The following is a 57,671-nucleotide window of genomic DNA, read 5'->3' as shown; positions in this document are numbered from 1 at the left end:
CCTGCACCGTTTGCAGCGTGTCCCGCAATTCATTCAAAGATTCACTGGCTTGGGCAGGCGTCCAGGCCACCGTCTCAGCCGCAGTGGAAACCGTCACCATGCTCAGCGCAAGCACCAACAGCCACAAGGACAAAAAAGCACACAGGCGCGAACGGCGAAAGGCGTGCATCAAGAAAACTCCGGCTAAACAATCAGGCCCCTCATGACAATGTCAGGGCAGCAGAAACATGCACAGAATACCGAAAGAATCACTCTCTTGGCACAAAACAAAAGGGACAGGCGAAAAATCCCGCTCCCCCAACCGGCTCAGAGCGCCTTGCGCTGCATGCCCTACCCAGTCAGCCACGGTCAATTTCGAGTCGCCCAGGCAGCAAGCCAGTCAACACACGAACCCAGGCTTAAAAAAAACCCTTACAAGCAGGCACAAAAAAGAGAAAAACCTAAAAGAATAATCAAAGGAAATTAAAAAACAATAAAAACCCCATAAAACAAAAAGCATTATTCATAATCATTTTTTTGATTAAAAATTAAGTTATTCTTGCAGCATGCTTTAACTATAAGACGGCTATAAAAAACAAAAAAGCAAATAAAACAAACAATCAGGTGACGAATAATTAACAAAAAAAAATAACAATGAAAATAATTAGCCGATAAATAATCAGGTGACTTGAAATCGTTTTTTTGAAACACAAAGAAAGGAATAATTGTGCCCTCTACCGAACACAGCAAAGAAACCAACATGACATTCATCGTGATTTTTCTCAGGCTGTCACTTGCCCTCACACTTTTATCTGCGGTGGCAGACCGCTTTGGGCTTTGGGGGGCACTGAATAATTTCGATATCACATGGGGTGGAATGAACCGATTCCATCAAGATGTAGCGGTGCTGACGCCGTGGCTTTTTTCAAGCGCCATTCCCGCACTGAGCTGGTTCGTCACTCTTTTGGAATTACTGCTAGGCATTGCCTTACTGCTTAACTACAAAAGCGCACTGGCGGCACTGATCAGCGGTGTGCTGTTTTTGATTTTTGCTCTGAGCATGAGTTTTTTTCTAAGCACAAAGCTCATGATCAATTTCAACGTCCTGGTCTGCTCGGCCAGCGCCTTTCTGTTATGGCAACTCGAAAAATGCCGAACCGGCCAAAACGATAGCAAAACCCAAGGCTAAAACCGGCGTACTCACAAGAACGCCCCACCCCTTTTCCCACTGACAGGAGATCCCGTGTCTGAGACTCGACTTAACCCATCTAATTTATCCCCCAACATCTACAAGACCATCGTCAAGTACGACGCCCAGATCTACAGCGAGACCACACTGAACAAAGAATTGATTGAGCTGGTCAAGGTCAGAATCTCGCAACTGAACGGCTGCGCATTTTGCATTGATGTCCATAGCAAACATGCGCTGAGCCTGGGCATTTCCGAACGAAAACTGCTGCTTTTAAATGCGTGGAAAGAAGCCCCCCTGTTCACCGAGCAAGAGCAGGCCGCGCTGCGCTGGGCTGAGCAAGTGACCTTTATCCAGAATCTGGAAGACAAGCAGACGCAACTGCATGAACTCAAGGCTCACTTCAATGACAAGGAAATCGTTGATCTGACGTATCTGATCGGTTTGGTCAACGTCTGGAACCGGTTGGCCATCAGCATGAACTACGAAATCAGCCGCTAACACACAGACCATTTTCCATACAAGAGGGTGACGTATGATCGACGAGCTGCATCTGGATGAACTGCTCAATGACGAGCATCTTGGAGCAGGCAATTTCATCCACAAAATCCATGAGAAGTTCTATCAGGGTAGTGATAAAAAGATTCTGTCCCTGATCGACAATGAAGCGTGCAGAAAGCAGGATTTCTCTATTCAGGAAATCATTGAAACGGCCAGACGGATTGCTTCATCCTACGAACAAACAGGTGTCAAACCCAAGGAAGTGGTCAGCCTGTATTTTCAGGACAGCATCGACTACTTCTTGCATTTCTTGGCCTTGAACAGCATTGGGGCCATTCCGGCACTGATCAATGGCGAGCTGAACACTGATATTTTGCTCAAGTTCCTGCACAGCGTGCGCCCCAACCACCTTGTCATCACACCCGAAAAAGAAGCGGAGATCACAAAGGTGTTTGCACAAGCGAACTACAGCTTGCCCGTACACACGATTGACGCGCTAAAAACACGACAACAAACCCCGTCACGACCTTTCTATTCGCATGAACCACAAGACGTGATCATGATTGGACACACGTCGGGGACCACCGGCATTCCCAAGGCGGTCATTTTCACGCATGAGTCCATGTTTCATGGCGTCAGGTCGCAGGTCAAGAAACAGAAAGGGGACCATATCCTGTCCATCTTGCCCCACTCTCATGGGGCCTCGATTTCACTGTTGATGCTCTCTTTCACCCGTGGAGCACACGTCACTATCCTCAGCAAAAAAGATCCCGCGACCATTATCCGGGCAGTGCGGGAAACCCGTCCCAATGTGGTGATTGCTTTTCCGAAAGTCTATGTGGACCTGTGCCGCCACACACTGGACAAATCCGACTTCCAATCCGTCAGCTACTGGATTGCAACCGGCGATGCCAGCCATGAAAAACACATCAGAAAACTGATATCCCTGGGCCATCACGAGCGGGACGGGCAAACGGTTCCAGGCTCGTTTTTTGTCGACAATCTGGGTTCGTCGGAATTTGCCTTTGCCATTTTCAGAAACGTCCACTCTCCCCAGTCCGACAATTACAAGCGTTGCATTGGAAAACCGTTTCCCTGGGTTGACGTGGCTGTTTTCAATGAGCAAGGACAGTACCTGCAAGAAAACAGCGTAGGCCGACTGGCGGTGAAATCCAAATCGGTCACGCAGGGATATTGGAACAATCACTCCCTGACTGAAATGAACAAGATTGACGGCTATTGGCTGACGGGCGATCTGGTCTATTTCGATGAAAAGCGGAATTTCTATCACGTAGATAGAACCAACGATTCACTCTCGTTTAATAACGTGGAAATTTATAGTTGCCAGATCGAAGAAGCGATTATGGCGGAAATCAATGAAATCTTCGAGGCCACGGTCATCATGACCGATAACCATGAGTTGGTCGCCTATATCGAACTGCTTGATTCCTGCGCAGCGTCAAAGGATGAAATCACCGAACGAGTCAATCAACTCATGCGTCAAAAAAACTGGCCGGCCCTGTCCACGATTGAACTGCAGTCTGCCAACGAATTCATCGGCGTAACGGGCAAGAAACTGAAAAGACAGCTACGTGAATTGGCACACTAATAAGGAAACACCATGCAAAAAACATGCCTGATCACCGGAGCCAGCAGAGGGATTGGCTATGAAACCGCCAAGGGCCTGGGCCATCAAGGCCATAAGGTTTACATCACGGCCCGCAATAGTCAAAAGGGACAGGAAGCGGCCCAGAAACTGAGTCAGGAAGGCATACAGGCCCGCTTCATTGAACTGGACATTACAGATCCGCAGTCCATTGTCCGTGCACGCACGCAATTGGCCCAACACGAGGAAAAGCTGGACGTGCTGATCAATAACGCCGGCATTATGATCGACTCCATTTTCACCCCTGACAAGGTTTCGTTTGAAGACTTTTCCTCTACCTTGTCGACCAATACCACCGGCCCCTACTTTCTTATCCAGGAATTCATGCCGCTGCTGGCCAAATCGGCCGATGCACGCGTTATCAATATGTCCAGTGACCTGGGAGCCATGACCCAGGCCTCGGACCCACAATCCCGATTCGACGCTGTACTAGCCCCTGGCTACCGTATTTCCAAAGCGGCATTGAATATGGTCACGCTGATTTATGCCAAACACTTTCGGGACACTGACATCAGCATCTGCTCCTGCAGCCCTGGCTGGTGCCAGACCAGTCTGGATCCCCACATTGACTCCTCCAAGGCGCCCAACACGGCCGTCGATGGTGCCCAAACACCGATCTGGCTTGCCTCAGAGGCCAACAAAGCGGACATCAACGGTCAGTTTTTCTATAAAAAATCCACCATCAACTGGTAGCGTTTTTCATTACGATACCGAAGGAGAGCCCTATGGACACCCTAGCCTCACCAGAACACAGCCTTGCAGACAGCGCCCTGGTCACCGTCCAGAACGCCGTTCAGGCGCAACCCGCACTCGAACAAGCCAGCGACGAGCAAATTGATGCGTTGATTACCGACATTGCCCAGGCATTTGAACAAAAACTGGAGTACTGGGCCCAAACCGAACTGGACGCCACGCGCATCGGTAACCTGCCTGACAAGATACACAAGCTTGGCTTGGTCACCGACCGGGTTTACCGGGAACTCTACGGTGAAAAAACCTATGGCCGCCTGCATGGCAGCAAAACCTTTATTGAATACGCCAGTCCGGTAGGCGTCATTTTCGCCATTGTTCCGCTGACCAATCCGGTACCAAATTCGCTGTTCAAAACCCTGCTCAGCCTCAAGACCCGAAACGCCCTGATTCTGAGCTATCCCCGCAAATCGGATCAACTGGGAGCGCAGGTGGTGGCCACGGTTCAAGCGATTCTAAAAAAGCACCACCTGCCTGAAACGCTGATTCAAGCCGTGCAGACGCCTTCGCGTGAGACGACCCAGCTCATCATGCAGTCGGACCAGGTCTCCTTGATTCTGGCAACCGGTGGCGGAGACCTGGTGAAAACGGCCTATAGCTCCGGCACTCCAGCCATCGGAGTCGGCCCAGGCAATGTCCCAGTCTATGTCAGTGCCAGCGCAGACCTGTCACAGGCAGCCGACGATATTTTGCAAGGCAAAACCTATGACAACGGCATTGTGTGCGGCTCTGAAAGCAACATCATTATTGATGAGCGCGTGTACGAGGAATTTGTCGAGATTTTGAAACAGAAAGGGGCGCTGTTGATATCGGAAAAACAGCATATTGATGCCCTTTTTGACGACAGCACAGGACGACTACACCGCACACTGATTGGTGTTGACGCCATGACCTTAGCCAAGCAAATGGATGTAGACAGCCCCACACCGATCAAGCTGATTCTGATTGCCGCCGATCCCGAGCAGCACAGCTTCCTGAGCCGGGAAAAAATGGCTCCGATTGTGACGCTGTACAAATCTGAGGCCGGCCAGGGAATCAGTCTGGCGGCACAATTGCTGTGGCAGGAAGGAGCCGGACACTCGGCCGTCATCCACAGCAAAGATCAGGACGAGATTCATCAGTTTGCCAGCACCCTGCCCGCCGGACGCATTCTGGTCAATATGCCCGCTACCCAAGGCATGTTGGGCATCAGTTCGGATATCCCGCTCTCATTCATGCAAGGGTCGGGTTCCTGGGGAGGCAATATTTCTACCGAGCCCGTGCATTGGCGGCATCTGGTCAACATCAAGCGCCTGACGTTCAAAAAATAAGCCCCAGGGCTGCAGCAGGCCCGCTTCCTTGCTGATCCGGCGATAGCCTTTCGGGAAGGATACGAGGCCTGGACAGCCATGCCCGCCCCATGAAAACAGGCCAGACAGACCTCACGCGGTCTATCTGGCCTGTCACGTTTCCCGAAACGCGCTTCCCTAACGAATCTGCTCCGCCACCATGAATCCGGACGCCCCTGCCAAGCCTGGGCCCGGGTGAGTAGACGCACCGATGTGGTAGACGTTTTTATACGGGGTTGCGTGGGAGCGTGCACCATTACTGGCCGCAAAGGGGCGCATCCAGAAGAACTGGTCGGGCGAGCAGATGCCCGAATAAGGATCGCCGCCCACCAGGTTGCAGTTGATGGATTCCAGATCAGCCGGCGAGAGCACTTTCTGGCCCACGATTTGTTGACGCAAACCGGGCATGACGCCTTCCAGTTGGTCGATGATACGCTCGGCCACGGCCTTGCTGACGTCTTCAGTCCATTTGCCGTCGGCAGGCACATCGATTTTGCCAGCCGCATCGCCACGCAGCTTGGACGGCATATCCTGCATCTGCATCCACAGTATCCATTTGCCTTCCGGCGCACGGCTGGGGTCCAAAGAGCATGGTTGGCCAATCGCCACGGTGAACTTGGCGGGGATCAAGCCATTATTGGCCTGGGCCACGCTCATGCTGACGTCCTCCAGGCTGTCGGACAGGTGCAGCAAAGGCACTTTCAGCAGCTCTGGATCGCTCCAGTGCGGCATGCTGTCCAGCGCCAGATGAATTTGCATGTCGCCACGGCCAAAACGGTAGGCATTGGCTTGCTCACGTACTTGAGTGGGTGCGCCCGGTAACAGGCGACCATAAAGCTGTGGCGGAGTGACGTTGCACACCACATGGCTGGCTTCGTAGACCTGGCCACCGGCACGTACGCCACGGGCTTTTTGTCCTTCCAGCACAATTTCTTCCACTTCGGTATTCAATTGAATACGGCCACCGGCCTTTTCAATAATGGCGCATAGCGCACGCACCAGATTCTGACCACCGCCTTTCACCACCGGCATACCACCGGCCACCACGGCGGCAAAAGTCAGCTTGCCGATCAGGGCCGAGCAGGCATCGTCAGGGCCCAGGCCCGAGTGCAAGACCCAGGGAGCCATCATGCCACGCACACGGTCATCTTTCAGTTCACGGTCGGCCCAGCGGCGGAAAGACTCCAGGGACTCACGTCCGTACTGAACCATGCCGTCCATGCGGCGCTTGCGCCATTGCGAGAACAGCAGACCCAACAAACCACGGCTGTAAGGCTCGGTACCCAGCAAGCCAAAGGTCAGGCCGGCATCGCGCTCGAACAACTGACTGCACATGGCACCGAAGGCATCGCCATCGCCTGCTTGCAAAGCATTGATACGCTGAATCGAATCGCCCACATCATGGCGCAAGGCCATCCCCTTGCCATCGCTACCCACCACGCCAGTGGTATAGCCGTTTTCCAGAAACTCCACGCCCTGGGCGGCCAGATCATCCTTTAGGCGGGCATAGGCAGCACCGGAGGTGAACAAGGGGTACCACGACGACAGCAGTTCATGGGTAAAACCGGGAAACAACTCCTCGGTACGGATACACCCACCCGCACGGTCGTTACGTTCCAATACCAGGACTTGCTTGCCCTTTTGCGCCAACAACGCCGCGCAAACCAGGGAATTGATGCCACTGCCCACCACAATGACGGAATACGATTTTTTATTTGTTGAGTCTGTCATCCCACACCTTTTTTAAATTGCCCTGAACGGGGTCAGGGCTTGTGAACACGCAGCAAGAAACAGGTGTCAACAAGCCCTGGACCTCTTTTACCGCACTTTTCTATTTATGAGCCAGACGACTGCGCCTGCCAGCGTTCAAACCAGTGACGGGGCGACTTGCCCTGCTCGGGCCCGAGCACGGAAAAGCCACCATCAACGGGCAGATCAATCCCTGTCATCCAGGAGGCGGCGCCCGACACGGCAAACAAGACCACTTGGGCCACTTCTTCGCCGGAACCGACTCGGCCCAGAGGATGAACCTGCGCCCCCACCTGATTGGCTAATTCACGCGAACCACCACTCATGCGTTCGACCGACGGCGACCAGGTCCAGGCGGGCGATACCGTCAGCACACGAATCCCCGATGGAGCCAATTCCACGGCCAAGCTTTTGGTGAACTGCAGGATGGCCGCTTTGGAAGCCGGATACAGCGCACGTCCGGCCACGCCGAATTTGCCACCCGTACTACCCATATTGATGATGACACCACCCTGCCCCATATGTGGCGTGGCTTTCTGGGCCAGAATCGCGCTGGAGATCAGATTCACATCCAGCGTCTGATGCCACAGCTCCCGGCTGGAAGCCAGTCCCTCGTCCCCATAGGAACAGGCATTGTTCACCACAATGTCGATGCGTCCAGTTTGTGCCAATGCGGCCTGCACGCAGGCATCCAGCTGCGCATCATCACAAATATTGGCAGCCATGAACTGGGCCTTACCCACGGCCTGCAAGCGCGCTTCGGTACGCTGACCCTCCTCCTGACTGCGCCCCACAATCAGCACCCACGCACCGGCGGCGCACAGGGCCAGGGCGATATCCGCCCCCAGCCCTTGCGTGGACCCGGTCACGATGGCGACCTTACCCTGTAAATTCACCTTCATGTCCTGCTGCATGTGCTTCTCCTACTGTGCTTGTGGCGCGCCAAAGACGGCTGCCCAATCTTCATCCCGATCAATTTGAGCAATCAGACTCATGCTGGCCAGCGAGGCTTCATGCGTAGCTGGTGGAGCGCCACAGGCGCTGGCCACCACCGCCACCTCATAGCCCATGTCTACTGCATGGCGCACCGTGCTTTCCACCACGGAATGGGTGGCCACACCGGCAATCACCAGACGCTCCACCCCCAGACGACGCACCACCGGCTCCAACGCGGAGCCAAAGAAAGCGTTGATGCGCGTGTGATGGACTTCAAACTCGTTGGGCAAGGGAGCCAGCCCGTCAAAGAACTGGGCTCCCCAACTGCCGGTCTGCATGGCCCCGATGCGTTTCACATTGTGCAGAATCGGTGCATTGCACAGCAGATCGGCATAGTCAGGCCGATAGCCCACCCGCACATGCACAATAGGCACGCCCTGTGCGCGGGCCTGCGCCAGCAAACGGCCTGCGGCCTCGATCAGAGCCTGACGCTGGGGGCTGTTGGCCTCTACCCCCACACGGATCAGACCATCAGCGTGCAGGACGTCGTTCTGATAATGCAGGGCCAGCAAGGCGGTGTGATGGGCTGCCGACATTAGATGTATACCTGAATGGCGCCGTGAACCGCGTCACGATCCACCAGATTCACCTGCTTCATGCGCAGTTTCCAGCCACCGCCTTCCTGGGCTTGCAGCTTGTGAATCAGACTACCCACACGGTAGACCGGATCTTTACCGCGCCACTCCATGGAGTGAAAACTGGAGCGCACCACCAGGTAACCTTCCGGATCGGTGCCGTCGATCATCAGATTGCCCAGCACGCGGCAGGACTGGGTAATCGGCTGCTGGGACCAATTGCGGTGGTTCTCCAGACGACGAATACGCAGTTCACGCAGCAGCTTGTTTTCCCAGCATAGGGAAATGTGCTCGTACGGGCTTTCCTGATCGTAGCTGTGAGGAATCCAGTACATGCCTTCCTCGGTCCACAGATCCAGCCATGCTTGCCAGCGACGTTCGTCCAGTAGACGAGCTTCGTGATAGATGAACTGCTCTACTTCGCGAATGGCTTCCAGACTCAGATTCACAGGCGTGACCTGATCCACGCTGACGTCAAAATCAATATCAAACAACATAAGAATTCTCCTTGGCTCGGACAGCAGCCCGCTTAAGCCTGTGTTGCGGGGGCAATAGGCTCACCAGAGGCCGAGCGCACGGTGGCTTTACCACTGTCTTGCGACTGCGCAGGCGCATCATAAATAGTGGTGGTCATGAAGTGTTTCCAGGCGCGGAACTGGTTGCGCATGGGCAATTCACTGGTGCCGTTGGTGGCCACCATGCCGCCTTCGATAGGCTTATCGGTGCCGTCGTAGCGGTGCATGCTGATCCATTCGCCGCCATGGGTCTTATTGCCTTCCTGGCAACGGCCATAGACTTCGATATCGTCCGGCATCACATTGGACGAGGGCGAGTTGATCAGATTGGCGTACATCAGGCCACGCTTATAGATATCGTCCGGAGCGCCTTTCAGGCGGAACAACTGGATCTCCACGTGGGTGCGGTCCACCGCTACCGGACGAATCACACGGAACTGCTGGAACACAGTGTGTGGCGAGCCACTGCCGTAAATAATGCTGTTATGACGGTTCTCGCCCAGAATGTTCAGGGCTTTTTCTTCACCATAGGCTTCTTTCAGGGTTTCGTAGTGCGCCTTGGTGACCGGGTCGGTTTCGATGGCCCCTGGATTGAAAATGCCTTCCATGTAGCCGTGGCCATTATCAAACGCGTACAGATCCAGCTTTTCCCAGAAACCGTAAGGCTCACCATTTCCGTCCATGATATGCAGTTCCAACGGCATGGAACCGTAATCCTCGGCCTGTTCGCGGGCAGCCACGTAGGACGACTCATGCGTGACATTCGCGTGCATGGTGTCGTGCAGGTTTTCGTAAAACACTTTCCAGTTGGAAGGCTGCCAGACCTTGAAGCTGCCACCGGCCACTTCCACTTCACCCACAGGCGAGCGATCGCACAGATTGTCGATGGAGGTGATGATGGGGCCTAAAAACTCTTTCAGATCCGGGCCGTGGGCGCTTTGACAGGCGAACACAAAGCCACGATAGCTTTCCACACGAGCCACACGGCGCATGGAGAAGTCCGGGTGCTTAGGATCAAAGCAGGTGTTTTCCAGGCCGTTTTTCATGGGCGCGGCCAGATGCTGGCCGTCCAGCTTGAAGGTCCAGGCGTGGTAAGGGCAGCGGAAGAACTTGCCGGCATTGCCACAGCCATCGGCCACCACTTTCGCGCCCTTATGTGGACAACGGTTGTACAGCACGTACACCTTCTTGTCGCTGCCGCGCACCATGATGACGTCCTGACCACCCAACAAGGTAGTGTGGTAGTCGCCCGGCTTAGGTACCTGGCTGTCGTGGCCGATGTAGATCCAGGCACGGCCATAAATGCGTTCCATCTCCAGACGGAAGATTTCAGGGTCGGTATAGACCGATTTATGTACGCTGTCTCCCCGCACCAATGCGGACAACTGTTCGTTGCTATAGCTCATCATTACCTCCTTGCTGCCGGATGCTTGACGCACCCTCTTTATGACTTTTCCATCTTGCACTGCGGTGCAAAATGATCCTGGAACTGCTCGAATACGGTGGACACAATCTTGTTGCTCATCTGACCCTTGTCATTCGGGGCCACTTCGCGCATGTAGTAGGTCTGCACCGGATACTGGTTGTTGTTAAAGGCAAAAGCCCCGCGCACGGACTCGAACGGTGCGCTGCGCAAGGCTTTGCGCAAGGCCTCGCGGTCGGTGGCGGCCTTGGGATCAGACTTCAATGCGCCATCCAGCAACAAAGCAGCGTCATAGCCCTGGGAGGCATACATGGACGGCAGGCGACCGTAGGTCTTTTCAAACTCCGCCACAAAACGCTTGTTGGCGGGGTTATCCAAATCCGGCGACCATTGGGCGGCGTTGGCCATGCCCTTCATGGACTCGCCAATAGCACCAATCGTGTCCTGGTCAGCCGAGAAACCAGGGGTATATACGGCCATCTGCGTAGACAGACCCGAGTTGATCAACTGCTTGATAAAAGACACGCCCATACCGCCGGGCAGGAAGAAAAACACCGCATCCGCACCCGAAGCCCGCATCTGGGCCAATTCGGCGGCGTAATCCATCTGGCCAACCTTCACATAAACCTCGTCGGCAATCTCTCCCTTGAACAGACGCTTGAAGCCTTCAATGGACTCACGTCCACCGGGATAATTGGGGGCGATCAAATAGACTTTCTTGTGCGCCTGATCGGTCACGTACTTGCCCATGGCGGCAGGGATATCCTCGTTCTGCCAGGACACGCTGAAGAAATTGGGGTTGCAATGCTCACCCGCATACTCAGCCGGGCCCGTGTTGGCGGAAATATAGACGGTGTCGCTGCCCATAATCGTGGGCATCACGGGCAGCAGCACGTTGGAAAAAGCAATGCCGGTAATGACATCGACCTTGTCGCGCTTGACCAGACGGTCCACTGCTTGACGGCCTTCCATCGGTTTTTGCTGATCGTCCAGCACCGCCAAGGTCACATCCACACCACCGAACTTGCCGCCCGAGTGGTTCAGGCCCAGCTCGAAACCATCACGGATTTCCTGGCCAATAGCCGCACCAGGGCCGGACAAGGTGGTCAATAGCCCCACCTTGAATACTTCCTGACTGGACGCCGGGCTACAGGCCAGGGCCAAGGCCAGCGTGCTCATACAAAACGCTACTTGTTTTTTCATGTTTGTCTCCGTCCTCTGTCTGTCAAAAAACTGGACTTCAGGTCTGCCTGGGATCACCCCCACTACGACGGAAGCTGTGTATCACTGACGCCTGTGGTTTGTGCGGCGCTTGTCCTGCAGGCCGCAGAGAACGGCCCCAAGGGACTACGTGAATACAGCAATTCCCAGTCGTATCCCAATCTGCTAAGGTGCCGGGACAGGATTACTGTTTTAGGTTTGAAATACATTAGACCGGCTCAGAACAGGCGGCTATCCAGATTCGGCAAGCCTTATCCCTAACCGGCAAAAATTTGGAGACACACATCATGCAAGCGTGGTTTATGTCAGGGCTGGCCCCCTTGCAACACAGTGCGCCGCGCTTTGAATCGCGCTGCCCGGACCAGACACGCAGCGAGACCGCCGGTTTTCTAACCGAACACCGTCTGACCTGGAATGACGGCCCAGTCGACGCGTCCCTGCGCTACGCCAGCAGCCACAGTTTTTCCTTTGTCTTGCTGAAATATGGCGCGGCGGTGCAGGTATCGCCCGGCATTCTGGAAGACTTTTTGCTGTTTCAAGTCCCCATACAGGGACGATCCTGTATTCGGGTTGGTCGGGAGTACGTCCAGGCCAACCCTAACATTGCCAGCGTGATCTCCCCTTCCCTCCAGGTTGAACTGGATTGGGAACAGGGCTGTGAGCAGTTTTTAGTGAAGATCCCACGCCACAGGCTGGAAGAAGTGGCCCGGCAGACCTTGGGCTTGAGCTTGGATCGGCCCATTGAGTTTGCGGCGGGCATGTCTCTGGACTCGCCACACGGCTGTGCCTGGCAGCACCAGATTGGCAGCTTGCTGGCCTATGGCGGGCATTTGCCGCCGGAAATGGATCAGTGGTCGCGTCAGGCCGAGGACAATCTTCTGCTGCATCTGTTCCATACCCAGCCGGGTAACTACAGCCAGCAATTGCAGCAAAGCGTGCGCCCGGCCAGTTCGCGCCGGGTACAAAGAGCCGAAGATTTCATGCGGGCCAGCCTGGACGAGGCCCTGACGCTAGAGCAAATCGCCACCGCTGCCTGTGCCAGTGTACGCAGCCTGACCTTGGCGTTCCGTACGGAACGGGGGCTAAGCCCCATGCAGTTCTTAAAGCAGATTCGTTTGGAAGCGGCCCAACAGGCCATCCGCCACGCGGTGCCGGGCACCCAGGTCAGCGAGATTGCCTTGCGCTGTGGGTTTAACCATTTTGGCCGCTTCTGTGCCGACTACAAGTCCCGCTTCGGGCGTTCGCCCTCGCAGGACTTGCGTATCGTGGATTAGTCCTTCAGGGCCTTGCCGGGAACCCAGACACGGCCATCAAACAGACGGCGCGCCGTACGGTAGAAGGAACCAGCCTTGGCATACCACTGGCCGTCTTTCTTTTCCACTTCCGCACCAACTGTCAGTACGCCAGAGGGCATGCCCAGACGCAGCGGGCCTTGCGGGGCAACCGAGTCGGACAGGCATTGCGAGGGCAGACTACCCGTCAAACGAGCCGCCACAGCGGTACACAAGGAGATGGTCAGTGGTAAGGCGCGGTGCGGCTGGCCGTTGGAAATCACGCGGGCAACCAGATCAATCTCTTGGGCGGGAACCACGTCGCCGGACAAGGTGGGGTTGTCCTGGGCGGGCGACACGATGCAGACAAAGGGCACGATGCGAATCTGACGCGCAGCGTCCACATCCGGAGCAATACCCATGCGTACCGAAGCCTGTACACGAATCGCGTCCAAACGCTCCAGCACTTCAGGGTGCGATTCCAGCCAATCAGGCAGTTCAAGACCGGTCAGGCCCACATCCGCAGCACGTACAAACACCGCCGCATTGGCCGCGTCCACCAGCGACACCTCGATACGGCCTACGCCAGGGACATCCAGCCATTCGGTCAATTCACCACTAGGCAGCAAGGAACCGGTAGAAGCACCGCCTGGTTCTACAAAGTCCAGACGGATAGGCGAACCTGTGCCGCCTACGCCGGGAATGGACAGATCGCCGTCGTAACGGGGCTGACCCTCTTCCACCGTGAAATGGGCGTGGATGATCTTGTTGGTATTGGTATTGAGAATGCGCACACACGCTTCACCGTCCTGAACCTTGACCATGCCTTGCTCAACAGCGTAGGGGCCAACTGCCGAGCTCATATTGCCGCAGTTGCCACGGTAATCCACCTTCTCTTCCTTGATCGCCACTTGCGCAAAGGTGTAGTCCACATCGGCGTCCGGATGGCTGGACGGGCCGATAATACACACCTTGGACAGAGAGGAGACGCCGCCGCCCATACCGTCCAGTTGGCGACCGTAAGGGTCCGGCGTACCCATAGCGGCGGAAAACAGAGGCGTCCAGTCGTCGCGCTCGGCAGGCAGGTCTGCAATATTGAGCATCAAGGCTTTGCTGGTGCCACCACGCATGAACACGGCGGGAAGGGATTTTTGCTTCATCACGTTATTCCTGGTTCTTGGCTTGCGCCATTAAAGAAAATTGCGCCGTCTCCTGCATGGGTTCGGCGTGAGAGACAATCGGTTCACTAAAAGAGTCTGATCGGGTCGTGCGCTGCTGTTGTCGTTCCAGTTGCTGCACTTTTTCCTCGCTGGCATTGCCCAGATGGCGGGCCAGCAAGGCGGAGGCCTGAGCGCGTTCGCCCTTTTCCAGCAAATCCAGAATCGCCAGATGCTCCAGGCATTGACGACGAATACGTTCCCGATCCAGCGTTTCCTGATATTCCAGCAAGCGCCGCAACTGATTCTGACGTGTCACCGTCTGGGCGATAAAGCGATTGCCGGACAAGGAGGCCAAAGCCTCATGGAAGGTGGCATTGGCCTGATACATCTCGGCATGCCCGGCGTGACGCCAGCCGCCGTCGGCCAAGGCTTGCTGTTGCAGCCGCACACGGCGCAAAACGGTGGAGTCAATGGCAAAACCGGGCAGCAACATGGCGGCGGGTTCCAGCATCTGACGCAAGGTATAGCTTTCTTCGCAGGCCTGGGGGCCGTCAATCATGGGCAGGAAAGACCAGCCTTTGCTGGCACGTTGCTCTATCCAGCCCTCATTAGCGGCACGAGCCAGAATACGGCGCACACGTTCGCGCGTCAGGCCGTAACGGCGCATGGCGTCATTTTCCGACAAGGTATCACCCCAGATACCCGAGAGCTTGTCGCGGGCCAGTTGCAAGTAGATCTGGTCGTCCTGGCTGGTGCCCAGCTCTTCTTCGATCACACCGAGCTGGTCCGCCCCTTTCAACAGGTACAAGCCACGCCGAGGTGGCTGTGCGCCCACAATCCCTTTTTCCGCCAGATAGGCCAGCGCCCCACGTATGGGCGAGCGCGAAGCACCCAGCGCCTCGGCCAGAGATTGTTCCGTCAAATGATGCCCGGCCTGCAAATGCCCGGCCCGCACGTAATCCAGCAGGCGATGCGCCAAAGTGACATGCAAAGAATTGGATTGGCTTTTCATGCCGACATTCCTAAAAATCGAAGCGATCCTGGATCGTTTTATTGTATTATATACAAACAAAATACAATTTAATTGTTTTACAAAGGCTCCAGACGCATAATTTTGTTGGGATTATTCTTGTCGAAAGCCCGCTGACATCGCGCGAGTCCACACGGATTCACACAGCGATGACGTAGTCAGAGGGCCCTCAGGTCGGCCCCCTCCAACCTTCTCATTACGGATGAATCGTTTGCCATGTCTCAGTCTCTTGCCCTAGAAACGCTGTCCCTGAACGGACGTTCCGTACGTTACGTTCCTATCGCCGACATACCCGGTATTGAAAAACTGCCGTATTCGCTGCGCGTTCTACTGGAAAACCTCTGTCGTCAAAAGGCCGTGCGTCACGCCGATGTGGATCAGGAGATTGATTCCCTGCTCCAGCGCAAGGTGGGCGACGGCATCACCTTCTACCCTGCCCGCGTATTTGGTCAGGACATTCTGGGTTTGGTGATGTTGCTGGATATGGCAGCTTTACGCGAAGGCGTTGAGGCCGCCGGTGGCGACGCCAGCCGCGTTCGGCCACAGGTGCCTATCGACGTCATTATTGACCACTCCCTGCAAGTGGACAGTTGGGCCAACCCCAAGGCGGCCGACATCAACCTGGCGCGCGAATACCAACGTAATGGCGAGCGCTTTGCCTTCCTGCGCTGGTGTTCCAGCAACTTTGATGGCGTCAAAGTCGTGCCGCCCGGCAAAGGCATCATGCACCAATTGCACATCGAGCATATTGGTCAGGTTGTCTGGACCGAGGAAGGCAAGGACGTGGATCTGGTCTACCCAGATAGCTGTGTGGGCACCGACAGCCACACGCCTATGGTGAACGGCCTGGGCATTCTGGGCTGGGGTGTTGGGGGTATTGAAGCCGAAGCCGTGATGGTGGGTCTGCCCGTTGCCATCGCCCTGCCTGCCGTAGTGGGTATCGAGCTGACCGGCAAGATGAATGACGGCGTGCTACCTACCGACCTGGTGCTGGTCATTACCCAGAAACTGCGCGAACTGGGCGTGGTTGGCAAGTTTGTGGAGTTCTTTGGCCCCAGCGTGGACGAGCTGTCCCTGGGCGACCGCGGCATGATCGCCAATATGGCCCCAGAATACGGTGCCACCGCCGTGTTCTTCCCCATTGACGACGCCGCCCTGCACTACATGCACATGACAGGCCGTCCGCAAGAGCAGATTGATCTGGTCGAGCAATACAGCAAGGTTCAAAAGCTGTGGCGCGATCCGGCCGCTCCCGCTCCTGTTTACGACACCGTGCTGAAACTGGATCTGAGCAGCATCAAACCCAGTCTGGCTGGCCCCAGCAATCCCGAAGATCACCTGGATCTGGATACTGCGGCCCAGTCCTTCCCCGCCCATCACCAGAAAATTGCTGGCCGTCCTTACGACCCGCAACGTGCGGTGCCCGTGGAAGGCGAGGACTTTGTTCTGAATGATGGCGATGTGGTCATTGCCGCTATTACCTCCTGTACCAATACGGCCAACCCCGCCAATATGATGGCCGCCGGTTTGCTGGCCCGTAACGCCGTGGCTCGTGGTCTGCGCAGCAAGCCTTGGGTCAAGACTTCGCTGGTGCCCGGTAGCCAGGTCACTGCCGACGTGCTGGAACGCGCCCAACTGCAAGATGACCTGGATGTGCTGGGCTTTAACATTGCTGGTTTTGGCTGCACCACGTGTAACGGTGGTTCGGGCCCGCTGCCTGCCAATATCGTCAACGCAATTGAGTCGGAAAAGCTGATCGCCACCGCCGTGCTGTCGGGCAACCGCAACTTTGAAGGCCGTATTCACGCCAACGTGCGTGCTGCTTACCTGGCATCGCCCGCTCTGGTCGTAGCCTACGCCCTGGCCGGCAACCTGAATGTAGACCTGACCCGCGACCCGCTGGGCAAAGATCAGGACGGTAAAGACGTCTACCTAAGCGACATCTGGCCCAAATCGGCCGAAGTACAAGAAGCTATCCACGGCGCTTACGACCGCGACCTGTTCATCGAACGCTATGCCGAGCTGTACGACGGCGGCGAACCTTGGGACGCCCTGGCCCGCGAAAGCAATGGCGGCCACTACCCATGGGAAGCCGACAGTACCTACATCCGCAAACCGCCTTACTTTGACGGCCTGCAACGCGAGCCCGCCCCCGTGGCCAACCTGCGCGGCATGCGTCCGCTGGCGATTTTGGGTGACTCCATCACCACCGACCACATCTCGCCATCAGGTTCGATCAGCCTGGGTACGCCTGCCGCTGACTTCCTGCTGTCCAAGGGGGTGGAGCAAAAAGACTTCAACAACTACACCACGCGTCGTGCCAACCACGAAGTGGTCAAACGTGCGACCTTCGCCAACATCCGTTTGCGCAACAAGATTGTTCCCGGCGTGGAAGGCGGTGTCACCAAGGTGATGCCTGAAGGCGAAGTGATGCGTATTTTTGAAGCGGCCCAGGCCTATCAAGAACGTCAGGTTCCCCTGCTGGTGATTGCCGGCAAGAACTACGGTTGCGGCTCCTCGCGCGACTCCGCCGCCAAGGGCCCCGCTTTGCTGGGTGTCAAGGCCGTGGTCGCAGAAGGCTTTGAGCGTATCCACCGCACCAACCTGGTCGGTATGGGTGTGCTGCCTCTGCAGTTCCAGGACGGCACCAATGCCGACACCCTGGGTCTGGATGGCACCGAAACCTTTGATGTGAAAGGCCTGGAAGAAAACCTGGGGGTACGTTCCCAAGCCGAACTGATCATCCACCGTCTGGATGGCAGCACCCAGTCCGTGCCGGTGATCGTGCGCCTGGATACGGTCGAGGACATGGAGTACTGGCGCCACGGCGGTATCCTGCCACGCGTCTGGCGCAAGTACCTGGAGAACTAAGCCTGTGCAGGCTTAGCTCATCCAGCTAGTTCGCCACATCAAACGCCAGGGGTCACACCCTGGCGTTCTTGTTTGGCCAGTCGCAACCAATGCTCGATGCGCAGCAAGGCGTGATGCGCACTTTGCTGACGGATTTCATCCCGCGTCCCATCAAACACAATGGTTTCGGTATAGACGACCAAAGGATCATATTTATCCTGCGGCTTGAACAGCCAGGCAAAACATTGCGTCCCGGCCGGAATCTGCGGCTCTGCAATATCGTCCGCCACCCCCGTATTGGCAATGATCACATTGGCCGGAGTCAATTCCGCCGCTCCTTTGGCCATAGCCCGTGCCACTGCTTCACTGCACAGATTGTTTTCTGCCAGCACCCGCTGATCGACGCCCAGGCATCGATACTTGGCCTGCGGCGAATAAGTCACAAAAGCACAATCGAGTACGGTTGCCGCCCCCGCTTGGTCAGCCAGCGTGGACGCAATCAGACCTGCTGTGCAGGATTCTGCGGTTGCCAGCGTCAGCCGGGCCTCGGTCATGGTTTTAACCAAGCGAGCAAGATCTACATCGTTCATGGCATACCCTCCTTATTGCTGAAACAAGGACGGTTTATTCAACCATAAAGTAAAAAAGCAGGAAACCGGCTCCTGCTTTCTGCTCACCATCGGGAACATGCGCTTACGCTGCCCAGAAACTTGATCAGTCCCCAAACAGGCTGGACATATCCGTTGCTTCCAGCCCCAGGTTGCTAGCCAGTTGATCAAAGCAGCGCAAGGCCGCTTCTATATCCTCGTCCGGGATCCCTTCAAACAAGGGAGCACGAGATTGGCGCAGCAATTCCAGCAAACGTTTGTGAAAGTCGCGCCCTTTATCGGTCAGGCACAAAAGGCGTGCACGCTTGTCCTGCTCGTCGGGCAGGCGCGCCAGCAGGCCGCCAGACTCCAACTGATCGATCAGACGCACCAGCGTTGGTCCCTCCAGCCGCATCATGCGTGCCAGTTGCCCTTGCCGTATCGGTTCACCCAACTGAGCCAGATAACGGATAGGCAAAATAGTGGCCTCGGACACACCGTAACGCACCAGGGTCTGATCCAATTCACGACGGTAAAGGCGCGCCAGCACAATCATGGACAAGCCGAACCTTTCATAAAGTTGGTGATTCATCAGGAGGTCTCCACAGCGCGCGGCATAGCATTAGGCGGGTAAGCATAAACCAAAACCGGTGTGGCCCCTTGCAGGGACTGGGCGACGTCCAATATCGCCTGCGCTAAAACGGTATCGCTGCAAGATTGGCTGATGCGCTGCAGTTGTTGGGCCAATTCCTGCGGCTGGTGCTCAAACCCTTCCAGCAGCTCACCTACCAGCGATACACACGCCTGCTGCTGCGCCCCGCGCTTGGCCAGGCGTTTGAGTTCAATCACGCCACGTCCCAAATTGATCAGTGACAACAGGCCCGGCGGAGTCTGTTCCCCCATCCAGTGCAATAACTGCACCCATTGCCGGGCCACTCGCCCACGCCATACACGAAACAAACGGGGGCGGGAACGACGTATCAAGGGATACAGCTCACGCACGACTCGCCGCACCAGCGCTTGGCCACGAGGATGCGTACGACGCGGCAAAAGGAAAAAAGCGCTGCACACCACCGCCGAACCCGCCAGCAAAGGCAGGGATTCTTTCAGGATGATAGGTCCAGTCACCGCTGCCATTCCCGCCTGGCTGGCCAACTGAAAACACATATTCGCATCCAGCGCCCAAGCCGATGTTGGACGATTTGCGCGCAACAAGCCCCCGATCACCACAAAGGGCAGTACCGAGGCAATCACCTGCCAGTCCGTCACCAAATGCCCCTGAAGCAGATAACGATACAAGCTGGCCACCACCACACCCACAGTAATCCCGGTAAACATGGTGCGACTCATTAACTGCGGGCGCGGCATGGAGCCCAGAATGATGGAGAAGGTACACACCCCCATGGCCATCAATTCCAGCGCCGGGCTGGACAAGGCAAAGGCAATTGCCCCGGCACTAAAAGCCGCCAAGCCACTGATCAGTCCCGTGCGAGTTGCCAAGGGCCAATCTACAGAAATAGCGGGCGTGGTCAGAAAGCGGTGGCGACCACGTCGGGCGGGCGCCTGAGTGGCAAACAAACCTTCTTCTGCCCGTTGGATTTGCCCCATGGCACGGCGCAAACGGGCCAGGCTGATTTGCCCCTCCTGTCTGGCTGCCGTCTTTGCCAGCACCTTCAAAGGCTGACCGTCCTGCAGGCGTTGCGCCTGCTCCAGCAAGGACGATGCATAATCAGCGGCGAGGCACCGCCCTCTTTCTCTTTGACGCACAATCATTTCACTGGCAGCCAGCAACTCGATCACCGCATACAAAAACGCATCCACATAAGGCAAGCGGCGATACGCATCCCAGGAACCGGCCGCCAAAATACGGGCTTGGCCGTCCAGGTCCACCATCTCCTGGCGGATCCGGCTGAGCAAGGCCTGATCCGGCTGTGCATAAGACGGTCCCAAGGCGTGCGCCGCCAAACGCAAGGCATCGGCTGCCAAAACACGCACACGCTGGTAATACGTCTTGCGCTGACTGCGCGGTGTCGTCCGGGAACACAACAAGGTTGTCACCAGCACCCCGATCAAGGTGCACTCCACCCGCGACAAGGCCAAGTCCAGCGACGTATCCGGTGCCAGCACAGACGGCAAGACCACCACACCAATGGTGATGCCTGCCAACATGGGCAAGTAGGACAAGGCACCCCGCAACACGTGGGTCAAAGCCGACGCCACGCCCACCACCAGCGCCATACCCAACAATTGCAAATAGGCGTTGGGCAAATGCAAAAACGCCAAGCCCAGCCCTGCTCCTATCAAGGTTCCCAAAATTCGCCACAAGGCCCGCTCATACACCAGGCCCCGATAGGCCTGGGACAAGACCCACACCGGCATGGCAGCCCAAAAGGGGTTATCAACGGACAACAAAACAGCAATCGCAAAGGACAGCCAGGCAGCCATGGCCATATTCAGGCCATGCAAGAGCGCAGGCCGATCCAACTGCATCCAGGGAGAAAAGGCAAACATAAGAAAAGGGAAACTGAACAGTCGCTAAAGCATGATTATATAGATAGCTTACCTACCTATTCAATTAACACCCGCCTTTAAGGGATAAACACCCCGCGCCTGACCCCTATTTATCAGCCACCTCATTGTTCATTGTCAGTTTTCATAAACTATCGCTCTGCAGACATAGTCAAACCGTACGGGACCGTTCTATGATGTTGGCATCCTGATAGGCGGGTACCCGAAATCCCGCCCTATCACCCCGTTTTCTTGGCAGGAGTCATTATGCAAAAGTGGCTGACACGCTACACCGCCTTCTACATCATCATTGGCCTGACCGCCTTGTTCTTGCTGCTTTCCTTGTTCAAAAGCGCAAGCTGGCTATGGCTGGCGATCCCAGGGCTGGCCCTGTGTATCCAGGGCTTGGTGGACATCACGCAAACTCGTCACGCCATTCGTCGCAACTATCCGGTTATTGGCAATCTGCGCTTCATTTTTGAAGCCATTCGCCCAGAAATTCGCCAGTACTTTCTGGAGGGCGATGAGCAGCAACTGCCCTTCTCACGTGCGGACCGCTCCCTGGTGTACCAGCGAGCCAAACAGCAAATTGACAAGCAGCCTTTTGGTACCCACCAGGAGGTCTATAACAATGGATATGAGTGGATGAACCACTCCATGACGCCCAAACACATCAAGGACGCGCAGTTCCGTATTGATGTCGGCGGACCGGACTGTACCCAGCCTTACTCGCTGTCGGTGCTGAATATTTCAGCCATGAGTTTTGGGGCGCTGTCAGCCAATGCCATCCTGGCCCTGAACAAAGGCGCCAAGATGGGCAATTTTGCGCATGACACGGGCGAAGGCGGCATCAGTACCTATCACCTGCGCCACGGTGGCGACCTGATCTGGAATATTGGCTCGGGCTATTTTGGGTGCCGGGATGAACAAGGCAACTTCTCGCCCGAACGCTTTGCCGAGCGCGCCACCCAGGATCACGTCAAGATGATTGAAATCAAGCTGTCGCAGGGAGCCAAACCCGGCCACGGCGGCATCTTGCCCGGCACCAAGGTCTCACCGGAGATTGCCCTGGCGCGCGGTGTACCCGAGGGCGTGGATTGTAATTCGCCAGCCAGCCATAGCGCCTTTCGCTCCCCCGTCGAATTGCTGGAGTTCGTCGCCAAGCTGCGTACTTTGTCCGGCGGCAAGCCCGTAGGCTTCAAACTCTGTATCGGGCACCCCTGGGAATGGTTTGCCATTGCCAAAGCGATGCTGAAAACAGGCATTACACCGGACTTTATTGTGGTCGATGGTGCTGAAGGGGGTACCGGTGCCTCCCCCGTGGAGTTCATTGACCACGTTGGTACTCCCTTGCGCGAGGCTCTGCGTCTGGTCCACAACACCTTGGTCGGTATTGGCCTGCGCGAGCAAATCCGCCTGGGCGCCTCGGGCAAGATCATCAGTGCCTTTGATATGGCCCGCATCATGGCCTTGGGCGCAGATTGGTGCAATAGCGCACGCGGCTTCATGTTTGCCGTGGGCTGCATTCAGGCCCAGGCCTGTCATACCGACAAATGTCCAACCGGCGTGGCAACGCAAGACCCGCAACGTCAAAAGGCCCTGGTGGTGGATGACAAGTCCTTGCGCGTGGCCAGCTTTCACGGCAATACCCTCAAAGCGCTGGCTGAATTGCTGGGTGCGGCAGGCCTGGAACATCCGAACCAGCTACGCCCTCACCATATCGCCCGTCGTATCAGCAACGGCGAAGTGCGTGTGATGTCGGCTCTGTTCCCGGATCTGAAAAAAGGCGAACTGCTGCGCGGCCACTACCGTCAAACGATTTTCCGCGTAGGCTGGCCCATGGCCAATCCCGACTCCTTCGAACCGGCCTACAGCCTGAGCAAAGCCTTGTCCTACTTGAATGATGAGGCTGACCCCGAGGACACAATCAAAAAACAGGATGCCGCCGACAGCGCCGGCCAAACCCTGGTCTGAACGCGGTATGGCGGCTGTTTCCCTAGCGAGACTGCCGCTGCATCCCTACCCCTGCATCGACTTCCCCGTAGACTTGAACACCGGAAGGCCGACTCCAGCTGCTGTCGGCTGAACGGTCCGGTGTTGAACACGCTGCCAGTCCCAAGACCATGACCAAGGCGCTCAGCACCCCATAAATCTGTCGCATATCAAGCTCCTTGATGATAGGCGTCTACTGTGCCACAGAATTTGGGCAAACAAATTTCCATCTGTACTAGAATGCTCTGATCATGGTCAGGCACTGCGCACTCCCCTTCTCAGGTACTCGCCGCCAGTTTTTACTGGTATTGGCGATATGCGCCCTGCTCTTGCGTGGCCTGATTCCCAATGGCTATATGCCCAGTGCCGACCCCGCCAATGCAGCCGCCCTCAGTTTATGCGTGCAGGGCGACCCTTTCCTGGCGCAATGGAGCGGCCAATTCTCCGGACCGGAACACGACGAGCAGCACACGCTGCATGCCGCCTGTTTATTTGCTCAGGCCCAAGCACAAAAAGCCCTGAATGATACGCCCAGCCCCGCCTGGGATCTGGCACAAACACCACGACATACCTGGGACACTGCCCAACAGGCGGCGGCTCCCGTTCTTCCCCTAACGGGCCCGCCCCTGAGTGCGCGCGGACCTCCCGCTACGTCCGTTTCCTGACTAGCCCTGGCTGCCCGGCGCAGCCACTCCATGTTGTCAATTAGCGGGATATTTCTATGAACGCCTCCTTCTCACGCCGCCAGCTCTTGCTTGCCATGCTGGCCACTCCTTTGGTCCTGAGCGCTTGCGGCGACAAAGCCCCCAAGCAGCCTGCCTTTCGCAATCTGGAAGGTGTGGACATGAGCAGTGCCGACTTTGCCAAGGATTTCAGCTTGCTCGATACCGAAGGCCAACGTCGCACCATGGCCGACTATCGCGGCAAGATCGTACTGATCTTCTTTGGTTTTACCCAATGTCCCGACGTCTGCCCGACCGCACTGACCCGGGCCGTCGACATCAAGGAGCAGTTGGGCGAGGATGGCGACAAGCTGCAAGTCTTGTTTATCTCCATTGACCCGGAGCGCGACACGCCCGAATTGCTGCGTGCCTACATGCAGGCTTTTGACCCCAGTTTTGTGGCCTTGCGCCCCACCGAAGAGGAGCTGGCCAAAACCGCCAGCGACTTCAAAGTTTTTTACCAAAAGGTTCCTACCGGCTCCAGCTACACCATGGACCACAGTGCCTTGACCTATGTGTATGACACACAAGGCAAGTTGCAGATCGCCCTGCGTCATACGCAAACGGCTGAAGAAGCCGTGGCTGATATCGGCCAGGTACTGGCTTTGAGCAAATGAACCCCAACAGGATTACCAACATGAAACGTACTATTGCTTCCTCGCTTTTCTCCCTGGCCGCCTTGATGAGCCTGCCTACCCTGGCCCAGGCCGAAGTCACCGTGACCGATCCCTGGGTTCGCGCCACGGTTCCCGGCCAGCAAGCCACTGGCGCCTTCATGGTGTTGCAATCGACTGACAACGCCCAGTTGGTGGGTGCCAGCAGCAGCTTGAGCAAACAAGTAGAAGTGCATGAAATGGCCATGGAAAACGACGTTATGCGTATGCGTCAGGTCGAGAAAATCGACCTGCCCACCGGCAAAGCTGTCGAACTCAAGCCTGGCGGGTACCACATCATGCTGCTGGGTCTGGACAAGCAGGTTCAAGAAGGCAGCTCGGTGGATCTCACCTTGCAAATCCAGAATGCCGCTGGCCAGAAGGAGGAGCTGAAAATCAACGCCCCGGTCCGTGCCTTGAACACCAAAGCCAACCAGGGCCACAAGGGTGCGCACGGCCACTAAGCCACCTGCCTGCAGTCCTGAACACGAGCTACCTTAACGGTTTGAAGGGCTTTGTTTCAGACTTGCGGGTTTTCCATAATTGGCGGGTTTTGATTCGCTGACGTACAGTGAAATCACTGACATAGTGTCAGTAAGCTGTCTGAAACACAGCTTCCCAAAACTGCCATCATGGTAGTTCACCGCCGCCAGAGCGGCATATAGGCCCTACCGCAACGGTAGGGCCTTCGTGTTTCTGGAGCCGTCTCATTGCGTATCACTAGGCCCCTGCCCAGGTCTGGAGTACAGTTAAAACCGTAGCGTCGGTTTAACCTTGCAAGGAGTACCTAGATGGCTCTAAGTCCACATGACAACAATCGCTCTGAGTTGCTACGTCAACTGCCCTTGAAACCAGGATGGTTCATTGGTCTGGGCATTGCCCTGATTATTTTGGGTCTGATCGCCTTGATCTACGTGGTTGGCGCCACCGTTGCCAGCGTGGTGTATGTCGGTATCCTGATGAGCATAGGCGGCGTGCTACATCTGGCTCATGCCTGGAGCGCCAAAGGCTGGCGCGGCTTTCTGTTCTGGAGCCTGAGCGGCATTTTGTACTTGTTCGCCGGTCTGATTGCCATTAGCAATCCTCTGGTGGGTGCTACCGTCCTGACCCTGGTTTTTGGCGCATTCCTGATCGCCTCCGGCGCGTTCCGACTCTGGATCTGGTTCCAGAACCGGGCCCAGGCAGGCGGCGGCTGGATGGCCTTTTCCGGCCTGATTACGCTGGCAGCCGGTTTGATTATTGCCGCTGGCTGGCCTGGCAATAGTGTCTGGATTCTGGGCTTGATCCTGGGTATTGATTTGCTGACCCAAGGTTGGGCTAGCCTCTTGGTTGGCATGGCGATCAAACGCAGCAACACGTAATCTGACAGCAACACTCAAAGGCAAGTTTGCTTGCCGTTTTGATCGCCTTGTTAGCACTGCGCAATACATAACAACTCACAAAACAATGCCCGATCACAGCCTCAGTCTGGTCGGGCATTGTTTTCACATAAAGGTAGGAAAGCCCTTGCAGCTAGAACCCTGTTTGCTGTTTCTCATCCGCAAAACATCGGCTGCCAAATTGGCCAACGCTAATAAACCCGAAGCACAACTCTCTGACCCAACGTCCAGCTCAATTATTGGCTCTCCAATTCCGGCAAAGCTGCATCTCGTCCTCGCAGCCAAGGCTGACGCGTATGCGCCAGCATCTGTGCATCGCCAGGGCTATCGCCATACGCCATATCCAGTGCAACTGGTTTATCCCCCAGCCAGGCCTGAAGACGATTTACTTTTTCCTGCCCCCAACAATTAGCACTGGCCATTCCCACACAGCCTTTTTGCTCATCAAAGGCCAGCTCTGTTGCCAGCACCTGCACCATGCCCTGAGCCTTAGCCCAGGCTTGCAAATAAATAGACGGCGAGGCACTGACCAGTAGCACCGTATCGCCCCGTTCTCGGTGAGCACGGATTCGTTCCATCATTTCAGGACGGACAATCTGTGGCACATAGTCCCGCACATACGTGTCGGCCAAAGCCTGAACCTGCTCCCGGTTCAATCCACCCAAGGCACTACGCAAAAAACGATGCTTGATCGCCTGACGACGCTGCGGGCCGCGATCCCACACCAACACGCGGGGCACGCAGGCTAGATAAGCACGAATACAGACCGGCCAGCCCCGCATGCGGCGTATAAAGTCCTGCAAGCTGTCCCGATCTGTAATCGTGCCATCAAAATCAAATGCGACCAGCACAGATACCCCTTTGGTGTTTGGAAAACAGGCTAGTGTAAAGGGGAACCCCCGCCCTTCCCAAGTCCGGCCTTATAAAGCCCAGCCACCCAGGTAGAAAACGGCCAACGCCAGTGCAATCAGAACCGTGCCTACATTCAAGCGGCGCAGCTCGCCGGAGAACAGGCGGCCCAGCACTAAGGTACAAAAACCCAGCATGATGCCCGTGACAATATTGACGGTCAGCACGATAAACACGGCACACACCAAACCGGCCATGGTATCGACCGTATCGTCGGTATTGAGATGACGCACGCCCCCCAGCATCAACAAGCCCACGTACATCAAGGCTGGCGCCGTTGCGTAGGAAGGAACCAGACCGGCCAAAGGCGACAGGAAGATCAGCATCAGAAAACCCAGACCCACCACCACGGCCGTCAGACCGGTACGGCCACCTGCTGCCGTCCCCGCTGCGGACTCAATATAAGCGGCAGCAGGCGACGCTCCCAGGCTGGCCGACACCAAAGAACTTAGCGAGTCTGTCGTCAAGGCGCGGCTACCGTTGATGATTTGGCCGTCCTTGTCCAACTGCCCGGCATTGCCTGCCACCGCCCGGATCGTGCCAGTGGCATCAAACACCGCCGTCATTACCAAGGCCAGAACGCTGGGCAGAACCACGGCATTTAACGCCCCGCCTATATCCATCGCACCGATCAAGGAGTGCTCGCCCAGCAGGCTAGGCATGGCAAACAAGCCGGTAAAGCGCACATTGGGATCGAAAATCAGACCCACCGCCGACAGCCCCAGAATCACCAGCAAAATGCCGCCTGTCACACGACGGCGCTCCAGGCCAAAGATCGCGGCCAGACCCAACACGCTCAGCCATACCGGCATGGACGTAACATCCCCCAAGGCAACCGGCAAACCTGCACCGGTATTACGCGTGACCAAGCCCACTTCATTGGACGCGATCATCAGCAGGAACAGGCCAATCCCGATACCCGTGCCATGCGCGATACCCAAGGGCAAATTGCGCAGGATCCAGGTGCGAATCCCGGTGGCGGAAATCAGGGTAAAGATCAGCCCCATCAGGAACACGGCCCCTAAGGCGACAGCCGGACTGAGTTGCTGGCCCAGCACCAGATCAAAGGCCAAAAATGCCGTCAAAGACAAGGCACAGCCCACGGCAATCGGCAGATTCGCCCACAGCCCCATCAGCAAAGAACCAAAGGCACTGGTCAGACACACGGCCACAAAAACCGACGAGGTATCAAAGCCCGCCTTGCCCAGCATGGACGGCACCACAAAGACGGAATACACCATTGCCAGAAACGTGGTCAGCCCTGCCAGAACTTCCTGACGCAAGGAGCTGCCGCGCTCTGTATAAGCAAAATGTTTTTGCAACCAACCACCCGCAAGTGGCGGGACCAGGGCCTGCTGCCCGGGTCGCAATGCGGATTCTTGCTCAGCCATACTTCATGCTCCTTTATCAGTATTGTGATGTCTGAAACGGTGCGTTGCCGTCATCAGGAATCAGTAATGGACAGTCCCAGCCCCAAGAAGGGCGAGAGGCTTCACACAAACTGAATCAAAGGAAGTACCGAGCAAAGACGAGTCCTGCCCTGCCCGCAACAAAATGCAGACATGGACGAGGAAGAAAAAGGTATACGGGGGTGTCTCCGACCGAACCGAGGCCTTTGCGGCGCTTCTTTTAATCCCGAGAATGGGAAGTGAGGCCCATTCTACGAGCCGTCAAAGACAGGAAAATCACCTCTAGGTAATGAGGGTTATCAATCGCTTGGGTGGCTGGACACAGGCATATAGGCCTGAGTGATGAACTGCTGGCGCAGCGTCTGCCATTGGGATTGCATGTCCTGGGCCTGCTGCTCGTCAGGCCGCAAACGCGCCGGCTCCAACTGCATCAAGGCCAATCCATATTTTGCCGCCGACAGCTCCTGGGCCACACTGGCCGACTGCTGCACGGCCTGAGCCGGGCGCTCCTGCCACAACGCCGCCAAGCCCATCAAGCTATCAGAGGCCTTGGCCAAACGCTGACGCACCGAACCGGCAATACTGACAGGCCAGATTTGGGTAAACATCACGTACATGACCGCATTGCCCAGCAAAATACCGATCACACGATCACGAGCCGAATCCAGATCGAAGCTAGGGCCAAAGCCTTGTAAAGTCACCAGATAAAAGGCAAAGGCAATTTGAATGCCGGCATAGGAAATACGCTCTGGGCCATAAAACACCCAGGCTCCCAGCAAGGAAACCAGGAACACGACGACCATCAGGCCACCAATATCGAGCAAATGCGGCATCACGAACAGGATGGTGATAAATCCCAGCGCCGCCCCCAGCAAACAGCCCACAATCCGCAAAGCCAGCTTGTGCACAGTTTCCCCGGTAGAACCCAAGGCCGCCACATAGCAGGTAATCATGGCGGTATGAATACCCTGCCAGTCTGCCGCGCTGTAGATCAGATAACACAGCACGGCGGCCGCTGTTGCCTTCAAGGCATGGTGCTGGTACACGGGATTGGTGAAGGCATCAGGCACCATGAAAGAGCCATGCTCCGGGTCCGCTTTGCCAATGGACACCGCCCCCGACAAAGCCAGCAAAGCATCTCGTAAGTCTTGTATCGCCAAGGAGCTGGACGCCGGCAGTTCGGGCAGATCATCCATCTGCGGCAAGCGGCCTTGTTCAATATCCTGTGCACTGCGCCCGCAAATCTGGGCAAAAGCGGTGGCCTGCTCATTATCCAGATGCTGATCGCGCAAAACGGCCACGGCCAGCAAGGCGCGATAACTGTTCAAAATGGCCTGATCCAGGTCCGCCTGCTCGTGTGTGGGCCGCAAATGAAACAGCCGTATCCAGCCCAGTCGTTTTTGTTGTGCGCTAACGCCCAAGGCCAGCTCGTCCCACAAATCCTGCGTGTCTGCCTGCCCCGTCAAACCCTGAGCCGCCAAACGCAAACGCGCTGCCAGCTCACGGCGCAACACCTTGTGCGGATACAAACCAAAGCACAGATTGAAGATCAGCACCAAGCCCATGGGGGCGAAGGTCATCAGCCAGGCATACAGCACCGCACGGGTCGCAATTTCGCCAAAAGGCACATAGCCCAGCAAGGTCAGCACAAAGGCGATCACCAAAGCGATAATGCCGCCCAAAGGGCCCAGCTTGCTGGCTACCCCTAAAAACAGCAGCACAAAGGACGTCAGCACCATGGCCAGCAAACGCCAGGCCGGATACTGAATCGTGACCTGGATCAGTGGTATCAGCAGCAGCACCACCAGAGACACCAGCACCACCAGGGCCAACGCCAGTACCGAGCTTTCCCCGGCGTCGGACTTCATCACAAAGAAGATGACAAAACAACTGACCGCAGATTCGGGAATGCCGTAATTCATGGCCAGCAGCACCATCAAGGCGCACAGCACGGCCACTCGCCAGCTTTGCGCCAGACGGCCAGGGGTGGGCTGCAAGTCTTGCCAGACCAGCCGAGCCAGCCCCGACAAACCAGTCTTAGCAGTTGCCATCGCGATGAATAATCGTGGTGGCCGAGGCCCCCATACGCATCAAATCCTCGGGCGGGGCATCCAGGCGGATACGCACCGGAAAACGTTGTGCTACCCGCACCCAGTTCATGGATTTTTGAATATACGGCAGGCTGCGCGGTAGATTGATCTGTTCCTGGCTGCTGACGCCCCAACCAATTTCCTCCACCTTGCCCGAGAGCTTGCGCGAAGGATCAGACAACACATACACGGTGGCGCACGTGCCCGGTTTGATCTCTTTCAGATCCGTTTCCCGGTACATGCCCGTCACATACCAGGAGTCCGTATCCAGCAAGGTAAAGACAGACGTGCCCGGCAGCAGATGCTCCCCCGACCCGATACGCAAACCCACGATACGACCATTGTGGGGTGCCTTCACCTGGGTATGCTCCAGATCCCGCTGGGCCATCGCCAGCCCTGCTTGGCGCGCCTGCACCATCGCTTCTTCTGCTTGCGTGTTGCCGACCAGCGCCTGAGCCGCACCCGATTGCTCGGTGGCCTGTTTCAAGGTGACTTGCGCATCGCGCAACAAGGTATTGGCCTCATCCAATTGCTGTTGGGACACATAGCCCTTGGCCGCCAGATTAGCCAATCGGCGCTGGCTTTGAGCAGCCATCGCCAAATTGGTTTTTGCACGCGTAATCTGATCATCCGCAATCACAGCGTTATGCCCTTCTGCACGCACGGCACGCTGTTTCATGTCCAGCGTCGCCTGGGCCAGCGCCAGTTCAGCCTGGGCTTGCTCCAGACGCAACTGATAAAACACCGGGTCCACGGTAAAGAGCAATTCATCGCGGTGAACGAACTGGCCGTCACGCACCACCATGCGCTCAATTCGCCCTGGCAAGGAGCTGGAGATATGCACGACATCGGCACCCACCACCGCATCTTCGGACAAGGGGTTGTTGGCAGATCGCTGCCAATACCACCAGGCCAAGACAAGGGCGGCGACAACAATCAGCACACTCAGCAGGCGGGCAGCGCCTTTACGGGAAGAAGATTTCTGTGCCTGGGTCATGGCTCAGTCACTCGAAAAAAAGAAGAAGTGCGGCAAAGGTCAGGGCTAGCGTCAGGCAGGCATAGACAGGCAAACGCATGGGCAGGGCATCATCCACACCTGCGCGAATCAGCCCCCAACGAATCAGTAAAGTCAGTAGCAAGGCGCCCAACACGCACACCAGCCAGGCAGGAAAGTACGAGCCCGCCAGAGAGACCGACGGTGCAAGAGAACATCCCCCCAGCAAGGGCAAGGCGGCCAGAGCGGCTATTAGCGCACGCATGCGTGGCATCTCCCGATTGTTTTTAATACGATCTGCATAGGCTGCCCTGATCGCTGCGAAGAATTGTACCTGAGCCCTTTCAAACCCATTCCATTTATTCCTGCCCAATTAGATCCCTGTGTACCTCGCATTTTTACGCGTATAGTGACCAACCATTTTCTGCTAGGGTCTCAATGACAGCCATCATGTATGCCGAGTTGCTATGGACGAGGTAAGGCCGTTTACACTTTAGCCCGTACACACCAAATATCCGATGAAAATGCTCGCGAACGGGTCCGCTTGTTAGACCTGGTCGAATTGCATATGTCTTAAGTCCGCCCTCCTTCTTTCATGCTTTTTTGATTTTTCAGGACGCCATGCAGACTCACTCTTACCTGGGACAGTCCCCTGCCCTGCGCCAGCAACGCCAGGCCTATCGCCACGGTGTACCAGCCTGCGTTTGCGCGCACCCTTCCATCCCCTTCATTCACACGCGTTTAAGCGCCTCGGCCAGTTTTGCACCAAACGCGGCTCCCGCAGGCCCGGCCTTTCAATCCCATAATGCACTGGATCAAAAGCCCATCACCCTGGCTCCCAAACTGATTCTGAGCAATCTGCGCCTGTTTGATGGTGAAACGACTGAGCTGAAAAAAGGACTGGCCGTCCAGATTGACCAGGGTCGCATTACCGCTGTCATGCCCATTGCCGAGATTCCGGCCGACGCCACGGTCATGGACTGCCAGAACAAAGTCCTGATGCCCGGCCTGATCGATGCCCACTGGCATAGTTTGTTGTGCGCTGTCGACCAGATGACGGCCATGATGGCTGATCCAGCCGACCTGCATTTGATTGCCAGCAAAGAAGCCGAGCGCACCTTGCTGCGCGGCTTTACCACGGTTCGTGATGCCGGTGGCCCCAGCTTCTCTTTGAAGCGCGGTATTGATATGGGCTTGCTGCATGGCCCGCGCATCTATCCCAGTGGTGCCATGATTGCGCAAACGGGCGGCCACGCGGACTTCCGGATGCGCTACGAAGTCCCACGCGCCGAGGGCGAGCTAAGCCACACGGAACGAGCCGGTGTCACCTGCATTGCCGATGGAGCCGATCAAGTTCTGCGCCGCGCTCGTGAGCAACTCATGCTCGGCGCCAGCCAGATCAAGCTGATGGCCGGGGGCGGTGTTACCTCCTTGTACGATCCGCTGGAAGGGCTGCAATTTAGCGATGCAGAACTGCGCGCCGCCGTGGGCGCCGCTAGCGACTGGGGGACTTACGTGATGGTGCACGTGTATTGCGCCCGTGGCATCCAACGTGCCATCAAGGCAGGCGTGAAATCCATCGAACACGGCCAGCTTGCGGACGAGGAAACCGCCCGCATGATGGCAGGCGAAGGCGTGTGGTGGAGCCTGCAACCCTTTTTGGCTGATGAGGATGCCAACGTTCAGCACGACCCGCGCAGCAAAGCCAAGCAGCAACAAGTGGCCGTGGGCACCGTGCGTGCCTACGAGCTGGCAGACAAGTACCAGATCCAGACCGCCTGGGGCACCGACATTCTGTTCACCCCCGCCCACCTGCCCCACCAGGGCCGCATGCTGTCCAAGCTGACCCGTTTTTACGATCCGCTCAAAGTGCTGAAAATGGCCACCGGCGACAATGGCCGACTGCTGCAACTGTCGGGCTTGCGACAAGCCTATGACGGCGAATTGGGCGTAATCCGCCCCGGTGCTTTGGCCGACTTGCTGCTGATCGATGGTGAACCCGAGCAAAGCCTGAGCTTTCTGGAGCAGCCCGAGCAGAACCTGCTGCTGATCATCAAGGACGGCAAGCTATACAAGAACGCTCTACCCGTCTGACCCCCATCCTCTAGGAATGTCCATGCCAAACGAATTGATGCAGTTGTTCAAATTGATCGGTCTGGGGCTGGCGTTTTTGCTGCCCATGGCCAATCCCTTGACCTCCATGGTGATGTACCTGTCTCTGGGCGAAACCCTGAGCGCGCAAGAAAAGAAGCAGCAACTGCGCCAAGCGACGTTGTATGTCATTCTTGCTTTGCTGATTACCTATTACGCAGGTTTGTGGATCACCTCGGCCCTGGGCATCTCCATGGTGGATATGCGTATCGCAGGCGGGCTGATTGTGGCCTATATCGGCTTTCGCATGCTGTTCCCCCCGTCTGTCAGCGAGGTCGTCTCCAAAGCAGCGGATCAAAATACGGCCGCCCACGACAATATCGCGTTTGTCCCACTGACCTTGCCCTCTACCGTGGGCCCCGGCACCATGGCTCTGGTCATTAGTGCTTCCTCCAAAATGGCAGGCATGCGCGAACACTATGCTGAATGGGTGTTGGTGGCAACGCCCCTTATTCTGGCCCTGCTGATCGGCTTGATCTTCTTCATTTGCCTGCGCTCCTCGCTGAGCATCGTGCGCGTGATCGGACATAATGGCGTCGATGCCATCTCACGCATCATGGGTTTTTTGCTGGTTTGCATGGCGGTACAGCTCGTTCTGGAAGGCGGACAGCAGTATGCTGCTACGCTGCTGACTCATTCTGCCGCATCCTGAATTTATGTCTATGTCTTGTGCTCCTGCAGTGCGTCTTACCTTGGCAGTCATGGCTGCCCTTACGCTGGCCGCTTGCGCTGCGCCCGATCGTAAGTCCATGACCCAGTCCCTACCCGAGCAGGATGCGCCGCAGCCACCCCGCCTGACATTGGCCGAGTACAGCGGCCCCGATCAAAGCCAGCCCGCTCCCCATGTGCGGGCCAATCATGAATACAGCCTGCCTGAACTGATCGACCTGGCCCAACGCCTGAACCCCAGCACCCGCATTGCCTGGGGTGAGGCTCAACAAGCAGCCCAAGCCGCCGGCATGGTAGAAAGCACCTACCTGCCCTTGATCTCTGCCAGTGTCGTGGGCGGCTATATGCGCAGCGACCGCGACAGCAGCGTACATATTCTAGGCAGAGAGGTCGATGTGGACTACGACACGCATTTAAGCGGAGCCGTCCCGTCCCTGACCTTGAAATGGTTGCTCTTTGACTTTGGCAAACGCGCTGCCTTGCAAGAGGCCGCCGACAAGCTGGCCATGGCCAGCCGCATTACTTTCAGTGGCGTGCATCAAGCCGTGATTGCCGAGGTGTCCATCAGTTACTTCAACTACAACTCGGCCCGCCAGCGGGCACAAATCTCGGCTCAGGGCCTGAAAAATGCCGCCCTGATTGAAGACATCGCCCTGGAGCGACAACGCAATGGGCTGGGTACCCAGATTGAAGTGGCTCAGGCACGGCAACTAAAAGCCCAAGCCCGTCTGCACCATGTCAACGCCAGCACCCTGACACGTCAGTCTTACCAAACCTTGCTGGGTGCGATTGGCCTGTCCCCCGACACAGAGCTGAACGTGGCCGACAGTACCGCCCATCCCCTACCCGATGAACTGGACATCCCCGGTAATGACACGCTGAAAAAAGCCATCGCCCAGCGGCCCGATGTGCAGGCCCTGCAAGCGGCCCATCAGGCCAGTCTGGCCGGCATAGATTCCGCCGAAGCCAGTTTCATGCCCAAGCTGGCCTTGATGGGTTTTATTTCCAAACGCATGGGTTCATTAAGCGTAGGCAGCCTGCCCGAAGTCAGCCCGCAATCCTCCTCCCGAGGAGCCGTGCTGGCACTCAGTATTCCGCTCTACGATGCCGGACTACGCAACAAACAGGTACGTGAAGCCCAACTACGCGCTGACACTGCTCGCGAGCGCGTCGCCAAAACCGAGCAGGACGCCTACAAGCAAATGATCATCGCCGCCGATGCGCTGCGAGCGGCACTGGAATCTCACCAAGCCGCCACCAGCCTGGTCGAAGCGGCCCAGATCACCTACCAAGGTGCGCTGGAGTCCTATAAGGAAGGTCTGACCGGCATGACCTTGCTGACCGAAGCACACACGGGCTTGTTGGGAGCCCAAGAAGCCCAAACTGCCGCCCACACAGCCGGTTTGCTTGGCTCTGTGAATCTGGCTTTTGCCATGGGGGAACTCAACCAGGCTCCCAAACAGCCCTGAGCACGACGGACTACGCAATCTCGCAATCACAGCTCCAGTTTTCTCTCGCCCTGTTTCGCTCTCCCCCGCTTACAAGCGCATCAGCTCGCCTCGTTCAACTTATGCGATCACACGCAGTGTAAAAGCCAGGCTGTAATCGCGTTGGCCAGGCCGGATTTCTTGTCCTAATTGACGCTCCGTCGATAGAGGGAAAAAGTGCCAACGGAATTCAGGACGAGTCATCCACCATAAAAAAGGGAGCCACTCAAGGCTCCCTTTTATTGATGCAATTGCCAGGGCAACTTACTGTTCTTCAATCGCGTCCAGCGCCTTGGCCAAACGCTCCACCGAGCGTTCCAGATTGTTCAGCTTGTCTAGGCCAAACAGACCAATTCGGAAGGTCTTGAAATCAGCAGGCTCATCACATTGCAAAGGCACGCCCGAGGCGGCTTGCAAGCCCGCCTTGGCAAACTTCGCAGCCGAATGAATCCCGTCGTCCGTGGTGTAACACACCACCACGCCCGGCGCTTCAAAACCCGGTGCGGCCACGCTGCGGAAACCATGTTCGCTCAGCAAGGCACGCACCTTGCGGCCCAGCTCCAATTGACGATTACGGATCCAGTCAAAACCCAAGGCTTCTGTCTCGGCCATCGCTTCTTGCAGCACCTTCAAGGAATCGGTTGGCAGGGTCGCGTGGTAAGCATGCGCCCCATTCTCATACGTTTCCATGATCTGCAGCCACTTGCGCAGATCGCAGGCAAAGCTGGTGCTGGTCGTGGTTTCAATGTGCTGGCGAGCACGCTCACTTAGCATCACCAAGCCGCAACATGCCGAACCGGTCCACCCTTTTTGTGGAGCACTGATCAGCACGTCCACGCCCACCTCCTTCATATCCACCCACACGGTGCCCGATGCAATACAGTCCAGCACAAACAGACCACCCACCGCATGCACGGCATCCGCCACCTGACGCATATAGTCATCGGGCAACATAATGCCGGAAGCGGTTTCCACATGCGGGGCAAAGACCAAGTCCGGTTTTTCAGCCTGAATCGCAGCGACCACTTCTTCGATAGGAGCAGGCGCATAAGCAGCCTGCTTGCCTTGCTCAATCGGGCGGGCCTTCAGAACCGTGGTGCTGGCAGGGATGGAACCCATGTCAAAAATCTGAGTCCAGCGGTAGCTGAACCAGCCATTGCGTATCACCAAGCACTTGCGGTCCGTTGCAAACTGACGGGCTACCGCTTCCATACCAAACGAGCCACTGCCCGGCACCACAATAGCCGAATGCGCCTGATAGACCTGCTTGAGCGTGCGAGAGATTTCGCGCATCACTTCCTGGAAGGTCTTGGACATATGGTTCAAGGCACGGTCGGTGTAGACCACCGAATATTCAAGCAGGCCGTCCGGATCAACGGGGGTGCTGGTTTGAGACATGAAAACCTCGGAATTCAAAGGGAGAAGATATCAAGATCGACCGATTTTAGACCAAGCCGCTCTGTACGGGCAGCTTGCCCCCAAGACCCTGCCAGTCAGAGGAAAGTACACAGACAGCTTGAATAAGAAAACCTGAATGAGAATTATTGTTATTATTCACTATTCTTTTTTCTGCCTGCTCTGCTAAGTCGCTCCATGTCTCACCCTTCACGTCCCAGAAAAGCCTGGCTCGCCTCGTATAGCGAGCTGTTTGGCCTATGGCGGCGCAAGGCCGAGAGCCGGGAAGATGCGGAAGATGCCATGCACGACACCGTAGTAGGCATGCTGGAAAACAACACCGCCTTGATCGACAACCCACGGGCCTATCTGGCACGAGGCACCAGCAACCGTCTGATCAGCCGCCATCGCCACCAAACCGTCCTGACTGTTTTGCCCTTGGACGAACTGAGCGATACCGAGCATCCCCGCCAGGCCGGAGCCGACAGCCACGCCCAATTTGAACAACTGGCCGACGCTCTGGTGAGCGCGCTGGCCGACTTGCCCCCTAAATGCCGAGAGGTCTACATCAAACACCGCCTGGAGGGCTGGACCCATACTGAAATTGCCCAGGACATGGCGCTTTCCCGCAGCATGGTGGAAAAATACATGACTCGTGCCTTGCGTCACCTCCATGAACGATTGCACCATTACGTACCTGACTGACGCCATGTCGTACACAAAGCCCGCGCAATGACCCGCCCCTCTTTTTCCGACGAACTGGATCACCCCAGCGATGCCGCGCATTGGTTCGCCCGACTGCAATCGGGGCAAGCTAATGAACAGGATCACCAGGCATTTCACGCTTGGCTGGATGCCGATCCAGTCAACAAGCGTCGCTACCGCGAGGTGGAATACCTGTGGCGCGCCACCCAAGCCGTCCCGGATGAACGCCTGCGCAGCCTGCTACCCCATTCCCCTGGCCTTGTCCCGTCTCCCAAACGCCGCTACCTGACACTGGGTTTGGGCGCACTTGGCGTGCTGGCCCTGTCCGCTGGTGCCATCCATCAATCAGGCTGGTTCAGACCAGTAGAAGAAACGATGCAATGGCTTACCGCCAAAGGTGAGCGTCAACAAATCACCTTGCCTGATGGCTCCGTCATGGACTTGAATACCGACACCATTGCCCAGGCCCGTGTCTCTGCATCCAAGCGGGAAATCGAACTGCTCCAAGGCGAAGCTTTTTTTACCGTCCAGCACGACCAGACGCTGCCCTTTATCGTGCGTACCGACTTGGGCACCGTAACCGTCACCGGCACCCGCTTCAATGTGCGGCGGCTGGCAGACAGCCTGCAAGTCAGTGTTCAATCCGGTTCGGTCAAGGTGCAGTCCGGCCCTTGGTGGCGTCGTCAAGAACGCCTTTTGGGTGCGCAGCAACAAGTGCTGTTGCGCCAAGGTGCAGAGCCAGGCCCCGTACTCACTACCGACGTGGAAAGCCTGACAGCCTGGCAGCGCGGCAAGATCATTTTCAAGAACACACCGTTGGAAGTGCTTGTACAAGAAATGGCTCGCTACCTACCCCAGCCTTTGACTTTGGACGCCCCTGCCCTGCGCCAGCACCGTGTTTCCGGCATTTTCGATATCGATCACCCCGAAACAGTGCTCAAGGCACTACCCGCTATTGCTCCAGTCCACATTCACCGCGAGGCCTCAGGTGTGCAGCGCATCGTGGCACGCTAAAACAAGCCTTTCAGGGCCTGTTACAAAATAGTCATGATTCTCATTCCGGTACTTGGGTGCTTTGTGCGTCTAGGTAGGTGAAGGCGGCCATCCCCTGGAGGGCAGCCCCCTGAGTCCCTTTGGCCAAAGGCTGAGCGCGTCTATCGCGCGAGATATATTTTCATTGGAAAACGTAGGATCGTGAGCCCCTTTACCCCACGTCGTCGCCACTCGCCCCTTTTGCGGGCGAACTTGAGTGCCTTGACCATAAGCGTGAGTCTGGCCTTTAGCCTAGCCCCTTTTGCTGTGCAGGCCCAACACACTGTTTCTCTTCAAATCCCTGCCCAGCCTTTGGGCGATGCCCTACTGAAACTGGGCGAGCAGACCGCTTTGCAGATCTTTTTCTCTCAGGATGTGGTTGCTGGCCGTCAAGCCCCGGCCGTATCGGGCCGTCTGGCACCTGAGCAAGCTTTGCGCCAGTTGCTCGACGGCAGTGGCATCAACTACACCCGAGACGGCAACACGATCACCTTGTCAGCCGGTGTCACTCAGTTGACGCCGGTCACGATACGCCGTGCCCCCACAGACACTGCCGACAGCTACGTCGCACTGAGCAGCCGTGGTGGCAAGCTAGACGTGCCCTTGATCGAAACCCCACGTTCGGTCTCCATCGTCACGCAAAAGCAGTTAAAGATTCTGGCCCCACAAAGTATTGAGCGTGCCCTGGCTTACACCCCTGGCGTTCAGACTGACGTATCCGGCTCGGGGGACCTACGCATGAGTGGCGCAGTGATACGTGGCTTTAGTGACGGCAGTGCCTACTACAAGGATGGTTTGAAGCAGCTCTCGGCGGGCACCTATGGTTCCTGGAACGATGACATGGACAGCCTGGACAGCATCGAAGTGCTGAAAGGCCCGGCCTCGGTGCTGTATGGACAAGGACGCCCCGGCGGTGTGGTCAATGTGGTGTCCAAGCGCCCCACAGCCGAACACGTCAACAGTCTGGGCCTGGGCTATGGCAGCTACCAGCGCCGTCAATTGACGGCGGATATCGGTGGAACCTTGAATGACGACCAGTCCTTGCTGTATCGCCTGAACCTGTCCGGGCGCAAAAGCCATGGACGCACCATAGACTCACGCGACGATCGTGTCTCGGTGTCCCCCTCCCTGCTGTGGAAACTGTCCGACCGTACTAGCCTGACGCTTTTAGGCTCTTACTCGCGCGAACGCGGTACCCCCAAGTCCTGGTGGCCCAATCTGTTTTATTATCCCGAAGTGACCGACCTGCCGCTCAAACGCACCGCCGGGGATCCGGCGTTTGACTACTTCAACCGCGACACCAAATCCATAGGCTACGCTCTGGAGCATGACACCGAAAGCGGCTGGCGCTGGCGTCAGAACCTGCGCTATTCGGAAATCGACATTGATTACCGCCATATCTACGCCATGGCTGTTCTGGCAGACCAGCGCAGCATCTCCCGAGCCAGCCTGGCCCAGGAAACCAAAGGTCGTACCTTCACCGTAGACAGCCGGGTCGGCAAGGACTTTAACTGGGGGCCACTGGAGCACACATTGGAATTGGGCGTGGACTATCTGCGCTACAAAGAAAACGACGGTTTGGGCTTTGGCTGGAACGTGCCGGATCTGGATATGCTAGACCCGGTATACGGGCTATCCATTGCGCCGCCCGAACTGGATTACTCCGAGCGCGATCTGAAGCAGACCGGCATTTACATGCTGAACCAGTTGAAATGGGACAAGTGGGTCGCCAATGTCAGCTTGCGCCACGACACCGCTCGCACCGTACAAAGCAGTGCGACGCAGCCTCGCATGACGGACCGCGCCACCACCGGCAGTGCGGGTTTGCTGTATCTGTTCGACAATGGTGTAGCTCCGTACATTAGCTATTCCACCGCCTTTGATCCGACCACAGGGCGAGCCGCAAATGGCACGGCGTTCAAGCCCCGCGAGGGCAAGCAGTACGAAGCCGGTGTCAAATACCAGCCACCGGGTACCGATGCCCTGATTACCGCTGCGGTGTTTGATCTGCGCCAGACCAATGTCACCACACCCGATCCGAACTTCCCGCGCTTTAGCGTACAGACAGGCGAAGTACGATCCACGGGGATTGAACTGGAAGCCAAACTGCCCATTACGTCTGAGCTAAACCTGATGGCAGGCTATACCTATCTGGACCCACGGACCACGAAAAGCGAGCGTCCGGCGGAGATTGATCGGCAGACATTACAAACCGCACGTCAGACCGCCAGCCTGTGGTTGGACTATCGGCCCCAGCAGATTCAGGGTTTGATGGTAGGGGCGGGTGTACGGTATCGGGGCAAGTCGCCCAATGATGTACGGCCCGATGGCAGTCTGAACGACAACCCCTCTTTCACCTTGGCAGATATGGCGGTGGCCTATGAGACCTCCCGCTATCGGGTGGCCTTGAACGTCAACAATGTATTCAACAAGAAGTACTACACCGGCCAGTTCCGGGGCATGGAGCGCGAGGTGATGTTGAACATGAATCTGTATTGGTAACGCTGTTGCTGGACATGGGCCTGTCTTGCCTGGCAAGCACGACTTGCTCTGACTGAGAGCAGCGGCAGGCCGCGTCTTTCTTGACTCGGTCTGCCACTCTGAGTACCGTGATGAGCACGTTTCACCTAGTCTGGGTCTCATCATCATGCAGGTAGCACGCTTTAGTCAGAACACCCTGGGACGCGATATTGCGGTTGGCGATATTCACGGTTGCTTCACCAAGCTGCACGCCTCTTTAAAGCGGATTCGCTTTGATCCGTCCAAGGATCGGCTTTTTTCGGTGGGAGATCTGGTGGATCGCGGCCCGGAGTCGCACCATGTTCTAGGGTGGTTGGACCTGCCCTGGTTTCATGCAATTTGTGGCAATCACGAACAACTGACTTGGCGGCGCGCGGTTGGGCAAGCTATTCAAGAGGTTGATCACCGTGTGCATGGCGGGCTCTGGCTGGATGATTGCACTCCGGACGAACAATCCATTATTGCGCAGCGTCTGCAAGCCCTGCCTTTAGCAATGGAAATTGAAACGCCATTGGGTTTGGTGGGGATGGTCCATGCCGACTTTCCCTACGATGATTGGCAACACATCCATACCGAGAGTTTTGATGCCCATGACCGCCATGTCTGTATGTGGTCCAGGGACCGCTATGTGACTGGCTACGATGGCATGGTCAATGGCCTCCGGGCCTTAGTGCATGGACACCAGACAACGCACAAGATGCGGCAATTGGGGAATGTGTTTTTCATTGATACCGGCGGGTGGCTGGATCATGGGCATTTCACCTTGCTGGATTTGAAGCGTTTGGTGGCTTTGTAGGTGCTTTTGTTTTCGATTACGGATTGTGAGTGCAAGATTAGTCTCTGGGGAAACGCTGTTTCGGTCCTGCTGAGGTGTCGGGGCTGAGCACTGGCCGGCGCTACGCACCGGCAAGGAGCCAAGCCCAGAGGACGGCCCCTCGGTCCAGACTGGCGTTTTCACGAAGCACTATCTAAACAAGCAGCCTCTACGTTTTTTGTCTCCATACACAGCAAACCTCCAGCTCAACACACAAACAGCCTGGCCCCCAGCAACCAAGAAACCGAAGAAGAAGAAGAAGAAGAAGAAGAAGAAGAAGCCAAAACAAAACAAAACCGCCTCAGTTCCCAAAAGAAACTGAGGCGGTCTCACCGTCAGACAAACAGCCAACAGGCCAAAGGCTTACTTCTCCACGCCTCCACCCAGAATCACGCCGTTCACTTCCTTACCGTAATAACTTTCCTCGCCATCGTGGAACTCCACACGCGCTTGCTCAACCGTCCCTTTCTGACGGGCATCCTTGGGACGCTCATGACTATTGATATACGCCGCTACGTCCCACGCATCCTGATCGGACAAGGAGAACGGTTTACCCAAAGGCATATTGGCCTTGATAAAACCGGCAGCCGTATCAATCCGTGCCATCCCCGCTCCCCAGTTGTAGGAGTTCGCCCCCCACAAGGGCGGGAACACCACACCACTTTCGGCATCCTTCTGTCCCTGACCGTCCACCGCGTGACACAACACACAGTTGTTGGTGTAAACCTCTTTACCCCGCGCGACGTCATAGCCCAGCTCGGTCTTTTTAAGTTTGGGAAAACCAGCACCCGGCAGCTTCTGCCCCGTCGGCGCCCCATCGGACATCCAGTACATATAAGTCATCAGGTCACGATACACATCACTGCCAGCGGGCGGCGCAACACCCGAAGGCGAAGCTTGGGCGTTCATCGAATACGTGAAACAGCCCATGATGCGATCTTCCAGGGTACTGATGGCCTTGGTCTTGGAGCGATACGCCGGGTAACGAATATACGCGCCCCACATGGGTGCCGAGTGCTCACGGCGTCCCGCATCCAGGTGGCAGTTCACACAGGCCAGGGTGTTGCCCACGTGATCCGACACGGTCGTGGAGGTTTCCATAAAAATAGTGCGACCGCGACGAACCGCTTCACCATAAGGGGTATCCGGAATGCTGCTCTCTGCAGGGGGCAGGTAATACCCATCTGCCCCCACCGGCAGCCCGGCGGTCACCGCTAACTTATCCTTGCTTTGGGTCTTGCGATCCGCTTCCATCGCCGCACGACTATAGGTAGCCTCACCCAGTTGAGAGGTTCCCTCATCGGGCGATCCCAGCGAAAACGACAGCCAGCCCTTGGCATTCAAGCCATAGCCAATTGCAAAAAGCAGCACACCAATGCCGGCCCCCCAGGCCAGCCTGCGTCCACCCGACATAGCGGATTTGCTGCGACCATTGTGTTGAGTGTCTTTCATGAAAAGCTCTCTGTTCTGATCTTATTTCGCCTGCTTGCCATCGGCGGGCAGCGAGGCGGCATAGTAGGAAACCGCATACAAGTCCTCGTAGGACAAACGCGAGGCAATATCGTCCATCAGGTTTTGCGGCGAGTTGTGGCGATGCCCGCCCTTCCAGGCCGACAACTGGCTGAACAAGTACTCGGCTTGTTGCGCGGCCAAAGGAGGGAAAGAAGCGCCCACACCTTCACCCTGACTACCGTGACAACTAATGCAGGCTGGTACGTTCTGCTTCCAGTCCCCTTGATGAAACAGGACTTCGCCACGGGCCAGGTTCGCATCCGAACTAGGCACATTAATGAGAGGTGCAGGCAGTGTGGCGTAATAGCTAGCCAGCTCTTTCATATCGTCCGGCTTCAAGCCACGAGCCACATACTGCATGGACTCGTTCAGGCGTGTCCCGTTGGCAAAATCCTCCAGTTGCTTGAGCAGATACGCTTCTGGCATACCGGCCAAACGTGGCGTGATGCCCGCACCTTCACCCGCCTCACCGTGGCAGGAAGCACAACTCCACACACTGCCCTGCCCGGAATGCACCAGCACAGGGGCATCCTTCAAAGCGGCAATAGCGGGTACCACGGGAGCCCCGCCCGCGTTGGCAACAACAATGGGGGCGGTCGGTTCATCGGGCGCAGCATGCGGCGCCAGATCGTGCAGGTACAGGCCCACACCTGCCAAAGCCAAGGCAAACAGCACAGCCAGCAGAAAAATCGGAATGGGGCGAGGCGGCTCCCAGGGCTCGAAAGTGGGGTCGATGTTCTCGACCTGAGGCGAACTAGAAACTTTTTTCATTGTCATGACTTATCCTATTTAGCGCCCGAGTCCGTCGAGACTTCAGCGGGGCGACGATCGTAGCCTCGATCGCGTTTATCCAGTTCCTGAGCCGTGGTCGCATAGGTGCGATCCAGCGCCAACAGATACGCCACCAAATCCAGGGCTTCCTTACGGGCAACCACGTGTTTGCCCGCAGGCTGCAAGGATTCCGGTAAACGCACGACCACGTCACCTTCAGCCAGTTGATCTTTCAGCTCGAACATATAGGGGTAGGACGGCATCAGGCTCCAGTCAAAAATCGCACGGGGCTGATACAAATGGGTCAAATGCCAGTCACGGCTTTTCATGCGCGCCCCCACGTTGAACAGGTCCGGACCAGTACGCATGGTGCCCAGCAAGTGAGGCGAGTCGTAGAAGTAATCGCCCGGAGTGGACGCACGGCCCCAGCCATGTGAGGTGTCAAACAAAGTTTGACCCGTGGAGCGTGGCTGCTGGCTGTGGCAGTACAAACAGCCGTTAGCCACGTACGCCTCACGTCCCAACAACTGCTGAGCGGTATAAGGTTTCAGCGGCTCGGGCGGTTCCGAGGTACGCAGTTGCCAGGCTGGCAAAATCACCAGCATCAAGGTCGCCAACAGCAACACGCCAATGGCCCCGATCAGTAAAGGTAAGAGTCGATTCATGACGCATCTGCCTGAGCAAGAGTAGGAGTCGCATTAACAGCGGAGTCTTTGCGCAACAAGAGCAAGGCAAAGTGAGCCGCAAAAATGAAGTGGCCCAAGGTCATCATGGTGCCGCCAATGGAGCGGGCTTCCAGATACGGAACCATCTTGCGAGTGATCTCGCCAAAGCTTGAACCAGGGTCCATCAAGCCCATGCCCTGCACCACACCGGCAATGCTCAGGGCCAGCACGTAAATCGTGAAGCCTGCGGTCACCAGCCAGAAATGGGTTTTGATCAGGGCCGGAAAGGGCCAGCGACGTCCCAGAATGTGCGGCATCATGTAATACAGCGTGCCGAACATCACCATGGACACAAAGCCGTAGGCACCCAGGTGGGCGTGACCGACGGTGTAATGCGTAAAGTGCGTGACCGAATTCACCGAGCGAATCGCTTCCAGCGACCCCTGGAAGGAGGACAAGGTGTACATCAGCGCACCAATCCACACGAAACGCAGGGCCATGGATTGCTTGAAGGCCCACAGGTTCTGCGCAACGGTCACGTGCTGGTTAATCGCCACGGCAATCACCGGCACAAACATCATGATGCTGTGTACTACGGACAAGGTAACAGCCCAGGTTGGCACCGGTCCGCCCATCAAGTGGTGAATACCGACCTGGCTATAGAACAGCGCCAGACTCCAGAAACCCAGCAAGGACACGTTGTAGGAATACACGGGTTTACCGATGATTTTGGGGATGATGTAGTAAGCCGCGCCCACACCCATAGGCGTCAACCACAGACCCAACACGTTGTGAGCAAACCACCAGTTCACCGTTGCCTGCTGGGCACCGATATGCAGACCAGGGATGTTGGACACCAGAAACAGAAAGGGAAACCAGACCATGCCGGCCAGGAAGTACCAGCCTGACACGTAGATGTGACGCGACTTGCGGTTCGCTGCGGTCTCAATCGCAGGCCAGGCCAGGAAAAAGCCTCCTACCGCCAGCAAAATGTCGATCTGCCAGGGAAATTCCAGCCACTCGATCCCGTCAGACCAACCATTGGCCACGGCAATCGTGCCACCCAATACGCCCAGGGTCCACAGCGCGGCGCCAAAATACACCATATTGGGGCGACGCAAAGGCGTATGAAAAATACGCGGCAACAGCCACAGGGCCACACCAATCCCAGTCACCGACAGCCAGCCATAGGCCACGATGTTCAGGTGCAAGGTCCGCGCACGGCCAAAGGTCACTTGGGCCACATCGGCCAACCAGTCGGGCCAATGCAGTTTCAACGACGCCATCACACCAAACACCGAACCGATCAGCAGCCAGGTAATCCCGACGGTAACCAGCAGCAGAACCGGCCCCCGACCACTGCGGTCAATACCCGCGCGTAAAACGTCAAAACGATGGGTCTGTGCTTCGTTCTCCCCCCCAAAGGAAGCACTATCATCCGGCTGCCCAAGCTCACCTTTCATGAAGATGGTCTCGGCTTCGTTCTTCCCAACGAAAATCAGCTTGTTTGCTACGGCCCAGACAAGAATGCCCAGTGCCACCAAAGAGGCGACAAAACTGGTCGCCAGTAATATTCCTAATATAGGAGTCATGTGAGTTAATACCCGATATCTGTCATGCGGCTAAGCCTAAAGAAACGTCATTGCCCAAGCCGGTTTTATTAAAAAAGTAAGTACCGAGATACAAATGCAATGCAATCTCCTTCACAGTAGAGGATCAGGATTAAGGCCAAATTAAGAGAATTTCTCCTCTCGCCCCTACCTTCAAGACTGCTAACATGAACGCCGAAATGTAATAAAAATCAGGCTTTACCTGCACAAGCCGCATTCGCTACAGGGGGAGAGAATGCACGTTTTACTTGTTGAAGATGATGCGCTTGTCGCCAGCGGAATTGTGGCGGGCCTGCGACTGCACGGACTGACCGTGGACCACGTGGACACAGCCAGCCTGGCCGACACCGCCTTGCTGTCTTCGCACTTTGATGTCTGTATTCTGGATCTGGGCTTGCCCGATCAGGACGGGCTGACGCTGCTGCGCCGCTGGCGCGACCAAGGCCGCAAATTGCCCATTCTGATTCTGACGGCCCGCGATGCCCTGCATCATCGGGTCGAAGGACTGCTGGGCGGGGGCGATGATTACGTCATCAAACCTTTTGACCTGGACGAATTGCTGGCCCGTCTGCATGTCTTGACACGACGAGTCGCTGGCCATGAAACCGATTGCATTGAATATGGACGGCTCAGTTTCTGTGCCTCCACCGGCCACGTCACACTGGATGGCAGGCCGGTCAACCTGGCGCGCCGCGAACTGTCCTTGCTGCGCGCCTTGCTCAATAAGCCCCACACCATCCTGAGTGCCGAACAGCTATGCGACAGCATCTATGGCTATGACCAGGATCTGGAAAGCAATGCCATCAATGTGCATATCTACCATTTGCGCCGCAAGCTGGGCAGCCATATTGTCCAGACCGTGCGCGGCCTGGGCTACAAACTGGGGCCTGCCGGCTAGGTATTGAACGCCATGAGCTTACGCCTTCGATTGCTGCTGATTATCGGCATTTCCCTGACCGTACTCTGGAGCGCAGTCGCCACCTGGATGCTGATGGATGCGCGTCACTCTTTGCGAGAGGCGCTGGATAGCCGACTGGCCGCATCGGCCCGCATGGTGGCCGGACTGGTCGCCCAGTTCCCGAATTTGCAGGAGCTGGCCCAATCGGCACAGCAACCTTTGGACATCATTGCCCGTGACGGGGTCGCCTGCGAGATCAGCGTGGTGCGCAGCGAAGTGGAAATCCAGGCTGTCAGCCGTACTGCAGGCAGCCCCGACATGTCGCAAGTGGCTTTGGGTTTTGGTACACACGTGCATGGCGGCAAGCGCTGGCGCACTTTTGTGTTGCGTGAAGGCCATATCCAGATTGCCGCCGCCGACAGTATCGAGATACGCGAATCGCTAGTGCGGGAAATCATGCTCTCGGCCGGTCTGCCCTTTGTGGTGGCCTTGTTTGGCAGCCTGCTGCTGTTATGGATTGGTATCGGTCACGGCTTGGCCCCACTGGAGCGGATTCGGGATTTGCTGTCGCGCCGCCGTCCAGGTGACGACAGCCCGCTACCCAAAGTCAAAGCCCCGATTGAGCTGCAACCCTTGCTGCGAACCATTGAAGAACTGCTGGAGCGACAACAAGCCGCCATCATGCGCGAGCGCCGCTTTACCGACAGCGCCGCCCACGAGCTACGCACCCCGTTAACAGGCATCAAAACCCATATTCAAGTTGCTCATCTGGCCGCCCAACGCCCTGGAGAGCGCAACACGCTGGATACGGCCTTGAGTCAGGCCGATCAAGGCGTGCAGCAGCTACAGAACATTTTGCAGCGACTGCTGGAGCTAGCCCGACTGGACGGTCAGGGCGCCAGTCAGGAAAGCAGCCAGGCGGACGAGGCCGTGTATGCTGCCTTGCATGCGCTTAAAGCCATTTACGGCGACACCATAGACCAAATCACGCTGGATATACGCAGCAAACCAGGCCCGGTGAAAATTGAAAAATCCCTGCTGACAGTGGCCATACAGAACCTGATCGACAATGCCTTGCGCTACACCAAAGCGCAGCAGTCCATCAGTCTGCGGATTGAAGCGGGAGAACCGGGTTACTTGCGTATCAGCGTGCTGGATCATGGCCCCGGCTTGAGCGACAGTGAGCGGGATATGGCCATGAACCGTTTTTGGCGCGGTTCGCAGCAGCAGGCGGGGTATGGGCTGGGCTTATCCATCGTGAACGCCATCGCTACCCAGCATGGCGGCACGCTGGAACTGCTGAATCGTCAAGGCGGGGGGCTGGAAGCGCGTCTGACCGTGCCAATCGGTGCGCAAAGGCCGCTCTATAACTAACGTCGCTGTTGCTCCCCAGCATCTGGCCTATTACTTGTGAAGCACGAAACGCTGATTGCTGATTGCTGATTGCTGATTGCTGATTGCTGATTGCTGATTGCCGAGCAGTCTACGGGCACAACGCCCGTTCTAGCCTAGTCAGACATCCTCGAACACACCGGCTGAAACCGAGTCAAGCGACAAAAAAAGCCCCCACGCTGCGCCTTCGGCTTGCTGCCCCCCGAGGGGGAGCTTTTGCCTTGGGGCGGCCCGGCGACAAAAAAGCCCCCACGCTGCGCCTTCGGCTTGCGCTCCACCTCGCGGCTTGTATGCCGCTCGGATTCGCTAGGCACACAGCAGTCCACAATGGACTGCTGTGTGTCCAGGCTCATCCCCGAGGGGGAGGTTTCGCCGGGGGCGCCGAGCCTTGGGGCGGCCCGGCGACAAAAAAGCCCCCACGCTGCGCCTTCGGCTTGCGCTCCACCTCGCGGCTTGTATGCCGCTCGGATTCGCTAGGCACACAGCAGTCCACAATGGACTGCTGTGTGTCCAGGCTCATCCCCGAGGGGGAGGTTTCGCCGGGGGCGCCGAGCCTTGGGGCGGCCCGGCGACAAAAAAGCCCCCACGCTGCGCCTTCGGCTTGCGCTCCACCTCGCGGCTTGTATGCCGCTCGGATTCGCTAGGCACACAGCAGTCCACAATGGACTGCTGTGTGTCCAGACTCATCCCCGAGGGGGAGGTTTCGCCGGGGGCGCCGAGCCTTGGGGCGGCCCGGCGACAAAAAAAGGCCGGAGCCCCTAAGGGTCCGGCCTTTTCAGTTTGACGCGGTGCTTGCCTGTTCAGGCAAGCCCATCATCAAAGAATTTGGATTTTAGTTGCGCATGGGCCTTTTTGGCCTGCACCTTCGATGAAGGAAACGCGTTGGTTCTCTTCCAGAGTTTTGAACCCGGTTCCCTGAATTTCACTGTGGTGTGCGAAGAGATCCTTGCCGCCGTTCTCCGGCACGATGAATCCGAAGCCTTTTTCGCTGTTGAACCACTTCACAATACCAATTTCTGTCTTCAAAATAAGTCCTAAATGTAATAACGAACAGAGAAAATAATTTTCCCTCCCAGAACTATCCTCTGATTTTGTCCACAAAGATAGCTCCGTTACTTTTAAATCCAAAAAATCCGGCTTTTCTGTTGTTTCCTGAGCGTTTTTAAGCGTTAACCCTTACCCACAAACCAGCGTAGCCGGCCCTTGGGCAGCCTGCCTTGATGACCCGCCCCTCCCCTAAATAAGCACCGCCGCTGCGCCGCTCCTGACCGGTGTTTGACTCCCGTTCCAGCGGCATCGCCCGGCAAAAAACCCCACGCATCCCCAGCACTCTTGGCTATACTGGCTCGCACAAAGCGGTCCACTTATCCTGATTGACGTGTGTCATGTCATGATCACGAGGAACATACAATGAATCGTAGAAACTTCCTGCTGGCCACCCCAGCCGCCGCACTTGGAACGCTGGTTCTGCCCTCCACCAGCCTCTCTGCCCCCGCCATCATCACCAACACCAGCCAAATCCTGCCACGCCACACCAAAGGCCCGCGCATTGTCATTTGTGGCGGCGGTTGGGGTGGCATGACAGCCGCCAAATACCTGTCCAAACTTGTGCCGCAGGCGCAAGTGGTACTGATCGAGCGCAACCCCACGTTCTGGTCCGGCCCCATGAGTAACAAGTGGCTGATTGACATCGTCAACACCGACTTTCTGAACCACGACATGCTGGCGCCGTCCATCAAGTACGGTTACAGCCTGGTGCACGCCGAAGTCACCGCCATCGAACGCGACAAGAAAACCGTGCGCACCACCCAGGGCGCGCTGGAATACGATTACCTGATCCTGTCGGGCGGCATACGCAATGCCTACGATGCCTGGTTCGGCAATGACACCTACGCGGCAGAATACACACGCCAACACTTCCCCAATGCCTACATCCCGAATGCCGAGATGTTTGCCTTAAAAAACAAGCTCAAAGCCTTCAAGGGGGGCACCATTGTGATGACGCTGCCCCCGCCGCCCCATCGCTGCCCGCCCTCACCCTACGAACGGGCCTGTTTGATGGCCTGGCATATCAAGACCAACAAGATTCCGGGCAAGATCATTATTCTGGACCCCAAACCCACCATCGCCCCCATTGGCGAAGGCTACCGCGCGGCCTTCCAGGAGTTGTATCCGGACATCATCACCCACGTGCCCAATGCCCGAGTGCGAGAGGTTGACCCCTTCAAGAAACACATCAAAACCACCGCCGGCGACTTTGATTTTGACGACGCCGTGCTGATGCCCCCGCACCAGGCCGCCGATATGGTCTGGAATGCAGGTTTGGTCGGCACGGGGCCTGACGGCAAACCCACAGGCTGGGCCAATATTGACCCACGGTTGTTCACCGCCCGTGACGACGACCATGTTTACGTGGTCGGGGACTCCATGGGCTTTATTTCCGACCAGTTCGGCCACTATCCCAAGAGCGCCCACGTGGCGCACGCGGTGGCCAAGATCGTTTCCCAGAATCTGGCCGAACGTATCGCGGGCAAGGAAGTGGTACCCGTCCTACCCGACAACCTGTGCTACATGATGGTCAACGGGGATCCGCAAGAGGAAATCTCGGTCAAGTTTGAATACGAACTGGACGCAAGCGGCAAGGTTCTGCAAACGCAGATTGATATGGATGTCCGTACCCCCGACCTTGTTCAAGAAGACTTCCAGTGGATCCAGAGCCGTTTCAATGACTTCCTCTAAACTTCCTTCCCGTTTTGTCCGCCGCCGCCAGCTTTTGCTGGGCAGTGCGGCCGGGCTGGGCGCCGCCTGGCTACCCATCAATTTGCATGCGCAAGTCGCCTTTGATCAATTGCTGAAACCAGCCACTGCGGCCCAGGTGCAAGCCATTGTGGACGAGTTCCTGAAAGGCGCCAGCCCAGAAGAAAAAGGCATGAAGCTGGAGATGCCCGCTCTGGGCGACAACCCCGCCGCTGTGCCGGTCAAAGTGGTGCTGGACTTGCCAGCAAGCGACGATGTGTACTGCCAGGAGCTGATTATTCTGGCCCAGGGCAACCCGCACCCGCTGGCCTGCCGTTTCAACTTCACGGCCCTGGCCGGAACAACGGAAGTTGCCGTTCGCCTGCGCCTGATTGAAACCCAAACCATCCGCGCCCTGGCTCGCTTGAACGATGGCCGTGTCCTAAGCGCCCAGCATCACATTACCGTGACGGCTGGCGGTTGCGGCATGTAAACAAGGGGTACTCATGAGTAAACCACGTATCTGGATCAGCAATGCCACGCCCAAGGCGGGCGAAATGGTGCGCGTGCGCGCCCTGGTCGAACACCGCATGGAAAGTGGCCTGCGCTTAAGTAAAGACGGCCAGGTTGTGCCACGCAACATCATCCACGAATTCAAGGCCACCTTGAACGGCGAGCCCTTGTTCAACTGGTTTCCAGAAACAGCGATCTCCCAAAACCCGTACATTGAATTCACCTTTGTCGCGCGGCACTCCGGGGCACTGGAAATGAGCTGGACGGACGATCAAGGCGCCGTCATTACGGGCCAGACTGCGCTGAGCATCAGCGGCTGACTGCGGGCCACTTGCTGCCAGACGCCCTGACCTGCCCCACTCAGCGCCCCTACCGGGCGCTGAGTTCATAACAGCGCTCTATATAGTCATACAGGGTGGGCTTAACGGTAATGCTACGCTGGCGTCCTTTCCTACAACGAAGCACATTGACAAGAAGCATGCCCATGTCCCTCTCTCTGGTAGGTCGTCTCCTTATTGCCCCCGCCTTGTTAGCGGCCAGCAGCGCCGCCGCGCCGGCCTGGGCCAGTTCCACACTGGACATCAAAACGGTGGCCAGCTCCTGTGCGAACTGTCACGGCCCAGATGGGCGTTCCACAACCCTCATTCCTTCGTTGGCAGGCCGTCCCGAAGCCACCTTGCTGGAACAGTTGCGCTCCTTTGCCTCGGACACGCCCCCAGCGGGCACCACCATCATGAGTCGTCTGGTCAAAGGCTACCAGGACGCAGACCTGGAGGCCCTGGCACGTCATTTCTCTGAAATCCCTTCTACCCCACGCAGCGTTGCGCAAGGACGTTAAGCATGAGCACCCCCTTGAACTCCTCTCGTCGCCAATGGCTGAGCCGTGTCGGTAAAACCAGTGTGGCTGGCCTGGCCCTGAGCACCTTGCCCGTGTACGCACGCAGCAGTTCGGCCCATGTGATTGTGGTCGGTGGCGGCTTTGGCGGTGCAACGGCTGCCCGCTACTTGAAGCGCGGTGATCCATCCCTGAAAGTGACCTTGATTGAACCGGCCACCACTTTCTACACCTGCCCTTTCACCAATCTGTATCTGGCCGGCTTGCGCCGTTTTGAACAGCAAGGCCACGGCTTTGATGATTTGCGCGCCGCCGGGATTGAGGTCATTCACGACCTGGCCACCGCCGTCGACTCCCAAGCCAAGACCGTGACCCTGGCCAAGGGCCAGAAGCTGTCTTACGACAAGCTGCTGCTCTCGCCCGGTATTGATTTTCGCTGGAACACGCTGGAAGGCTATGACCAGGCCGCCTCCTTGCTGGCCCCGCACGCCTGGAAAGCGGGCGATCAAACCCGTTTGCTGAAAAGCCAGCTCGATGCCATGCCCAATGGCGGCACCTTCATTATGGTGGCCCCCGAAAATCCCTTCCGCTGCCCGCCCGGCCCGTACGAGCGCGCCAGCATGGTGGCTCACTACTTCAAACAGCACAAACCCAAATCCAAGATTCTGATTCTGGATGCCAAAGACGGCTTTTCCAAACAAGGCCTGTTCCAGGATGGCTGGAAACAGGTCTACGGCGACATGATCGAATGGGTGCCCTTTTCCAAAGACGGCAAAGTCGCCCGCGTGGATGCCGTCAAACTAAGCGTAGAGACCGAGTTTGGCGAAATCCACAAGGCCGATGTGCTGAACGTCATCCCACCTCAAAAAGCCGGAGCCATTGCCGAGCAGGCCGGTGTCACCAACGCCAGTGGCTGGGTGCCCATTGACCCGCATACCTTCGAGTCCGAGCAGGTCAAGGACATCTATGTGGTGGGCGATGCCACCATTGCCTCACCCATGCCCAAGTCGGGTTTCTCGGCCAATACACAGGCCAAGCTGGCAGCGGCTTCCATCATTAATGCCTTAAGCGGCAAGCCTGCGCCCCAGGCTACGCTGAGCAATACCTGCTACAGTCTGATCGCCCCCGACTATGGCATTTCCGTGGGGCACTTGTACGCCTTTGCCGATGACAAGCTGGCTGAAGCGTCCGGCGGGGTCAGCCCCAAAGAAGCCAGCCCGGCCTTCCGTAAACAGGAAGCCCAGTATGGCGAGGCCTGGTATGCCGCAATCAGTCGTGACATCTGGGGCACCAAAGGCTAAGTGGTTCTAACCCGGTCCTAATAAGCAGCGCACATGATGAATACAGAATTTGTACTGTGGGTCAGCTTGGCCATTGGCCTGCTCTTTGGCATTAGCGGCCAGCTCAGTGGTTTTTGCTTTTATCGTGGCTTGACCGAGCGCTGGTCCGGGCGCAGCGGCTACAAGCTTCAGGGCTTTGCCCTGGCGCTGGCCGTGGCCCTGGCCGGAACACAACTGGCCGCAGGCTATGGCCTGATCAGTCTGGACAAGGCCCTGTATCTGAATCCTACTTTTTCCTGGCTGCTGGTGCCACTTGGGGGTGTGCTATTTGGTGCAGGCATGACCCTGGCCAATGGCTGTGGCGCCCGTGCTCTGGTCCTGTTAGGACAAGGCAATCTGCGCTCTTTTGTCGTACTGCTTTGTTTAGGCATCACCGCCTACATCACCTTGACAGGCCTGCTGGCGCCGCTGCGCATCAGCGTGGCCCAAGCCACCAGCGTCACCCTGCCTGCGGTCACCCTGTCTGAAGGTCCCATCCGATCTATTGTGATTGCCCTTATCGTCGCCGCCCTGATCGCTTTTGCCTTGCGGCGCCGACAGGACGGCCTACGCTTGAATGATCTGCTGGCCGGAGCATTGATAGGACTGCTGATTGTGGCCGGCTGGCTGACCACGGGCTGGCTGGGCGATGATCCCTTCGAACCCTTGCCCGTCAGCTCGCTAAGCTTTGTCGCCCCGATTGGTGAAAGCATTCAATACGCCATGATCTCCACCGGCATGAGCCCACGCTTCACCATCCTGATCGTGGTGGGTGTGGTGGTCGGTTCCTTGCTAAGCGCCCTGCTGCGTCGCCACTGGAAACTGGAAGGTTTTGAGTCGCCCCGCCACATTCTGCGCTCCATGGCAGGCGGAGCCTTAATGGGTGTAGGCGGCGTGCTGGCCCTGGGCTGCACCATCGGCCAGGGTTTAAGCGGCCTGTCCACCTTGTCGGCCACCTCCTTGCTGGCGGTGCTCGGCATTATCGTCGGCGCACGCCTGACCTGGACCCGCCCAACAGCCTGACTCCGTGTTTCAATAAGGGCTTGATTGACGGCCCTTCAGACTGCCCAGGCCACCTCCGTCTGGCATCGCTGATGCGCTCTTATTGAGACTCCCGCAATGCGACAGATCCTGCTTGTTGTCGATGTGCAAAGCTGCTTTTCGCCACCTCCGTGGCTAATTGAAGGCATTAACGCCCTGAGCACCCGCCTGCCTTGCGCAGCCTTGATTGAACTGCACGACGAGTCGCAAACGCCCTTTTCCAGCCAGTTGGGTTGGTGTCCGCCGCGCAGTGATCGTTGTCTGGTCGATGCCAAGCAAATCTTCATCAAACATGGCTACGCCCCTAGCCCGGCGGCGATGGAGTATTTGCAGCAATGTCAGGCTGATCGCATTCTGGTCTGCGGCATTCAAACCGATACCTGCGTGCTGGCCGCAGGCTTTGCCTTGTTTGATGCGGGGCTGCACCCTACTCTGATTACGGATCTGACGGTCGGCTCGTCCCTGGATCGCTCCAGCGAGCTGGGTATCAAGCTGTGGAAACATCACTTCGGGCGCACAATTCACAGCAGCGAACTGTTGGCTGAACTGGACCAGCCATAAACAGCTCGCTTTCACAGCCTGCGCCTCTTCACACCCATCTGATCCCCCCTTCTGTCTACCCTAGCCACAACGCCCCTCACTCGATTCCCAACTCCTGCTGCCCCACTTCCTGAAAACCGCGCCTGTTCCGTGCAAGTACAAGAGCGTGCTAGATGAAAGCTCAACCATCGCGTCCCTGACTAATCATTACGTTTAGCGTAATCATTCAACCATGGGCTTTATTGATAGCCCCATACCGCCACTGATAGGGTCGTTTCCAGAAACCTGCAAAAGGTTCACTTACAAGGAGACGAGACATATGCATTGGCTATCCATTGCCGTATTAGGAGGCATGTTCGTACTGGCAACTGTCTTACCCATCAATATGGGGCTGATTGCTTTTGTAGGCGCTTTTCTGGTGGGTACGCTGGTGGCGGGCATGGGCGCCAAGGAAATCATGGGCGGCTTTCCGGCTGACCTGTTTCTGACCCTGGCCGGTATTACCTATTTGTTCGCGCTGGCTCAAAACAATGGCACGATCAACTGGCTGGTCAGCATGGCTGTGCGAGCCGTGCGTGGCCGCATCGCCGCCATTCCCTGGATCATGTTTCTGATCACGGCCGCATTGACCGCTGTCGGTGCCGTCAGCCCAGCCGCCGTTGCCATCATTGCCCCGATTGCGCTGGGCTTTGCTCGCCAGTACGGCATCAACCCGCTCTTGATGGGTTTGCTGGTGATTCATGGCGCCCAAGGGGGCGGCTTCTCCCCGATCAGTATTTATGGCGGCATCACCAACCGTGTGGTCAGCGCCGCCGGTTTGCCCTTGAATGAAATGGCCACCATGATGGCCAGCCTGGGCATCAACCTGGCCGTGTCCATTTTGCTGTTCGTGTGGATGGGTGGTTTGAAGCTGATGCGTCAGAAAGTGGACTTAAGTTCAGCAGACGTAAACGTTGCCCGCGTGGCCCATGGCTCGGGTGGCCCGCAAGTGTTTGGCGACGCTGAAGCCGAGGCCTTGGGCGAAGAGCGCAAGACCGCCCGGAAAAGTCCCGATGCCCTGGTCGAAGCCGGCAATGGTGCCAGCGAGGCCCCGCACTGGTATCGCGTCTTGACCCTGGCAGGCCTGTTTATCCTGGCCGTTCTGACCTTGTTTTTCAAACAGGATATTGGCTTTACCTCGATCACCATCGGTCTGGTACTGACCTTGATGGCCCCCAATCTGCAAAAACGCGCGCTGGGCCAAGTGTCCTGGCCTGAAATCATGCTGATTGTGGGTGTCAGCACCTATGTGGGCGTGATGGAATCCATGGGCACGATTGATTTTGTTGGCCATAGCGTTGCCCAACTGACCTCTCCCTTGATGGCGGCCTTGCTGCTGCTTTTTGTGGGTGCGGTCGTGTCGGCTTTCGCCTCTTCCACCGCCGTGCTGGGTTCGCTGATTCCACTGGCCGTGCCCTTTTTGCAAGGCGATGGCGGCGTGGGGCCGGTGGGCTTTATTGCAGCCATGGCCGTATCCTCCACCATTGTGGACGTCAGCCCCTTCTCCACCAACGGCGCACTGGTACTGGCCAATGCTCAGGGAGTGTCGCGTGATGCCTTCTTCCGTCAGCTTTTACTGTA

The 57,671-nt window shown here is 57.0% G+C and carries 53 protein-coding genes (2 of these 53 only partly in view); 29 read left to right on the top strand and 24 right to left on the bottom strand.

The features are described 5' to 3' along the window. Window positions 1-169, bottom strand: partial view of a DUF3772 domain-containing protein gene (locus CA948_RS02680; protein WP_108727251.1) — the beginning only. It extends 2,273 nt beyond the left edge of the window; the window shows 169 of its 2,442 coding nt (coding positions 1-169); the start codon lies at window positions 167-169; its stop codon lies off the left edge, out of view. Between the two features lie 570 nt (window positions 170-739). Between CA948_RS02680 and CA948_RS02675 the strand changes: the two genes are divergently transcribed. The 5 genes from CA948_RS02675 to CA948_RS02655 are packed head-to-tail and all read left to right on the top strand — an operon-like array spanning window position 740 to window position 5,395. Then, complete coding sequence (locus CA948_RS02675) at window positions 740-1,168, top strand: hypothetical protein (RefSeq protein ID WP_094196239.1); 429 nt, start codon at window positions 740-742, stop codon at window positions 1,166-1,168. A 54-nt stretch (window positions 1,169-1,222) separates the two neighbouring features. After that, a complete protein-coding gene (locus CA948_RS02670; protein WP_108727249.1) occupies window positions 1,223-1,669 on the top strand; it encodes a carboxymuconolactone decarboxylase family protein in 447 nt (148 codons plus the stop codon). A 34-nt stretch (window positions 1,670-1,703) separates the two neighbouring features. After that, window positions 1,704-3,278 carry a class I adenylate-forming enzyme family protein gene (locus CA948_RS02665; RefSeq protein WP_108727248.1) on the top strand — a complete coding sequence of 525 codons (1,575 nt, stop codon included), beginning with the start codon at window positions 1,704-1,706 and terminating at the stop codon, window positions 3,276-3,278. Window positions 3,279-3,290: 12 nt separating this feature from the next. Then, window positions 3,291-4,028 carry an SDR family oxidoreductase gene (locus CA948_RS02660; RefSeq protein ID WP_094196236.1) on the top strand — a complete coding sequence of 246 codons (738 nt, stop codon included), beginning with the start codon at window positions 3,291-3,293 and terminating at the stop codon, window positions 4,026-4,028. 32 nt (window positions 4,029-4,060) lie between these two features. Continuing rightward, window positions 4,061-5,395 carry an aldehyde dehydrogenase family protein gene (locus CA948_RS02655; RefSeq protein ID WP_108727247.1) on the top strand — a complete coding sequence of 445 codons (1,335 nt, stop codon included), beginning with the start codon at window positions 4,061-4,063 and terminating at the stop codon, window positions 5,393-5,395. A 156-nt stretch (window positions 5,396-5,551) separates the two neighbouring features. On the opposite strand, the gene CA948_RS02650 is transcribed toward CA948_RS02655, so the two are convergent. The 6 genes from CA948_RS02650 to CA948_RS02625 all read right to left on the bottom strand — a co-directional run bounded on the left by CA948_RS02650 (window position 5,552) and on the right by CA948_RS02625 (window position 11,874). Continuing rightward, window positions 5,552-7,144, bottom strand: a complete 1,593-nt coding sequence (locus CA948_RS02650) for a phytoene desaturase family protein (RefSeq protein ID WP_108727246.1) — start codon at window positions 7,142-7,144, stop codon at window positions 5,552-5,554. 104 nt (window positions 7,145-7,248) lie between these two features. Beyond that, window positions 7,249-8,076 (bottom strand): SDR family oxidoreductase, encoded by an 828-nt coding sequence (locus tag CA948_RS02645; protein WP_042488955.1) that lies wholly within the window; start codon window positions 8,074-8,076, stop codon window positions 7,249-7,251. Between the two features lie 9 nt (window positions 8,077-8,085). Beyond that, window positions 8,086-8,694 (bottom strand): cysteine hydrolase family protein, encoded by a 609-nt coding sequence (locus CA948_RS02640; RefSeq protein ID WP_094196232.1) that lies wholly within the window; start codon window positions 8,692-8,694, stop codon window positions 8,086-8,088. Continuing rightward, complete coding sequence (locus tag CA948_RS02635) at window positions 8,694-9,230, bottom strand: aromatic-ring-hydroxylating dioxygenase subunit beta (RefSeq protein ID WP_094196231.1); 537 nt, start codon at window positions 9,228-9,230, stop codon at window positions 8,694-8,696. Before CA948_RS02635 ends, CA948_RS02640 begins: the two co-directional genes overlap by 1 nt. A 32-nt stretch (window positions 9,231-9,262) precedes the next feature. Then, window positions 9,263-10,654, bottom strand: coding sequence for an aromatic ring-hydroxylating dioxygenase subunit alpha (locus CA948_RS02630; protein WP_094196230.1), 1,392 nt, complete (start codon window positions 10,652-10,654; stop codon window positions 9,263-9,265). 38 nt (window positions 10,655-10,692) lie between these two features. Beyond that, window positions 10,693-11,874, bottom strand: a complete 1,182-nt coding sequence (locus CA948_RS02625) for an ABC transporter substrate-binding protein (RefSeq protein WP_094196229.1) — start codon at window positions 11,872-11,874, stop codon at window positions 10,693-10,695. Between the two features lie 305 nt (window positions 11,875-12,179). Between CA948_RS02625 and CA948_RS02620 the strand changes: the two genes are divergently transcribed. After that, window positions 12,180-13,166: an AraC-like ligand-binding domain-containing protein gene (locus tag CA948_RS02620; protein ID WP_094196228.1), complete on the top strand. Its 987-nt coding sequence runs from the start codon at window positions 12,180-12,182 to the stop codon at window positions 13,164-13,166. Here the strand turns inward: CA948_RS02620 and CA948_RS02615 are convergent. Together CA948_RS02615 and CA948_RS02610 are read right to left on the bottom strand one after the other, a co-directional pair. After that, window positions 13,163-14,323, bottom strand: coding sequence for a 2-methylaconitate cis-trans isomerase PrpF family protein (locus tag CA948_RS02615; RefSeq protein ID WP_094196227.1), 1,161 nt, complete (start codon window positions 14,321-14,323; stop codon window positions 13,163-13,165). The genes CA948_RS02620 and CA948_RS02615 overlap by 4 nt on opposite strands. Window positions 14,324-14,327: 4 nt before the next feature. Continuing rightward, the gene (locus tag CA948_RS02610; RefSeq protein WP_094196226.1) at window positions 14,328-15,335 is read right to left on the bottom strand and encodes a GntR family transcriptional regulator; all 1,008 of its coding nucleotides are present in this window, start codon (window positions 15,333-15,335) and stop codon (window positions 14,328-14,330) included. 234 nt (window positions 15,336-15,569) lie between these two features. On the opposite strand from CA948_RS02610, the gene acnA reads away from it, so the two are divergent. Continuing rightward, a complete protein-coding gene (gene acnA, locus CA948_RS02605) occupies window positions 15,570-18,224 on the top strand; it encodes an aconitate hydratase AcnA (RefSeq protein WP_108727245.1) in 2,655 nt (884 codons plus the stop codon). Window positions 18,225-18,262: 38 nt separating this feature from the next. On the opposite strand, the gene CA948_RS02600 is transcribed toward acnA, so the two are convergent. The 3 genes from CA948_RS02600 to CA948_RS02590 form a co-directional block, all read right to left on the bottom strand. Beyond that, window positions 18,263-18,793 (bottom strand): CinA family protein, encoded by a 531-nt coding sequence (locus CA948_RS02600; RefSeq protein ID WP_094196224.1) that lies wholly within the window; start codon window positions 18,791-18,793, stop codon window positions 18,263-18,265. Window positions 18,794-18,917: 124 nt separating this feature from the next. Then, window positions 18,918-19,382: a MarR family winged helix-turn-helix transcriptional regulator gene (locus CA948_RS02595; protein ID WP_094196223.1), complete on the bottom strand. Its 465-nt coding sequence runs from the start codon at window positions 19,380-19,382 to the stop codon at window positions 18,918-18,920. Then, entirely contained in the window at window positions 19,382-21,301 is a 1,920-nt protein-coding gene (locus CA948_RS02590; protein ID WP_094196222.1) for an FUSC family protein, read from the bottom strand. The genes CA948_RS02595 and CA948_RS02590 overlap by 1 nt, the downstream gene beginning before the upstream one ends. Window positions 21,302-21,565: 264 nt before the next feature. Between CA948_RS02590 and CA948_RS02585 the strand changes: the two genes are divergently transcribed. Beyond that, a complete protein-coding gene (locus tag CA948_RS02585; protein ID WP_108727244.1) occupies window positions 21,566-23,272 on the top strand; it encodes an FMN-binding glutamate synthase family protein in 1,707 nt (568 codons plus the stop codon). Between the two features lie 22 nt (window positions 23,273-23,294). Here the strand turns inward: CA948_RS02585 and CA948_RS17570 are convergent, their stop codons facing one another. After that, entirely contained in the window at window positions 23,295-23,459 is a 165-nt protein-coding gene (locus tag CA948_RS17570; RefSeq protein WP_159063903.1) for a hypothetical protein, read from the bottom strand. Between the two features lie 82 nt (window positions 23,460-23,541). On the opposite strand from CA948_RS17570, the gene CA948_RS02580 reads away from it, so the two are divergent. From CA948_RS02580 to CA948_RS02565, 4 genes are all read left to right on the top strand, one after another. Next, on the top strand, window positions 23,542-23,955 hold the full coding sequence (locus CA948_RS02580) for a hypothetical protein (RefSeq protein ID WP_159086108.1): 414 nt from the start codon (window positions 23,542-23,544) through the stop codon (window positions 23,953-23,955). Between the two features lie 56 nt (window positions 23,956-24,011). Beyond that, window positions 24,012-24,629 (top strand): SCO family protein, encoded by a 618-nt coding sequence (locus tag CA948_RS02575; protein ID WP_094196219.1) that lies wholly within the window; start codon window positions 24,012-24,014, stop codon window positions 24,627-24,629. A gap of 20 nt (window positions 24,630-24,649) precedes the next feature. Next, a complete protein-coding gene (locus CA948_RS02570; protein WP_094196218.1) occupies window positions 24,650-25,129 on the top strand; it encodes a copper chaperone PCu(A)C in 480 nt (159 codons plus the stop codon). A 327-nt stretch (window positions 25,130-25,456) separates the two neighbouring features. Next, window positions 25,457-26,026: an HdeD family acid-resistance protein gene (locus CA948_RS02565; protein WP_108727242.1), complete on the top strand. Its 570-nt coding sequence runs from the start codon at window positions 25,457-25,459 to the stop codon at window positions 26,024-26,026. Window positions 26,027-26,280: 254 nt separating this feature from the next. Here CA948_RS02565 and CA948_RS02560 read toward each other — a convergent pair whose 3' ends face one another. From CA948_RS02560 to CA948_RS02540, 5 genes are all read right to left on the bottom strand, one after another. Then, the gene (locus CA948_RS02560; RefSeq protein WP_108727241.1) at window positions 26,281-26,895 is read right to left on the bottom strand and encodes an HAD-IB family hydrolase; all 615 of its coding nucleotides are present in this window, start codon (window positions 26,893-26,895) and stop codon (window positions 26,281-26,283) included. Between the two features lie 69 nt (window positions 26,896-26,964). Beyond that, window positions 26,965-28,344 carry an NCS2 family permease gene (locus CA948_RS02555; RefSeq protein WP_094196215.1) on the bottom strand — a complete coding sequence of 460 codons (1,380 nt, stop codon included), beginning with the start codon at window positions 28,342-28,344 and terminating at the stop codon, window positions 26,965-26,967. A 317-nt stretch (window positions 28,345-28,661) separates the two neighbouring features. Continuing rightward, window positions 28,662-30,413: an FUSC family protein gene (locus CA948_RS02550; RefSeq protein WP_108727240.1), complete on the bottom strand. Its 1,752-nt coding sequence runs from the start codon at window positions 30,411-30,413 to the stop codon at window positions 28,662-28,664. Continuing rightward, window positions 30,400-31,449, bottom strand: a complete 1,050-nt coding sequence (gene mdtN, locus CA948_RS02545; protein ID WP_094196213.1) for a multidrug transporter subunit MdtN — start codon at window positions 31,447-31,449, stop codon at window positions 30,400-30,402. Before mdtN ends, CA948_RS02550 begins: the two co-directional genes overlap by 14 nt. A 7-nt stretch (window positions 31,450-31,456) precedes the next feature. Further along, on the bottom strand, window positions 31,457-31,711 hold the full coding sequence (locus tag CA948_RS02540; protein ID WP_230018660.1) for a YtcA family lipoprotein: 255 nt from the start codon (window positions 31,709-31,711) through the stop codon (window positions 31,457-31,459). Between the two features lie 356 nt (window positions 31,712-32,067). On the opposite strand from CA948_RS02540, the gene CA948_RS02535 reads away from it, so the two are divergent. From CA948_RS02535 to CA948_RS02525, 3 genes are read left to right on the top strand one after another with little or no spacing between them, the layout of a single operon-like run. Beyond that, a complete protein-coding gene (locus CA948_RS02535; protein ID WP_108727239.1) occupies window positions 32,068-33,540 on the top strand; it encodes a metal-dependent hydrolase family protein in 1,473 nt (490 codons plus the stop codon). Between the two features lie 22 nt (window positions 33,541-33,562). Continuing rightward, window positions 33,563-34,249 carry a MarC family NAAT transporter gene (locus tag CA948_RS02530; RefSeq protein WP_108727238.1) on the top strand — a complete coding sequence of 229 codons (687 nt, stop codon included), beginning with the start codon at window positions 33,563-33,565 and terminating at the stop codon, window positions 34,247-34,249. 4 nt (window positions 34,250-34,253) lie between these two features. Beyond that, the gene (locus CA948_RS02525; protein ID WP_108727237.1) at window positions 34,254-35,735 is read left to right on the top strand and encodes a TolC family protein; all 1,482 of its coding nucleotides are present in this window, start codon (window positions 34,254-34,256) and stop codon (window positions 35,733-35,735) included. 282 nt (window positions 35,736-36,017) lie between these two features. Here CA948_RS02525 and CA948_RS02520 read toward each other — a convergent pair whose 3' ends face one another. Further along, window positions 36,018-37,151 (bottom strand): aminotransferase class V-fold PLP-dependent enzyme, encoded by a 1,134-nt coding sequence (locus CA948_RS02520; RefSeq protein WP_108727236.1) that lies wholly within the window; start codon window positions 37,149-37,151, stop codon window positions 36,018-36,020. A 195-nt stretch (window positions 37,152-37,346) separates the two neighbouring features. Between CA948_RS02520 and CA948_RS02515 the strand changes: the two genes are divergently transcribed. The 4 genes from CA948_RS02515 (at window position 37,347) to CA948_RS02500 (ending at window position 42,201) form a co-directional block, all read left to right on the top strand. Further along, entirely contained in the window at window positions 37,347-37,853 is a 507-nt protein-coding gene (locus CA948_RS02515) for an RNA polymerase sigma factor (RefSeq protein WP_108727235.1), read from the top strand. 27 nt (window positions 37,854-37,880) lie between these two features. Continuing rightward, complete coding sequence (locus CA948_RS02510; protein WP_108727234.1) at window positions 37,881-38,867, top strand: FecR family protein; 987 nt, start codon at window positions 37,881-37,883, stop codon at window positions 38,865-38,867. A 180-nt stretch (window positions 38,868-39,047) separates the two neighbouring features. Then, on the top strand, window positions 39,048-41,387 hold the full coding sequence (locus CA948_RS02505; RefSeq protein ID WP_406611851.1) for a TonB-dependent siderophore receptor: 2,340 nt from the start codon (window positions 39,048-39,050) through the stop codon (window positions 41,385-41,387). A gap of 145 nt (window positions 41,388-41,532) precedes the next feature. Continuing rightward, entirely contained in the window at window positions 41,533-42,201 is a 669-nt protein-coding gene (locus tag CA948_RS02500; RefSeq protein ID WP_108727232.1) for a metallophosphoesterase, read from the top strand. 381 nt (window positions 42,202-42,582) lie between these two features. On the opposite strand, the gene CA948_RS02495 is transcribed toward CA948_RS02500, so the two are convergent. From CA948_RS02495 to CA948_RS02480, 4 genes are read right to left on the bottom strand one after another with little or no spacing between them, the layout of a single operon-like run. Then, window positions 42,583-43,671 carry a c-type cytochrome gene (locus CA948_RS02495; RefSeq protein WP_094196203.1) on the bottom strand — a complete coding sequence of 363 codons (1,089 nt, stop codon included), beginning with the start codon at window positions 43,669-43,671 and terminating at the stop codon, window positions 42,583-42,585. 21 nt (window positions 43,672-43,692) lie between these two features. Next, the gene (locus CA948_RS02490; protein WP_094196202.1) at window positions 43,693-44,508 is read right to left on the bottom strand and encodes a c-type cytochrome; all 816 of its coding nucleotides are present in this window, start codon (window positions 44,506-44,508) and stop codon (window positions 43,693-43,695) included. 8 nt (window positions 44,509-44,516) lie between these two features. Next, window positions 44,517-45,167: a cbb3-type cytochrome c oxidase subunit II gene (locus CA948_RS02485; protein WP_094196201.1), complete on the bottom strand. Its 651-nt coding sequence runs from the start codon at window positions 45,165-45,167 to the stop codon at window positions 44,517-44,519. Beyond that, window positions 45,164-46,759 carry a cbb3-type cytochrome c oxidase subunit I gene (locus CA948_RS02480; RefSeq protein WP_094196200.1) on the bottom strand — a complete coding sequence of 532 codons (1,596 nt, stop codon included), beginning with the start codon at window positions 46,757-46,759 and terminating at the stop codon, window positions 45,164-45,166. The genes CA948_RS02485 and CA948_RS02480 overlap by 4 nt, the downstream gene beginning before the upstream one ends. Window positions 46,760-47,012: 253 nt before the next feature. On the opposite strand from CA948_RS02480, the gene CA948_RS02475 reads away from it, so the two are divergent. Together CA948_RS02475 and CA948_RS02470 are read left to right on the top strand one after the other, a co-directional pair. Beyond that, a complete protein-coding gene (locus tag CA948_RS02475; RefSeq protein WP_094196199.1) occupies window positions 47,013-47,675 on the top strand; it encodes a response regulator in 663 nt (220 codons plus the stop codon). Between the two features lie 12 nt (window positions 47,676-47,687). Further along, window positions 47,688-49,049, top strand: coding sequence for an ATP-binding protein (locus tag CA948_RS02470; protein ID WP_108727231.1), 1,362 nt, complete (start codon window positions 47,688-47,690; stop codon window positions 49,047-49,049). A gap of 834 nt (window positions 49,050-49,883) precedes the next feature. Here the strand turns inward: CA948_RS02470 and CA948_RS02465 are convergent. Further along, window positions 49,884-50,093: a cold-shock protein gene (locus tag CA948_RS02465; protein ID WP_009461028.1), complete on the bottom strand. Its 210-nt coding sequence runs from the start codon at window positions 50,091-50,093 to the stop codon at window positions 49,884-49,886. Between the two features lie 384 nt (window positions 50,094-50,477). Here CA948_RS02465 and CA948_RS02460 point away from each other — a divergent pair, with 384 nt between their 5' ends. The 8 genes from CA948_RS02460 to CA948_RS02425 all read left to right on the top strand — a co-directional run. After that, on the top strand, window positions 50,478-51,806 hold the full coding sequence (locus CA948_RS02460; protein ID WP_108727230.1) for an FAD-dependent oxidoreductase: 1,329 nt from the start codon (window positions 50,478-50,480) through the stop codon (window positions 51,804-51,806). After that, window positions 51,793-52,296, top strand: a complete 504-nt coding sequence (locus tag CA948_RS02455; RefSeq protein ID WP_094196180.1) for a thiosulfate oxidation carrier protein SoxY — start codon at window positions 51,793-51,795, stop codon at window positions 52,294-52,296. Before CA948_RS02460 ends, CA948_RS02455 begins: the two co-directional genes overlap by 14 nt. A 13-nt stretch (window positions 52,297-52,309) precedes the next feature. After that, window positions 52,310-52,636, top strand: coding sequence for a thiosulfate oxidation carrier complex protein SoxZ (gene soxZ, locus CA948_RS02450; protein WP_094196179.1), 327 nt, complete (start codon window positions 52,310-52,312; stop codon window positions 52,634-52,636). Between the two features lie 164 nt (window positions 52,637-52,800). Further along, window positions 52,801-53,154, top strand: coding sequence for a c-type cytochrome (locus CA948_RS02445; protein WP_108727229.1), 354 nt, complete (start codon window positions 52,801-52,803; stop codon window positions 53,152-53,154). A gap of 2 nt (window positions 53,155-53,156) precedes the next feature. Continuing rightward, on the top strand, window positions 53,157-54,452 hold the full coding sequence (locus CA948_RS02440) for an NAD(P)/FAD-dependent oxidoreductase (RefSeq protein ID WP_203226739.1): 1,296 nt from the start codon (window positions 53,157-53,159) through the stop codon (window positions 54,450-54,452). 33 nt (window positions 54,453-54,485) lie between these two features. Further along, window positions 54,486-55,493 carry a YeeE/YedE family protein gene (locus CA948_RS02435; protein WP_238988638.1) on the top strand — a complete coding sequence of 336 codons (1,008 nt, stop codon included), beginning with the start codon at window positions 54,486-54,488 and terminating at the stop codon, window positions 55,491-55,493. A gap of 96 nt (window positions 55,494-55,589) precedes the next feature. Then, complete coding sequence (locus CA948_RS02430; protein ID WP_094196178.1) at window positions 55,590-56,072, top strand: isochorismatase family protein; 483 nt, start codon at window positions 55,590-55,592, stop codon at window positions 56,070-56,072. A 298-nt stretch (window positions 56,073-56,370) separates the two neighbouring features. After that, window positions 56,371-57,671, top strand: partial view of an SLC13 family permease gene (locus CA948_RS02425; RefSeq protein ID WP_108727228.1) — the 5' portion only. 61 nt of this gene lie beyond the right edge of the window; 1,301 of the gene's 1,362 nt are visible here — the first part of the coding sequence; it begins with the start codon at window positions 56,371-56,373; its stop codon lies off the right edge, out of view.

Origin of the sequence: Alcaligenes aquatilis, assembly GCF_003076515.1 — a bacterium.
In the GTDB taxonomy this organism is placed as follows: Bacteria; Pseudomonadota; Gammaproteobacteria; order Burkholderiales; family Burkholderiaceae_B; genus Alcaligenes; species Alcaligenes aquatilis.
The sequence above is the reverse complement of the archived record's forward strand: the minus strand, read 5'-3'. Positions and strand labels throughout refer to the sequence as shown.

Bases quoted from the DNA above. Each gene is read 5' to 3' on its own strand.
- CA948_RS02530 (WP_108727238.1), top strand. From the start codon at position 33,563: ATGCCAAACGAATTGATGCAGTTGTTCAAATTGATCGGTCTGGGGCTG.
- CA948_RS02615 (WP_094196227.1), bottom strand. From the start codon at position 14,323: ATGAAGCAAAAATCCCTTCCCGCCGTGTTCATGCGTGGTGGCACCAGC.
- CA948_RS02485 (WP_094196201.1), bottom strand. From the start codon at position 45,167: ATGAATCGACTCTTACCTTTACTGATCGGGGCCATTGGCGTGTTGCTG.
- CA948_RS02620 (WP_094196228.1), top strand. From the start codon at position 12,180: ATGCAAGCGTGGTTTATGTCAGGGCTGGCCCCCTTGCAACACAGTGCG.
- acnA (WP_108727245.1), top strand. From the start codon at position 15,570: ATGTCTCAGTCTCTTGCCCTAGAAACGCTGTCCCTGAACGGACGTTCC.
- CA948_RS02645 (WP_042488955.1), bottom strand. From the start codon at position 8,076: ATGCAGCAGGACATGAAGGTGAATTTACAGGGTAAGGTCGCCATCGTG.
- CA948_RS02665 (WP_108727248.1), top strand. From the start codon at position 1,704: ATGATCGACGAGCTGCATCTGGATGAACTGCTCAATGACGAGCATCTT.
- CA948_RS02455 (WP_094196180.1), top strand. From the start codon at position 51,793: ATGACTTCCTCTAAACTTCCTTCCCGTTTTGTCCGCCGCCGCCAGCTT.
- CA948_RS02640 (WP_094196232.1), bottom strand. From the start codon at position 8,694: ATGTCGGCAGCCCATCACACCGCCTTGCTGGCCCTGCATTATCAGAAC.
- CA948_RS02630 (WP_094196230.1), bottom strand. From the start codon at position 10,654: ATGAGCTATAGCAACGAACAGTTGTCCGCATTGGTGCGGGGAGACAGC.
- CA948_RS02475 (WP_094196199.1), top strand. From the start codon at position 47,013: ATGCACGTTTTACTTGTTGAAGATGATGCGCTTGTCGCCAGCGGAATT.
- CA948_RS02660 (WP_094196236.1), top strand. From the start codon at position 3,291: ATGCAAAAAACATGCCTGATCACCGGAGCCAGCAGAGGGATTGGCTAT.
- CA948_RS02655 (WP_108727247.1), top strand. From the start codon at position 4,061: ATGGACACCCTAGCCTCACCAGAACACAGCCTTGCAGACAGCGCCCTG.
- CA948_RS02535 (WP_108727239.1), top strand. From the start codon at position 32,068: ATGCAGACTCACTCTTACCTGGGACAGTCCCCTGCCCTGCGCCAGCAA.
- CA948_RS02490 (WP_094196202.1), bottom strand. From the start codon at position 44,508: ATGACAATGAAAAAAGTTTCTAGTTCGCCTCAGGTCGAGAACATCGAC.
- CA948_RS02570 (WP_094196218.1), top strand. From the start codon at position 24,650: ATGAAACGTACTATTGCTTCCTCGCTTTTCTCCCTGGCCGCCTTGATG.
- CA948_RS02460 (WP_108727230.1), top strand. From the start codon at position 50,478: ATGAATCGTAGAAACTTCCTGCTGGCCACCCCAGCCGCCGCACTTGGA.
- CA948_RS02625 (WP_094196229.1), bottom strand. From the start codon at position 11,874: ATGAAAAAACAAGTAGCGTTTTGTATGAGCACGCTGGCCTTGGCCCTG.
- CA948_RS02515 (WP_108727235.1), top strand. From the start codon at position 37,347: ATGTCTCACCCTTCACGTCCCAGAAAAGCCTGGCTCGCCTCGTATAGC.
- CA948_RS02590 (WP_094196222.1), bottom strand. From the start codon at position 21,301: ATGTTTGCCTTTTCTCCCTGGATGCAGTTGGATCGGCCTGCGCTCTTG.
- CA948_RS02525 (WP_108727237.1), top strand. From the start codon at position 34,254: ATGTCTATGTCTTGTGCTCCTGCAGTGCGTCTTACCTTGGCAGTCATG.
- CA948_RS02610 (WP_094196226.1), bottom strand. From the start codon at position 15,335: ATGAAAAGCCAATCCAATTCTTTGCATGTCACTTTGGCGCATCGCCTG.
- CA948_RS02435 (WP_238988638.1), top strand. From the start codon at position 54,486: ATGATGAATACAGAATTTGTACTGTGGGTCAGCTTGGCCATTGGCCTG.
- CA948_RS02495 (WP_094196203.1), bottom strand. From the start codon at position 43,671: ATGAAAGACACTCAACACAATGGTCGCAGCAAATCCGCTATGTCGGGT.
- CA948_RS02600 (WP_094196224.1), bottom strand. From the start codon at position 18,793: ATGAACGATGTAGATCTTGCTCGCTTGGTTAAAACCATGACCGAGGCC.
- CA948_RS02635 (WP_094196231.1), bottom strand. From the start codon at position 9,230: ATGTTGTTTGATATTGATTTTGACGTCAGCGTGGATCAGGTCACGCCT.
- mdtN (WP_094196213.1), bottom strand. From the start codon at position 31,449: ATGACCCAGGCACAGAAATCTTCTTCCCGTAAAGGCGCTGCCCGCCTG.
- CA948_RS02550 (WP_108727240.1), bottom strand. From the start codon at position 30,413: ATGGCAACTGCTAAGACTGGTTTGTCGGGGCTGGCTCGGCTGGTCTGG.
- CA948_RS02540 (WP_230018660.1), bottom strand. From the start codon at position 31,711: ATGCGTGCGCTAATAGCCGCTCTGGCCGCCTTGCCCTTGCTGGGGGGA.
- CA948_RS02585 (WP_108727244.1), top strand. From the start codon at position 21,566: ATGCAAAAGTGGCTGACACGCTACACCGCCTTCTACATCATCATTGGC.
- CA948_RS02575 (WP_094196219.1), top strand. From the start codon at position 24,012: ATGAACGCCTCCTTCTCACGCCGCCAGCTCTTGCTTGCCATGCTGGCC.
- soxZ (WP_094196179.1), top strand. From the start codon at position 52,310: ATGAGTAAACCACGTATCTGGATCAGCAATGCCACGCCCAAGGCGGGC.
- CA948_RS02445 (WP_108727229.1), top strand. From the start codon at position 52,801: ATGTCCCTCTCTCTGGTAGGTCGTCTCCTTATTGCCCCCGCCTTGTTA.
- CA948_RS02580 (WP_159086108.1), top strand. From the start codon at position 23,542: ATGGTCAGGCACTGCGCACTCCCCTTCTCAGGTACTCGCCGCCAGTTT.
- CA948_RS02565 (WP_108727242.1), top strand. From the start codon at position 25,457: ATGGCTCTAAGTCCACATGACAACAATCGCTCTGAGTTGCTACGTCAA.
- CA948_RS17570 (WP_159063903.1), bottom strand. From the start codon at position 23,459: ATGCGACAGATTTATGGGGTGCTGAGCGCCTTGGTCATGGTCTTGGGA.
- CA948_RS02430 (WP_094196178.1), top strand. From the start codon at position 55,590: ATGCGACAGATCCTGCTTGTTGTCGATGTGCAAAGCTGCTTTTCGCCA.
- CA948_RS02555 (WP_094196215.1), bottom strand. From the start codon at position 28,344: ATGGCTGAGCAAGAATCCGCATTGCGACCCGGGCAGCAGGCCCTGGTC.
- CA948_RS02480 (WP_094196200.1), bottom strand. From the start codon at position 46,759: ATGACTCCTATATTAGGAATATTACTGGCGACCAGTTTTGTCGCCTCT.
- CA948_RS02500 (WP_108727232.1), top strand. From the start codon at position 41,533: ATGCAGGTAGCACGCTTTAGTCAGAACACCCTGGGACGCGATATTGCG.
- CA948_RS02650 (WP_108727246.1), bottom strand. From the start codon at position 7,144: ATGACAGACTCAACAAATAAAAAATCGTATTCCGTCATTGTGGTGGGC.
- CA948_RS02510 (WP_108727234.1), top strand. From the start codon at position 37,881: ATGACCCGCCCCTCTTTTTCCGACGAACTGGATCACCCCAGCGATGCC.
- CA948_RS02675 (WP_094196239.1), top strand. From the start codon at position 740: ATGACATTCATCGTGATTTTTCTCAGGCTGTCACTTGCCCTCACACTT.
- CA948_RS02520 (WP_108727236.1), bottom strand. From the start codon at position 37,151: ATGTCTCAAACCAGCACCCCCGTTGATCCGGACGGCCTGCTTGAATAT.
- CA948_RS02595 (WP_094196223.1), bottom strand. From the start codon at position 19,382: ATGAATCACCAACTTTATGAAAGGTTCGGCTTGTCCATGATTGTGCTG.
- CA948_RS02470 (WP_108727231.1), top strand. From the start codon at position 47,688: ATGAGCTTACGCCTTCGATTGCTGCTGATTATCGGCATTTCCCTGACC.
- CA948_RS02440 (WP_203226739.1), top strand. From the start codon at position 53,157: ATGAGCACCCCCTTGAACTCCTCTCGTCGCCAATGGCTGAGCCGTGTC.